We start from the raw sequence: 55,972 nt of genomic DNA on the forward strand, positions 1-55,972 counted from the left end.
CTTGTAGAAGCGCTTGGGCGGTTCGGTGGAGCCGGCGGCCAGGCCGTTGATGAAGTCCACCGCCAGGCCCAGGTTGGCATTGCCGCCCGCGCTGCCCACGCCGACGTTGTTGCCGCCGTCGCTCACTGCGGGGCTCAGCGCCGTGTTGGGGTCGACGGCCGTGATGGTGGTGGTCTGCTGCGTGCCGGCGCGCCAGGCGCTGGTGAGCGGGCCCATGCCGTCGCTCACGCTGTAGCCCTTGCCGCGGCGGTCGTCCATGTAGGCGGCCAGGCCCTGGGCCGTGGTGCGGGCCTGCGTGGCGGTCTTGACGTAGTTGATGTTGGCGGCGTGGACGGCGGCGTTCTTCACCGTGCCGTCGGTGCTGTCGCCGGGGATGCCGCTCCAGGTCGATGGCGTCACGGCCGGACAGCCGTTGGCCGCGGCCAGGGTGACGCCCGCGTCGACCATGAGCGAACTGGGCGTCCAGATGTCCAGGAAGCCCTGCAGCACGCGAGCGCCTGCATTGGTGGCCAGGGTGACGTTGCAGGGGTTGTCGCGCTGATTGGTGGCGCCGGTGTCCACATAGGCGACGGCGCTGGGCACCGGGGCCGTGTCGGCCTGGCCCAGGCCGGCAGGCTCGGCCGGGACGGTGACCGTCTCGGTGGCGGTGCTGCTGCCCGACGGGGCGGCGCTCGTGACGGGCGTGAAGCTGATATTGCTGCCGTTGCCCCCGCCGCAGGCCATGAGGGCGGCGGCACTGGCGACGGCAAGGACGAGGGTGCGGAGACGGAGGTTCGGTGCGGGGACCATGGGAATCTCGGGCGAGGACAAAGCCCGGGATTCTGGAAAGAGTTTGTGACAGTTCTGAGGCCCTCAGAGCATCGCACTCAACTGCCCGTCGCTGCTGCCTTGGTCGCAGCCCGCGGGCGCACCAGCATCACCGGCATCGCCGCGATGCGGGCGACCTGCTCGGCGTCGCTGCCCAGCAGCAGGCGGTTCACGCCGCGGCGGCCATGGGTGCCCAGCACGATGAGGTCGCAGCCGGACTGGCTGGCCTGGTCTGCGATCAGCTGCGACACACGTTCGCCCCGGCTTTCGACCAGCACGGTCTCCGCCGCGATGCCCTGGGCTTCGAGTGTTTGCCGCGCAGCGTCCAGCAACGCCTGGCCGTTGCGCAGGAAGGTGGGCCGCACCTCCTGGATGTGCACCAGCGGGGGCTCGAAGCCCGTGATGTGGTCCATGGCGTCGACCACATGCAGCAGCACGACGGTGGCGCCAGCCAGGCGCGCGAGCTGCGCGGCCTCGTCCAGCGCCAGCGCGGCGGTGGCGCTGCCATCGAGGGGAACCAGGAGACGGTGGTACATGGAGAAGGTCCTCTTCCTTGGTGTTCAGGGGGTCATGAGCGCCGCCGCATGGCGCGCCGCGATCCATTCCTCGTTGGTGGGCTCCACGCCCACGTCGACCCGGCTGGCGGTGGTGGAGATTCGGGACCGGTCGGCCTGGTTGGCCGGCTCGTCCAGTTCCAGCCCCAGCCAGCCCAGCGCCGCGCACACCCGCGCGCGCAGCACGGCGTTGTGCTCGCCGATGCCGGCGGTGAAGACCAGCCGGTCCAGCCCGCCCAGCACGGCCACCAGCGCCCCGATCTCGCGCACGATGCGGCGCACGTAGAGGGCCAGCGCAGCGCGGGCGCGTTCGCCCTCGGGGCTGTCCTCGGCCTCGCGGGCGAGCAGCACGCGCGGATCGCCCGACAGGCCCGAGATGCCCAGCAGCCCCGACTGGTGGTAGAGCGCGTGGCCCACCTGCTGCAGGCTCAGCCGCTCGATCTCCATCAGGTAGAGCACGGCGCCGGGGTCGAGCGCGCCGGTGCGCGTGCCCATCATCAGCCCGTCCAGGGCCGAGAAGCCCATGGTGGTGGCGACGCTGCGCAGGCCCTGCATGGCGCACAGGCTGGCGCCGCTGCCCAGGTGGGCGACGATGGTGCGGGCGGCCTCGGCCGGCGCACGGCCGTGCCGCTCGGCCAGGGCGATGGCGATGTATTCGTACGAGAGGCCATGGAAGCCGTAGCGCCGCAGCCCGCGCTCCCAGGCCTCCCACGACAGCGGCAGCATCCGCTCCACCTGCGGCAGCGTGTGGTGGAAGGCGGTGTCGAAGCAGGCGATCTGCGGCAGCGTCGGCCGCTCGGCCAGCAGGATCTCCATGGCCTCCAGTGCGAAGGGCTGGTGCAGTGGCGCGAGCGGGATGTAGCTGCGCAGCTCGGCCAGCACCTGCGCATCGACGCGCACCGGCGCGAAGTGGCGGCTGCCGCCATGCACCACGCGGTGGGCCACGGCGGCCAGCGGCCGGCCGGCCAGCCAGCGCAGCACCTCGTCGCGGATGCGGGCCAGGGCGTCGTGGTAGGGCTGCTCGGCCGACAGCGCCAGCGGGGTCACGGGCAGGTCGCTGGCGCCGATGTCGGGCGCCGGGCCGCCGATGTCCTGCACCTTGCCGTTCCAGGCCGGGCGCCGCGGCGGCTCGCCGTCACCGGCGGCGAAAAGGGCGAACTTGATGCTGGACGAGCCGCAGTTCAGCACCAGGATGAAGGCGGTGGCGGTCCCGTTCACGGGGCCATCTCCGGCTTGGTCTGCGGCGCATGGGCTCTGCGGGGCGGATGAGTGTTCATGTCGGGCTCGCTCCGAGGTTCACGGCGGCGTGGTGCGCCAGCGGTGGGCCAGCAACACCGCGATGGCGCAGGAGGCGATGCGCGCGGCCCGGGTGTCCGCCCGGCTGGTCAGCACGATGGGCACGCGCGCGCCCATCACGATGCCGGCGCTGGCCGCGTCGCCCATGTATTCGAGCTGCTTGGCCAGCATGTTGCCGCTTTCCAGGTCGGGCACCACGAGCACATCGGCCTGGCCCGCGACGGGCGATTCGATGCCCTTGATGCGCGCCGCCGCGGCCGAGACCGCGTTGTCGAAGGCCAGCGGACCGTCCAGCACGCCGCCGGTGATCTGGCCGCGCTCGGCCATCTTGCAGAGGGCGGCGGCGTCCAGCGTCGCGGCCATGCGCGGGTTGACCGTCTCCACCGCCGCCAGCAGCGCCACCCGCGGCGTGGCCACGCCCACGGCCTGGGCCAGGGCGATGGCGTTGCGCACGATGTCGGCCTTCTCTTCCAGGCCGGGCGCGATGTTGATGGCCGCATCGGTCACGATGAAGGGCCGCGGATAGGCTGGCGTCTGCATCAGGAAGCAGTGCGACAGGCGCCGGCCGGTGCGCAGGCCAGCGGCGGCGTCGAGCACCGCGGCCATCAGTTCGTCGGTGTGCAGGCTGCCCTTCATGAGCGCCTCGACCTCGTGCGCACCGGCCAGGGCAGCGGCGCGCGCGGCGGCGGCATGGCTGTGCGGCACGTCCTCGATGGCGATGCCGGTGAGGTCGAGCCCGGCGGCCAGGGCCGCGGCCTCGATCTTCGCGCGCGGTCCCACCAGTACCGGCTCGATCAGGCCGGCCGCGCGGGCATCCAGCGCGCCGCCCAGGCTCAGCCCGTCGCAGGGGTGCACCACCGCCACGCGGATGGCGCCCAGCGGCTTCACATGGGCCAGCAGACGCGGCAGGCCGTCGCCGGCCGCATGCAGCCGCACTTCGGGCAGGGTGGCGGCGGGGCGCTCGATCTTCTCGGTGGGCGCGAGCACGGTGGCCTCGCCCTCGATCACGTCCTCGCCGGCCTGGTTGGTGCAGCGGCAGTCGAGGGTGAGGCGCTTCTTCGTGGCGTCGCGGGTGGCGACGGTGACGCGGATGGTCAGCGTGTCGCCCACCCGCACCGGCCGCAGGAAGCGCAGTGTCTGGCCCAGGTACACGGTGCCCGGCCCGGGCAGCCGCGTGCCGAGCACGGCGGAGATCAGGGCGCCGCCCCACATGCCGTGGGCGATCACGCCATGGAAGCGGGTGGAGGCCGCGAACTCCGCGTCCAGGTGCTGCGGGTTGACGTCGCCAGAGAGCACGGCGAAGAGCTGGATGTCCTGCGCCGTCAGCGTGCGCTGCAGGCTGGCGCTGTCGCCCACGGCGATCTCGTCGAAGGTGCGGTTGCGCACCAGCGCCAGAGGTGCCTCGGCCGGCTCGGCGCTCATGGGCTCTCCTTGGGCTTGCCCTGCGGGGCCAGGGCCTCGGCCGTGCTCTTCTGCCACTGCGCCCAGGCTTCGCGCAGGCCCTGGGCCAGCTCGGTCTGGCTGGCCAGGCCGCCCTGCACCAGCGTGCGCCACGCCTCCAGGTTGCGCTGCGTGCCGCGCCAGAGCAGGTCGGCGGGCCAGGTGCCGAGCGCCGGCCAGTCGCCCGTGTTGGCCGCATGGCCCACCTGGGAGACCGCGTCTTCCTCGGTGTCGGAGAACAGCCGCAGTCGGCGCTCCCAGGCCTCGCGCCCGGCCTGCTGCAGCAGGGCGAAGGTGCGCAGGGCCAGCGCGGTGTTGGCCGTGGCCAGTGCCACGGGCAGGGGGGTGACAGGGGCGTCATGCATGGGAATCTCCTTGCGATGAAAAACAGGGACGTTCAGGCCATCTGACTGATGGTGCGCCGAAAACGCGAGAGCGCCATGACGAAGAGCACGAGTCCGATGACGAACAGGGCCGCGAAGGAAGGCCACACCACGTCGATGCCGGCGCCGCGGTACAGGATGGCCTGGCTCAGCTCGACATAGTGCGTGTTCGGCGCGGCGAGCATCAGGTCCTGAACCAGCGCGGGCATGCTCTCGCGCGGGGTGACCGTGCCCGAGAGCATCTGCAGCGGCAGCAGCGTGAGCATCAGCAGCAGCCCGAACTGCGGCATCGAGCGCGCCACGGTGGCCATGAAGATGCCCATGGCGGTGGTCGAGAACAGGTGCAGCGCCGTGCCGGCCAGGAACAGCGGCACCGAGCCCTCCACCGGCACGCCGAGCAGGCCCTGCACCACGAACTGCAGCGAGGCCGCCGCGGCCACCAGCACCACCACGCCCATGGACCACACCTTGGCCAGCATGATCTCGGTGGGTGTGACCGGCATCACCAGCAGGTGCTCGATGGTGCCGTGCTCGCGCTCACGGATCAGCGCCGCGCCGGTGAGCACGATGGCCAGCATGGTCACGTTGTTGATGATCTGCATCAGCCCGCCGAACCACGCCTTTTCCAGCGCCGGGTTGAAGCGGGCGCGCAGCGCCAGGTCCACCGGCAGCGTGGTGGTGGCGCGGTAGCGGCGCAAAAAGTCGTTGACCTGCTCGGTCACGATCTGCTGCACGGCGCCGTTGCCCGAGAAGGCCTGGCTCATGCGGGTGGCGTCCACGTTGAGCTGCACCTCGGCCCGCCGGCCCGCCAGCACGTCGCGCTGGAAGCCGGTGGGGATGACCAGCGCGAAGGTGTAGCGGCCCGCGTCCATGCCCGCGTCCATCTGCGCCTGGCCGATGGCCACCGGCGCCGAGAAGTAGGGCGGCTGGAAGGCCGAGACGATGCGCTGCGACAGCGGCGACTGGTCCTCGTCCACGATGGCGATGGGCGCGTTGTGCAGCGTCTCGGGGATGGCCGTGGCGCCCGTGTAGACCGCCACCGAGAAGGTGTAGACGATCAGCACCAGCATGGTCGGGTCGCGCCACAGGCTCCACAGCTCCTTGACGCCCAGGCGCAGGATGTTGGCCAGGCGGCGCGCGATGGCGGTGCGGCGCCTGGTCGGCGCGGCGGTGGCTTGGGGGATGGGAGCGGTGGCGACCATGGCGTCTCAAGCCTCCTGCTTGCGCAGCAGCGCGACCGACGCCATCACGATCAACGGCGCCGCTATCAGCAGCGGCACGAAGGCCTGCTGCAGGTCGCCGAAGCCCAGCGCCTTGCTGAACACGCCGCGGCTGATGGTGAACATGTGCGTGGCCGGGTAGATCTGCCCCACCCAGCGGCCCACGCCCTGCAGCGACGAGACCGGATCCGTCAGCCCCGAGAACTGCGTCGCCGGGATCAGCGTGCCGATCATGGCGAAGAACATGGCCGCGATCTGGCTGCGGGTGACAGCCGAGGCCAGCAGGCCCATGCCGGTGGCGATGACGCTGAACAGCAGCGCCGCCACGGCCAGCGTGGCAAAGCTGCCGGTGAAGGGCACGCCGAACAGCGTGACGGCGAGCAGGCACATGAGCAGGAAGTTCAGCATGGCCAGCAGCACGTAGGGCAGCTGCTTGCCCAGCAGGAACTCGATGCGCGTGACCGGCGTGACGTAGAGGTTGACGATGGAACCCAGTTCCTTCTCGCGCACCACCGCCAGCGCCGTCAGCATGGCTGGCAGCATCAGCAGCAGCATGGGGATGATGGCCGGCACCATGGCCGGCAGGCTGCGCACGTCGGGGTTGTAGCGGTAGCGCGACTGCACCTGCACGGCGGCCACCGGCGCCGTGCCGGTGCGCGCGCGCAGCTGCTCGACGAGCCAGTACTGGTGGATGCCCTGCACATAACCTTGCAGCGTGTCCGCCCGCGTGGGCATGGCGCCGTCGATCCACGCGCCCACCTGCACGTCGCGGCCGCCCAGCACGTCGCGGCCGAAGCCTGAGGGGATCTCGATGGCCAGCGAGATGTCGCCGCTGCGCAGCCGCCGGTCCATGTCGGCGTCGTCGCGCAGCGGCGGCTGCTCGGTGAAGTAGCGCGAGCCCGCCAGGTCCAGCACATAGCTCTGGCTGAGCGTGCTCTGGTCGCGGTCGAGCACGGCATAGCGCAGGTTGTCCACGTCCATGTTGATGCCGTAGCCCATCACGACCATCAGCACCAGCGAGCCCAGCAGCGCCATGGTGGCGCGTACCGGGTCGCGCTGCAGCTCCAGCGCCTCGCGCCACAGGTAGCTCCACAGGCGCTGCAGGCTGAAGGCGGCGGGGCGCGGGGGCGGCGCAGAAGCCGAGGTGGCCGGGGCGGCGGGCGCCTCGTCCGCCGCCTGGTCGGGCGTGCCGCCGCCTGCGTCCACCAGGTAGCCGATGAAGGCCTCCTCCAGGCTGGCGGCGCCGCGGCGCGCCACCAGGGCCGCGGGGGCGTCGCTGTCCAGCACGCGGCCGGCATGCATCATCGACATGCGGTCGCAGCGCTCGGCCTCGTTCATGAAGTGGGTGGAGATGAAGATGGTCACCTTGTCGCGGCGCGACAGGGTCACCAGCAGGCGCCAGAAGTTGTCGCGCGCGATCGGGTCCACGCCCGAGGTGGGCTCATCCAGGATCAGCAGTTCGGGCCGGTGCACCATGGCCACGGCCAGCGACAGGCGCTGGCGCATGCCCAGCGGCAGGCTTTCGGGCAGGCTGTCCTGCACCTGCTGCAGGCCGAAGCGATCCAGCATCTCCTGCACGCGCGCATCCTGTTCGGCCGCGGGCACGTGGAACAGCCGCGCATGCAGCACCAGGTTCTGCCGCACGGTCAGTTCGCCGTACAGCGAGAAGGCCTGCGACATGTAGCCCACGCGCTGCCGGGTGTCGATGTCGCGCGGGTCCACCTCGTTGCCGAACAGCCAGGCCCGGCCTTCGCTGGCGGGCAGCAGGCCGGTGAGCATCTTCATGGTGGTGGATTTGCCGCAGCCGTTGCTGCCCAGGAAGCCGAAGATCTCGCCGCGGCGGATGCGCAGGCTCACGTGGTCCACCGCCGTGAAGTCGCCGAAGCGCATGGTCAGGCCCTCGGCCTCGATGGCGATGTCGTCGTCGCCCGCTTCGAGTGGCGGGATCTGCACCGGCGCCCAGTCGCGCTTCTTCTCCTCGGGCAGCAGTTGGATGAAGGCCTGCTCCAGCGTGGCCGCGCCGGTACGTGCCAGCAGCGCCTGCGGCGTGCCGGTGGCCAGCACGCGGCCGTCGTCCATGGCCACCAGCCAGTCGAAGCGCTGGGCCTCGTCCATGTAGGCGGTGGCCACCATCACGCTCATCTGCGGACGGCCCTGGCGGATGCGCGCGATCAGGGCCCAGAACTGCGCGCGCGCCAGCGGATCGACGCCGGTGGTGGGCTCGTCCAGGATCAGCAGGTCGGGGTCGTGGATGAGCGCGCAGCACAGGCCCAGCTTCTGCTTCATGCCGCCCGAGAGCTTGCCCGCCGGCCGCGCCAGGAAGGGCTGCAGCCCGGTGCTGCGCGTGAGTTCGTCGATGCGCCGGCGGCGCTCTGGGCCCGCATGGCCAAACAGGCGGGCGAAGAACTGCAGGTTCTCTTCCACCGACAGCGTGGGGTACAGGTTGCGGCCCAGCCCCTGCGGCATGTAGGCGATGCGTGGGCACACGGCCTCGCGGTGGCGCCGGTCGGCCATGTCGCCGCCCAGCACCTCCAGCCGACCCTGCTGCAGCGCACGGGCGCCGGCCACCAGCGACAGCAGGCTGGACTTGCCCACGCCATCGGGCCCGATCAGGCCGACCATGCAGCCGGCCGGCACCTCCAGGTCCACGTCCTGCAGTGCATGGGTCGGGCCATAGTCCAGGCGCAGCTTCTGCAGGCGGACGACGGGCGGGCGCGAGTCGGTCATGGGCGGCTCAGCGCGAGGTCTTCACGGCCAACTGGGCGGGCCATTCGGCCTGCGGATCCAGCCGCACCCAGGCCACGCCGGGCAGGCCGGTCTTGACCTGCTCCATGTGCTGCAGCAGCAGCGCCTTGTCGATGCTGGCCTTGACGCGGAACATGAGCTTCTGCCGCTCGCTCGCCGTCTCCACCGTCTTGGGCGTGAACTGGGCCGTGGCGTCGACGAAGCGGATGCGCGCCGGGATCACGAAGCCCGGTGCGGCGTCGAGCAGGATGCGCGCCTCGCTGCCCAGGGCCACGCGGCCGGCGGCGGTCTCGGGCAGGAAGAAGGTCATGTAGACGTCCGACAGGTCCACCAGGTTGAGCACCTTGCCGCCCGCGCCCAGCACCTCGCCCGGCTGCGCCACGCGGAACTGCACGCGGCCGTCGCGCGGCGCGGTGAGCTGGCTGTCGGCGATGTCGGCCTCGATGCGCGCCAGCGTGGCACGCGCGGCGCCCACGGCCGCGCGGGCGCCGGTGACCTGCGCGGCGGCAGCCTGCACCGCGGCCTGGCTGGCCTGGGCCTGCGCGCGCGCGGCGCCGAGGGCGGCCTGGGCGTTGCGGGTGCGGGCGCGGTCGTCGTCGGTCTCCTGCATCGAGGCGGCACCCTCGGCGGACAGCACCTCGGAGCGGCGGGCACGGCGCTGGGCGGCGTCCAGTTCGCTCTCGCGCTGGACCACCAGCGCCAGCGCGGACTGCCGGTCGCTCTCGCGCATGGCCACCTGCGATTCGGCGGCCGCCACGCCCGTCTCGGCCTGCTGCAGCCGGGCCTGGGCCTCGGCGCGCTGGGCGTCGAGCGATTCGACGTCCATGGTGGCCAGCGGCTGACCGGCCTTCACGAAGGCGCCTTCGTCGACCAGGATGTCGCGCACCCGGCCGGCCTGCTTGGTGGCCACGTCCACGTCGGTGGCCTCGATGCGGCCGTTGCCACTGGCGAAGCCCGGCCCGAAGCCCTTGTCGCGGCCGGCCTGCCAGTACCAGGCGCCGCCTGCGGCCAGCGCCACGGCCAGGACGATGAGAAGGCGCTTTGTGCTCGTGGGCTTCATGGCTGGGAAGAGGAGGGGGAGGAAGAGGTCGCGATGGGCGTGGCGGCCACGGTGCGGGCGCCGCCGCCCAGGGCGGCATAGAGCGAGACGCGGGCGGCGAGCAGCGCACGCTGTGTCTGCACCCGCTGCTGCTGGGCCGAGAGCAGGTCGCGCTGCGCGTCCAGCACTTCGAGGAAGGCGGCCGAGCCGGCGTCGTAGCGCAGCCGGGCCAGGCGGGCACGTTCGGCCTGCGCGGCCAGCGCCTCCTTCTGGATGCCCAGCTGGTCGGCCAGCCACTGGCGGGCGGCCAGCGCATCGGCCACCTCGCGGAAGGCGCCCTGGATGGTCTTCTCGTAGTCGGCCACGGCGATGTCGCGCCGCACCTCGGACAACTGCAGGTTGGCGCGCAGCCGGCCGGCGGTGAACAGCGGCAGCGACAGGCTGGGCGCGAAGGTCCAGGCGCGGCTGCCGGGCTCGAACAGCCCGTCGAGCGCGGCGCTGGCGGTGCCCAGGCTGGTGGTCAGCGTCAACTGCGGAAAGAAGGCGGCCCGGGCCGCGCCGATGTTGGCGTTGGCCTGGCGCAGGCGGTGTTCGGCGGCGGCGATGTCGGGCCGCGCGGCCAGCATGCCCGAGGGCAGGCCCGGGGCCACGTCGGCCACCATGGCATCGGCCAGCGGCTGGTTGCGCGGCGGCAGGTCCACGGGCACACCGGTCAGCAGGGCGAGGGCATTGACCTGCTGCGCGCGCTGCTGTTCGAGCTGCGCGCCCAGCGCCCGTGCCTGGGTGGCGAGGACGCGCACCTGCTCCAGCTCCAGCCGCGAGGAGGCGCCGACGTCGAAGCGGCGGCTGAAGATGCGCAGCGATTCGTTGCGGCTGGCGATGGCCTCGCGGGCCAGCGCCAGGCGCTCGTCGGTCTCGCGCAGGGCCAGCCAGCCCTGGGCGACCTGCGTCACCAGCGACAGCGTCAGGCCGCGGCGCGCCTCGTCGCTGGCCAGCCAGGCCTGCAGCGCGGCCTCGTCCAGGCTGCGCAGGCGGCCCCACAGGTCCAGCTCCCAGGCCGAGAGGCCGAGGCCCACCTGGTACTGGCTGGAGATGATGGACCTGCCGGTGACGTTGAGGTCGGCCGGCACGCGGCTGCGGCTGGCGTCGGAGGCCAGTCCCACGCTGGGCAGCAGCGCGGCCTGCTGGATGCCCCAGGCCGCGCGGGCCTCCTGCACGCGCAGGGCGGCGGTGCGCAGATCGCGGTTGTGCGCGAGGGCTTGGGCGGTCAGCGTCTGCAGTTCGGCATCGGGAAAGGCCTGCGACCAGTCCAGGTCCGCCGCGGCCGCGGGCACGGCCGCCACGGGCGCGGCGTCCTGGAATCGGGCAGGCACCGGCGACGCTGGCAGGGCCAGGGGCGGGATCATGGGCGCGCAGCCGGCCGCAATGAGCGCGACGAGCAGCAGCGGGGCGATTGGGCGGGGCATGGTCATCCGAGCACGTGGTAGCCGCCATCCACGTACAGCGTGCTGCCGGTGATGGCGCGTGCCGCATCGCTGACCAGGAAGGCGGCGGTGGCGCCGACCTCGGCGATGTCCACCAGCCGGCGCAGCGGGGCGCGCCGGCGGGCGTCGTCGAGCAGGGCCTCGAAGTTGGGAATGCCCGACGCCGCCCGCGTGGCCAGCGGCCCCGGCGAGATGGCGTTGACGCGGATGCCCTTGGGCCCGAGCTCGGTGGCCAGGTAGCGGGTGCTGCTCTCCAGCGCGGCCTTGACCGGGCCCATCACGCCGTAGTCGGGAATCACCTCCTCGGCGCCCACATAGCTCATCGTCAGCAGGCTGCCGCCGCGGTGCATCAGCGGCTCGGCCAGGCGCGCCATGCGCACGAAGGAATGGCAGGAGATGTCCATGGCCCGCGCGAAGCCCTCGCGCGAGCAGTCGGCCATGCGGCCGTGCAGGTCGCTCTTGGGCGCGAAGGCGATGGAGTGCAGCACGAAGTCCAGCCGTCCCCACTGGCGGCCGATGGCGGCGAACACGGCTTCGAGCTGGCCGGGCTGCTCCACATCCAGCGGCAGCCCGATGGAGGCATGCACCTGCTGCGCGAGCGGCTCGACGAAGGGCTGGGCCTTGTCGTTGAACCAGGTCACGGCCAGTTCGGCGCCGGCGTCATGGAAGGCCTGCGCACATCCCCAGGCGATGCTGTGCGCGTTGGCAATGCCCACCACCAGGCCCTTGCGGCCGTGAAGGGAGAAGAGATCGGCGTTCATGTCATCGCTCCAGGACGTAGGTGCCGGGCGCATCGGCCAGGGCTGTCCCCATGCGCGGCGGCTTGATGGGTGCGCCAGAGTGGGCGGCCAGCCATTGCTGCCAAGCCGGCCACCACGAGCCCGCATGCGTCGGCGCCGCGGCCAGCCAGTCGTCGGGCGCCAGGTAGGGGCCATCGGCCGGCCGGGTGAGCAACCGGTGGCTGCGCCGGCTGTCGGGCGCGGGCGGGTTCACGATGCCGGCGTTGTGACCGCCGGTGGTGAGGGCGAAGGTGATCTCCGCCGGGCAGAGGAAGTGCAGCTTGTGCACCGAGCGCCAGGGCGCCACATGGTCGGTGACGGTGCCCACCATGAAGGTGGGCAGGCGCAGGCTGCCCAGGCTGACCGGCCGGCCGTCGACCGGAAAGCGGCCTTCGCTCAGGTCGTCGTCCAGGAAGAGCCGGCGCAGGTACTCGGAATGCATGCGTGCGGGCATGCGGGTGGCGTCGGCATTCCAGGCCATCAGCGCATTCATCGGCGCGCGGTGGCCCAGCAGGTAGTCGCCCACCATGCGCGACCACAGCAGGTCGTAGCTGCGCAGCATGCTGAAGGCGCCGGCCATCTGCTGGGCGGTGAGGTAGCCCTTCTGCTGCATCTGCGCTTCGAGCAGGCTGAGCTGGCTCTCGTCGATGAACAGGCCCAGCTCGCCCGGCTCGGAGAAGTCGGTCTGCGCGGCGAAGTAGGTGGTGCTGGCCAGCCGGTCGTCGCCGTCGCGGGCCATGGCCGCGGCGCCGATGGCCAGCAGCGTGCCGCCCAGGCAGTAGCCGGCGGCATGCACCTTGCGGCGCGGGCACAGGGCCTGCACGGCGTCGAGCGCGGCATGCAGGCCGAGCTGCAGGTAGTCGTCCATGCCCCGGTCGCGCTCGGCCTCGCCGGGGTTCTTCCAGGAGATGCAGAACACCGTGTGGCCCTGCGCCACCAGGTAGCGCACCAGCGATTCCTCGGGCGTGAGGTCGAGGATGTAGTACTTCATGATCCACGCCGGCACCAGCAGCACCGGCTCCGGGTGCACGGTGGGCGTGGCGGGTGCGTACTGGATCAGCTCGATCAGCCCATTGCGCAGCACCACCTTGCCGGGGGTGATCGCCACTTCGTGGCCGACGCGGAACTGGTCGGTTCCGGCAGGCGGTGCGCCGGTGGCCTGGCGGCCGGCGTCCTCCATCCAGTTGTGCAGCCCGCGCATCAGGTTGGCGCCGCCTTCGCGCAGCGTGGCCTCGATCACCTCGGGATTGGTCCACGGAATGTTGCCGGGCGAGAGCAGGTCCAGCCACTGGCGGGCGCTGAAGGCGACCAGGTCCTCGTGGTGCCGCTCCACGCCGAGCACGCCGTGCGTGGCCGCGTCCCACCACTGCTGGCCGGCCAGGAAGGCCTGCTGCCAGGCCTTGAAGGGCGCGTGCTGCCAGGCCGGCGCGCGAAAGCGCCGGTCGGGCGCGGCGAAGGCGTCGGGGGTGGCGGGCGCCCATTCCCGGGTCAGGGCCTGGGCCTGCCGCACCGCCAACTGGCCCAGCGCCAGCTGCTTGCCCGGCGAGGCCGCCAGGTGCGCGGCCCAGTCGAAGGCGGCCAGCAGCCCGGCCATGGGCGACAGCGCACCGGTCAGGCGGGCCACGGTGGCGCGCGCCTGCATGTCGAGGGCGGCGGCCTGGGCATCGGCGGCCGGCACGGGGATCGGAGAAGGGACGGGCATGGCGGCAGGGCGTGAAGGCACCCGACGGGACGGGCGGGAAGCGGTGCGGCGCCGGGGGGCGTCGCCTGGAAAAAACTGTAGGAGCCGGCCGGCCCGCGCCCATTGATCCATGTCAACGGACCGATGTCTAACGACTCATGGGTCGTTAGCGGCGCGAGCCATCCATAATCGCCGCCCGCGCTGCCGCCACGCCTCTGTCACTTGCCACACCCATGACCGCATCGACCGCCAACCTTCCGCCTCCGACCTTCGCCGAGGGCCTGCCCGGCGGCCGGCCTTCTCGCCAGCGCCTGTCGCCGCCGCTGCGCATGGCGCAGATCCTGGATGCGGCGCTGGCGGTGTTCCACGAGAAGGGCTTCGCGGCCTCGCGCATCGACGATATCGCGCTGCGGGCGGGCCTGTCCAAGGGCGGCGTCTACGCGCACTTCGACAGCAAGGAAGAGATCTTCGAAGCACTGATCGACCGCTCGCTCACCATGCCGGCCGGCCTGGACGAGGCGGCACTCGCGCCGGGGCAGATGGTCACCGTCGACCTGCTGGTGGAGCGCGTGATCGACCCGGTGTACCGCCTCTTGGCGCGGCCCGAGACGGCCATGACGCTGCGCCTGGTGGTGGCCGATGGCCGCCAGGTGCAGGCGCTGGTGGAGCGCTGGCAGCGCGCGGTGCTCGATCCCTTCGCGTCGGCCGTGGAGCGCCTGGTGCGCCGCGCGGTGCGTCAGGGCAGCCTGGGCAAGGGCGCGCTCACGGCCTCGCCCTGGTTGTTGATGGCGCCCATCGCCCAGGTCGTGCTGTGGCAGTTGATGCACGGCCAGGGCGAGGGTGCGCCGGTCACGCTGGAGCAGCAGCGGCGCAGCCACATCGCGCTGCTGCGCGAGGCACTGGCGCCATGAGGCGGCTGCTGGTCGGTACGGGCCGGGGCCTGCTCGTGCTGGTGCTGCTGTTGACGGGCCTGTGGTCGGCGCTGGCGCTGTACTACCGGCTGCCGCTGCCCGAGGGCGGGCGCATCGCTGCAGCGGTCGTCTGGGGTGCGGCCGTGCTCGCAGTCATCGGCCGCCCATGGCGGCCCTTCCACGGCCGTGCGCTGGCCGCCTACGTCCTCGCCTTCGCGCTGCTGCTGGTGTGGTGGGGCCGCATCGCACCTTCGGACACGCGCGACTGGGCCGACGATGTGGCCCGGCACATCGAGCCTTCGGTGGCCGGCTCCATCGTCACCTTGCGCAATGTGCGCAACTTCGACTGGCGCAGCGACGACGACTACACCGTGCGTTGGGAGACGCGCCAGTACGACCTCGACCGCCTGCGCAGCGTGGACATGGCCCTGTCGTACTGGATGGGCCCGGCCATCGCGCACACGCTGGTCTCCTTCGGCCTCGACGACGGACAGGGCGGCACGCGCTACCTTGTGTTCTCGGTCGAGATCCGCAAGGAGCGTGGCGAATCCTTCTCGGCCGTGGCCGGTTTCTTCAAGCAGTTCGAGCTGGCCCTGGTGGCCGCCGACGAGCGCGACGTGCTGCGCGTGCGCACCAATGTGCGTGGCGAGGACGTCTACCTCTACCGCGTCGCCATGCCGCCGGCGGCCATGCGTTCGCTCTTCCTGGCGTACCTGGACCAATCGACCACGCTGGCGGCGCACCCGCGCTTCTATTCCACGCTCACGGCCAACTGCACCACCATCGTGTTCGACATGGCGCGGCGCATCGTGGGCGGCCTGCCGCTGGACTGGCGGCTGCTGGCCTCGGGCTATCTGCCGGAGTACCTGAAGTCCATCGACGGCCTGGCGGCCAAGGCGGACCTGGAGACGCTGCGCGCCGCCGGCCGCATCACCGAGCGGGCGAAGGCGGCCGATGCCGACCCGCGGTTCTCGCAGGCCATCCGGCACGGCATCCCGGGCATGGAGGCTGCGCGATGAACGCGGCCGCGCCCTTGCGCCAGTCGGGCCGCAGCCCGTGGGCGGCGCTGCTCCTGCTCGCCGCGGCCCTGCTGATGTCCGGTTGCGCGGCGGTGTCGGTGTCGTCCGTCTCGCCGGCGCGCTACCTGGCGGAGCGGCGCGGCGACGTGCTGACCACCGGGCGCCTGAGCGGCGCCGCGCAGGAGGTCGCGCGCGTGGCCGGCATCGACGACTGCGGCGAGGCCCCCGACACCTGCCGGCAGGCGCTGTCGCAGGCCGAGGGCATCACCGACGAGCAGCGGCTGTCGGCGCTGGCCGAGCTGTGGCTGCAGGCCGCGCTGGCGTCCGACCGGCAACCGGCCATCGCGCCGGACGCACAGGCGGCCGGCCAGGGCGGCGACGCCGATGACACCGCGGTCGATGCCTGGCTGGAGACGGCACGCCACGCCTGGGCCTACCTCTTCCTCACGCGCCGCAGTCCGGGCGACCGCGCCTTCGAGGACCGGCAGACCCAGGTGCGCGACTACTACAACTTCGCGGTGCAGCGGACCGTGACGCGGCTGTTCCACCGCCATGCGCGCGACGCCCGCGCACCCGGTGCCGGTGCCACGACCGGCGAGGTGGCCGAACTCGCCGTGGGCCGCTGGCAGCTGTCGGCGCGGCTCGACAGTCCCGGCTTCGCCAGCGACATGCCACTGCCTCAGGAACTGCTGGCGGCCTCGTCGTTGCGCTTCACCGGCCTGCGCAACACCTACCGGCGCGATGGCTTCGGCGCCCCGCTGGTGGCCGTGCTGCCGCCGCCGGAAGGCGGCCCGGCCCACGCGCCCTTCGTCCCCATGCGCTACCCGGCCCTCACGGCCCTGCTGACCTTCGAGGGCCGCACGCCGGCCGAGGTGCTGCGTACGCACCGCGTGCAGGTGCGCCTGTACGACCCTTACCGCAGCGAGCGGGTCGACCTGGCGGGCGTGCCCGCGCCGCTGGCCGCCAACTTCACGGCCGGCTACGGGCTGTGGCTGGCCCGCTCGGGCTTCGCGACACAGGCGCTGCGCACGCTGCTGGGCCTGTCGGACGGCATCGTGCAGCCGCAGGTGCAGCTCATGCAGCCCTACGACCCCGAGCGCGGCATCGTCGTCATGCTGCATGGCCTGGCCAGCAGCCCGGAGGCCTGGGTCAACGTGGCCAACGAGGTGCTGGGCGACGAGACGCTGCGCCAGCACTACCAGATCTGGCAGGTGTACTACCCCACCAATGCGCCACTGGTGCTCAACCGCCGCAACATCGCACAGGCGCTGCAGCAGACGCTGGCGCACTTCGACCCGCAGGGCACGGCGCCGGCCTCGCGCCACATGGTGCTGGTGGGCCACAGCATGGGCGGCGTGCTGTCGCGGCTGCTGGTTTCGGACTCGGGCCGCGCCCTATGGTCGATGCTGCCCCAGGGACCGGCCATGGACGCCGCCCTGGTGGACGATCCGACGCTGCAGCGTGAACTGGCCGACTATCTCGACTTCCGGCCGTTGCCGCAGGTGGACCGGGCCATCTTCATCGCCGCGCCGCACCGCGGCACGCCCTTTGCCGAGACCGGCCTGGCCCGGCGCGTGGCCAACCTCGTCACCCTGCCGCTGGCCATGCTCGAACAGGTGAACGACCTGAGCCGGCGGCTGACGCGGCTGGCGCCGATGCAGGAAGGCGGCCTGCCGCCGCGCATCCCCAACAGCATCGACAACCTGAGTGACCGCGACCCCTTCGTGCGGGCCGTGGCCGATCTGCCGATCAGTGCCCAGGTGCGCTACCACTCCATCATCGGCCGCGAGGACCCGCGGCTGCCGCTGGCGCAGTCCAGCGACGGCGTGGTCCCCTATGCCAGCGCCCACCTGGCCGGCGCCGAGTCCGAGCGGGTCATCACCTCCTGGCACAGCGTGCAGGAGACGCCGCAGGCCATGCTGGAGGTCCGTCGCATCCTGCGCGAGCAGCTGCGTCAACAATAGGCACAGCGATGCATCGCGCGCCCGCGCGCGTGGCGGCATCGAGGCAGGGGAGCGGATGGTCGAGCCGACGAGGCGGGAGTCGCACCATGGCAGAGAACGACGAAGCGCGCGAGGCGTCCTACCGGGCCATGCTCACCCAGGTCACGGTGGACAAGCTGGCCGACATGATCATCTGGCTGGACGAGCACGGCCGCTACGTGTTCGTGAATCCGGCCACCACGCGCCTGCTGGGCTATTCCGCCGAAGAGCTGGAGGGCCTGCATGTCTGGGACATCGATCCCCACTTCGACGAGGCGCGGTGGCGCGAGCATTGGGCCGAGGTGGTGGCGCGCAAGAGCTTCCGGCTGGAGACCGTCAATCGGTCGCGGGACGGCGTGGACATCCCCATCGAGGTCACGGTCAACCTCGTCGAATACGGGGGCCAGCGCTTCAACTGCTCCATCGTGCGCGACATCACCGAGCGAAAGCGCTTCGAGGCCGAGCTGCGCGCGCTCAACGACCGCATCTATCGGCTGAGCGTGACCGACGCGCTCACCGGGCTGGCCAACCGGCGCCATTTCGACATCCAGCTGGACGCCGAAAGCCGCCGCCATCTGCAATGGGACCGACCGCTGTCGCTGGTCCTGGCCGATGTGGATGCCTTCAAGGCCTTCAACGATGCGCACGGCCACGTGGATGGCGATCGGGCGCTGCAGCGTGTGGCCGCGGCCCTCCAGGACGCGGTCGCGGTGCCGGGCGCGACGGTCGCCCGTTATGGCGGCGAGGAGTTCGCCTGCATCCTGCCCGGCACGTCGCACACGCAGGCCCTGGCCGTGGCGGAGCAGGCGCGCCTGGCCGTCGCGGCGCTGGACATCGCCCATGCGCACTCCGACGTCGCGCCCCATGTCACGGCCAGCCTCGGCGTGCTCACCGTGGAGGGCACGCAGCCTCACACGCCGGATGCGCTGCTGCGCCTGGCCGACGGTGCGCTGTACCGCGCCAAGCGCGAGGGCCGCGATCGCGTGGTGGGCGTGAGTGTCAGCAGCCCCACATCGGGTGTACCGGCCGCGGGGGCCGGGTAGCCGCCTCACCCTGCCAGCGCGAACCCCCGGTCGAAGGTGCCCGCCACCTGCAGCGGCGCCTTGATCAGGCCCACCTTGGCATAGAAGTCGGCCGTGGCCTGCTGGTCGGCGATGACGCGTTCGTCGATGGGCACCCAGGCCTGTTGGCGGCGCTCGAACTGCAGGCGCGCGGCCTCGGGCGAGATGCCGATGATGCGCGCCAGTGTGGCCGAGTAGCCGGCCACGTTGCGGTTGGCCCATTGCTGCGCGCGTGACACGCGCTGCAGGAAGTCCTGCAGCACCGGCCGCTTGGCGGCGATGGCCGCATCGGTGGCGGCCAGGTAGCTCAGGCCCGGCAGCAGGCCGCGGCCGCTGACCAGCACGCGGGCGTGGCCGGCCGTCTCGGCCATGGCGGTGTAGGGCTCCCAGGTGGCCCAGGCATCGACCGAGCCCTGCGTCAGGGCCAGCTTGGCATCGGCAGGCGGCAGGAAGCGCAGGTTCACGTCGCCCGGCTGCAGGCCCGCGGCGGTGATGGCCTTGAGGGTGACGAAATGGCCGATGGAGCCGCGGTTGGTGGCCACGCTGCGACCCTTGAGATCGGCCGCGCTGCGCAGCGGCGAATCGGGCCGCACCAGCACCGCCGTGCCGTAGGCATCGCTGCGGTTGGCGCCGATGGCCTTGACGCGCGTGCCGGCGGCCAGGGCGAAGATCAGCGGCGCATCGCCGATGGGGCCGGAATCGACCGCACCGGCATTGAGCGCCTCGGCCAGCGGCGCGGCGGCCGGGAACTCGGACCACTGGATGTCGTAGCCCAGGCCGTCGAGCGCGCCGGCCGCTTCGAGCAGGGCGCGCAGGCCGCCCTTCTGGTCACCGGCCTTGAGCACGGGGCGGGACGACTGGGCATGGGCGCCCAGGGCGGGCAGCGCCAGGCCCGCCGCGAGGACGGAGCCGCCGGCCAGGAAGCGGCGGCGGCTGGGGGTGGGGCGAAGGGCATGGGACATGGATGGATCTCCTGGATGGATGAAGGAAGGGGCGCGGAGGGCGGCCCGTCGCGGTGGGCCGTCCCTCGCGGTGGGCCGCGGCGGCTCAGTGTTCAGTGCACAAGGCCACCCTTGACGTAGCGCACGGGCTCTGCGTCCATGCGCGCGATGAGGCTGCCCAGCCCGTCCAGCGCGGTCAGGCGCGTCGCGGATGCGGGTGCAGATGGGGATGGGGAAGCGTCCGATGGCGCACGGCACACCAGGTCGTCTTCCTGCCAATCGGCGGCGTCGGGCGCCGCCCGGGCGCGTAGCCAGCCTTCGCGGTCCACGATGAACTGCGTGCCGGCGAGTGCCCCGGGGTCGTCTGCATTGCCAGCGACGAGGGCCAGGGCGCGCCAGGCGTCGGCTTGGGGCGCCTCGCAATCCGCGGCATCCACGTGCGGCAAGTCCGTGTTGCCGGATGCCGGGGCGAGCGCCACGGTGACCACGCGCGGGTCGGGTGTCGGGACTTGGCCGGCGCCCGGTGCGATCACCCGCAGACGTTGGCCTAGCAGTGCGGCGCCAGACTGGCGCCCCGGCGCGCCCGCGCATCGGACGGCAAAGGCCGGCAGCCGCACCGGCTGCAGCCATTGTCCGGTCTGCCGCAGCATCTGGCCGGCGGCCAGCGCCTTCATGGCGTCGATCAGGGCCCAGGCGTCGTCCGCCGAAAGCCTGTCTGCGAAGCCCGGCATCGAAGGCTGGCCGCTGCGCGCATCCCGCATGCCGTGCAGCACGTGCCAGAACAGGTCGCCATCGGCCCGCCGCCACAGCAGCGGGCCGGCCAGGTTGGGCGGCCACACCGCCTGCTGCGCTGCCAGCGGCCCGTGCCCGCGACCGTCGGCGCCGTGGCAGTCCACGCACAGCTGGCGGTAGAGCTGATGGCCGCGCACGATGGCGCCGGCCTCGAAGCCGGTGGGCGAGACGTGGAAGCTGGCGGGCGTGGCGGCCACGCGTATGGCCTCCCACTGCGGCCAGGGCGCCAGCAAAGGCAGCAAGCCGGCCACCACCACCAGCCACACGCGCCGCCGGCGCCACAGCAGGCCCAGTGCGGCAACGACCAGGGCCAGCACCAGCAGACCCAGGGTGAGCGCCAGCCGGCGCGCTTGGCCCAGGTCGAAGAGCAGGGTGTCGCCCGCCAGCCGCGAGGCCCAGGGCCATGCGGGCTGGCCGTACAGCGCGGGCACCAGGCCCACGGCGTGCAGCGCCTGCAGCAGCGCCGCCTGGCCGGACTGCAGGACGCCCAGCAGCCACTGCAGCCAGAGGGCGTCGGGCGGCGTGGTCATCGCAACGATCCCCTTCCAGGACGCAGACACGGACGCGGGCGGTCCGCGCTCACATCACCTGGACGGCGGGGACTACCAGCTCGCATCCAGGCCCAGGTGGCGCAGGGCCTCGTGCCGCAGCTCGGCCAGCCGCGGATGGCCACGGTGACGCGGATAGGGCAGGTCGACCTGCAATTGCGCCACGATGCGCGCCGGCCGGTCGCTCAGCACCACGACGCGCTGGGCGAGGAAGAGCGCCTCTTCCACGTCGTGCGTGACCAGCAGGGCCGAGAAGCCGCTGCGCTGCCACAGCTGCAGCAGCTCGCCCTGCATCTGCAGGCGCGTGAGCGAGTCGAGCTTGCCCAGCGGCTCGTCCAGGATCAGCAGGCGCGGATCGTTGACCAGCGCGCGGGCCAGTGCCACGCGCTGGGCCATGCCGCCCGACAGCTGGTGCGGGAAGGCATCGGCGAACTCGGCCAGGCCCACGCGGGCCAGCGCGTCGTCCACGCGGTGGGCCTGCTGGCGCAGCACGCCGCGCGCCTGCGGGCCCAGCGCCACGTTGGCGCGCACGCGCCGCCAGGGATAGAGCGTGGGGTCCTGGAAGACGACGATCCGCGACGGATCGGGCCGGGTGATGGCCGCACCGTCCTGCGCCAGCCGGCCCGTGGTGGCGGGCTCCAGGCCGGCGACCAGGCGCAGCAGTGTGGACTTGCCGCAGCCGCTGGGCCCGAGCAGGGCCACGAATTCGCCGGGCGCCACATGCAGGTCGATGCCGTCCAGCGCCTGCAGCTTGTTGCCGCCGGGCACGTCGAACCAGTGGCTGACGTTCTCGATGTCGATGCGCGCGCCGCCCGGGGCCGTGGCCGCGGTGGCCGGCGGCGATGCCTCTTCGGTGGCGTCGTCGTATTCGCGCAGCAGCGGGATCACCATTTGACGGTCCCTTTCTGCCACGACAGCACGCGGTCGCGCACCGTGAACAGCAGCGTGATCAGGCCCGAGCAGAGCACGGCCATCACGATCAGCGCGGCATACATGTTGGCGTAGGCGGCCCAGCCCTGGGCCCACTGCAGGTACCAGCCCAGGCCGGCCTTCACGCCCATCATCTCGGCCGTGACCAGCACCGAGAACGAGGCGCCCAGGCCCATGAACAGCCCGACGAAGACCTGCGGCAGCGCGGCCGGCACGGCCACGCGCAGCACCAGGAACCATTCCCCTGCGCCCAGCGTGCGCGCCACGTCGTAGTACTGGCGGTTGACCGCCGCCACGCCCGACCACGACAGCACCGCCACCGGGAAGAAGGTGGCCAGCCCGATCAGGAACACCGCGGCGGCATAGCTCGACGGCGCGAAGAAGAAGGCCAGCGGCAGCAGCGCCGAAGCCGGCACCGGCCCCAGGAAGCGCAGCACCGGGTGCACCCAGTAGCCGGCCACGCGCGACCAGCCGATCCATACGCCGGTGATGAAGCCCACCAGCGCACCCAGCACGAAGCCGTGCGCCAGCAGACGCACCGAATGCGCGGTGGACAGGCCCAGGCGCGGCCAGTCCTCCACCGCCACGTCGATCAGGCTCTGCGGCGGTGCGAAGAAGGGCGGCGGCAGCAGGCCCAGCTTGGCCGTGAAGACTTCCCACAGCGCCAGCAGCCCCGGCAGCGCCACGAGCCAGGCGCCCGCGTGCACCAGCCGTGCGCCAGCGCGACCGCCACGGGCGCGGCGCACCAGCGCGGGCACCAGCAGCAACGCACCGACCACCAGGGCCGCCAGGCCGAATTCGGTGGTGAAGGTCCAGTCGCTGAATCCGGCCGGCTTGTCGGGCCAGGCCAGTGTCAGCACGCCCAGGCCGAGCCAAGCCAGGGCGGCCAGCAGGCCGCGTGGCCAGAGTCTCGCGGCGCGTGCGATTGGGATCGCGCTCGGCGGCATCGCGATGGCCGCTGCAGGGGGCGGGGGCGCCGCTGCCGGCGGTGCGTCGAGCGCGGGCCCGTCGGCGGGCGTCCAGCGCGAAAGTGCGGAATCAAAAGTCGTCATTTCAGTGTTCCATGGCGCCGCGCGCCACCCATATGGCACGAGGCCGGCACCCCGACAAGGATCAAGTGCCGCGGAGCAGGCCATGCCAGGGCACCCGAGGAACTGGCTTCGCCAGGCCTCGGGGTGCGCCCCCCTCCAAGCCGAAGGCGAACGAGAGGGGCTGAGGGCCGAGGCTCCAAGCCTGCCTGCGCAGGCTTGGACGTGCCCGAAGAGCAGCTGCCTCTGGCGGCCGCCCGGAGCCGCGAAGCGGCATGGGGGGTGTTTTCTATTACGCCAGCACGTCGTAGGACACGTGGTCCGCCAGCCGCTTCGGATCGGTGCTGCTCTTGAGCACGCCCACCGAGCGGAAGTCGCGCGCATAGAACTCCACCTCGTCGCGCAGGCTGCGGCCGGTGGGATGGTGGCGGTGCGTCAGCGTGCCGAGCAGGGCCTGCAGGTCCTCCACCGGCACCTTGGGCGAGTACTTGGCAAAGAGCTTCGCCGACTCGTTGGGGTTGTCGGCCACGTAGTCGGAGGCCTGCACGATGGAGCGCACCAGCGCCGCCGCGGTCGGCTTGTCATTGCGCACCAGCTCGCCGCGCGCGCCGACGATGCAGCAGACCTTGTCCTTGTATTCGCCCGACAGGTTGGTGGCCAGCTCGGTGTACTTGCCGGCGTTGCGCTTCTCGATCAGGTAGAGCGTCGGATCGCCGTCGGCGATGGCCTGGATCTCGCCCTTGTTGACGGCCACGTCCAGCAGGTCGGCCGGGTACTGGCGCCACTGCACGTCGCGGTCGGCGTCGATGCCGTTCTTTTTGAGCAGGATGGAGAAGAAGTTCTTGCCCGGACTGGCGATGTCCGACACACCGATGGTCTTGCCCTTGAGGCTGGAGAGCTGCGTGACGCCCGCCTCCTTGCTGCCCAGCAGCCGCACGCAGCCGCCGTGCGAGCTGCCGACGATCTTGACGTCGAAGCCCGACTCCAGCGGCTTGAGCCAGCGGTGGATCATGCCCACAGCAGCATCGGCCTTGGCCGTGGCCAGCGATTCGAGCAGCTGGTCGGTGGAGCCGGTGTAGTTGATGAGATCGACCTGCAGGCCGTTCTTCTCGAAGATGCCGCGTTCCTGGGCCACAACGACAGGCGATAAGCAGAAGGCACTGGCATTCCAGGCAAAGGTGAGCTTGCGCGGTTGCGACCAGGCGCGGGAGGCCAGCAGACCGCCCGCAGCGACGATGGCGGCGGCACCGCCTGCGCGCAGCAGCTGGCGGCGCGAGGCGGCAAGGGGCAGGGATGTCGAGGTCATGGCGTGGAGAAGGGTGAAGAGGAGGAAAGGGACCTTCAGTCCAGCAGGTCGGGCTCGGCGGCCACCAGCGGCTGGTACAGGCTCTCGAAGGCATGGATGCCGCCTTCGGGCCCGCCGATCTGCGCGTGCGTGTGGCGGGCCGTGGCCTCGTCGATGGGGCGCGGCGTGCCCGCGGCCTCGGCCAGCAGTTGCGTGTGGCAGGCGTTATCCAGCGCGATGTACCACCAGGCGGCCGCCTCGACCGACCGGCCGGCCGTGAGGATGCCGTGGTTGCGCAGGATGGCGCCCTTACCGAAGCCGCCGTCTGGCTTGGCCAGCGCCTCGGCGATGCGGGCGCCTTCCGACAGGTCGACCACCATGCCGGTGAAGTCGTCGAACAGCGCCACGTCGCCGTGGAACACGCAGGCGTCCTGCGTGAGCGGCAGCAGCGGCCGACCCAGGGTGGAGAAGGCCTTGCCGTAGGTCGAATGGGTGTGGGCGGCGGCCACCAGGTCAGGATGCCGCTCGTGGATGGCGGCATGGATGGCGAAGGCCGCCTTGTTGAGCGGCCGGTCGCCGATCACCGTCTCGCCCCGGCTGTTGACCAGCAGCAGGTCCGACACGCGGATGCGCGAGAAGTGCACGCCCAGCGGGTTGACCCAGAAGTGGTCCGGCAGCTCCGGGTCGCGCGCCGTGATGTGGCCGGCCAGGCCCAGGTCGAAGCCATGCTTCGCGAAGAGGCGGAAGGCGCCGGCCAGCCGCTCCTGCCGATGGCGGCGCTCGGCCTCCACCGTGGTGCGCGGCGGCGCCGGGTCGAACCAGTAGCGCGCCTGCGGCTGCGCATGGAAGCGGGCCCGCAGCGCGCTGGCGGCGGGTTGCAGATGGGCGGCGTGGACGGGGGCGTTCATGGCTTCAGGCCACCCGGCGTTGGGCTTCGGTGCGGCGGGCCGCGGCACGCTCGGCGACGAGGGCGCGCGTGCGCGGGATCAGCTCACGGCCGTAATCCAGCGCATCTTCGAGCGGATCGAAGCCGCGGATCAGGAAAGTGGTCACGCCCAGTTCCCAGTAGTCGAGCAGCGCTTCGGCCACCTGCTCGGGCGTGCCGACCAGGCCGGTGCTGTTGGAGCGGCCACCTGTCTCCTGCGCGATGGCTGTCCACAGGCGCTTGTCCACGCGCGGCCCCTGGTCGGCCGCGGCCAGCAGGCGGCGCGCGCCTTCGCTCTGCTGCGGGCCGCCGCGCGAATAGCCGGCCACCACGCGCAGGCGGCGCGTCTCTTCGAGGATGCGGTCGGCGCGGGCCCAGGCCGCGGCTTCGGTCTCGGCGAGCACGGGCCGGAAGGAGACCGAGAAGTTGACCTGCCGGCCATGGCGTGCAGCCTCGGCGCGCACGCGCGTGGTCAGGTCGCGCGCCTGGTCCAGCGTCTCGCCCCACAGCGCGTACACGTCGGCATGCTTGCCGGCGACCTTGAGCGCAGCCTCGGACGCGCCGCCGAAGTACACCGGCACGTGCGGCAGGCCGTCCTGCGTCTGCACCGGCTTGACCTCGGAGAAGGCGTTCTCGGCCTGGTAGTGGTCGCCGTGGTGGTGGAAGGGGCGCTCGCTGGTCCACACCTTGCGCAGCACCTCCAGGTACTCGTCGGTGCGGGCATAGCGCTGGTCGTGGTTGAGCCAGTCGCCGTCGCGGCGCTGCTCTTCGTCGGAGCCACCGGAGATGTAGTGCACCGCGAGGCGCCCGCCCGTGTACTGGTCCAGCGTCGCGAACTGCCGGGCCGCCAGCGTGGGCGCGACGAAACCGGGTCGGTGCGCCAGCATGAAGTGGATGCGCTCGGTCACGGTGGCCGCATAGGCCACGGTGAGCGTGGCATCGGGGCTGGTGGAATGGTGCGGCACCAGGATGCGGTCGAAGCCGGCCTGCTCGTGCGCCTGGGCGAAGGCCCGCACGTAATCGCGGTCGATGGCGGGACCGCGCGGCGCATGCGTCTCCGAGACCTTCTGGGTCTGGATCATGCCGATGAACTGGACCTGGTCGTCGGTGGGGGTGTGGCTCATGGATGGCTTTCTGGACGAGGGAAGAGAGGGGATGCGGCCTCAGGCCGCGGAAGGCGCGCCGGCACGCAGCGCGGCGTCGAAGCGCCGGTCCCACAGCGGACGGACGTCGGCCGGGCCGTCCAGCACGCCCAGGCGCAGGAAGGTGTCCGCCACGTCCTGGTGGCTGCGCACGGCGGCATCGCTCACGCCCACCAGGGCGTAGTCGTCGCTGCGGCGGTTGAAGAGCTCCACGATGTCGCCGACGGGGATGCGGGTCTCGGCCGACTGCGTGCGCGCATAGGCCAGGAAGTTGCCGTTGACCCAGGCATAGGCCCGCTGCAGCCGCTGCAGGAAGTCGCCGATGGCGGCGCGGCGGCGCGCGTCCTCCAGCGAGCGCGGATTGGCATAGACGGGAAAGTTGCCCGACAGGTAGCCGACGCCCGTCTTGAGCACCCGCGCGCCATGCTGCAGCCGGGCGATCTGGCCGTTGTAGCCATAGATGGCCCAGGCATCGAGATCGCCCCGCGCGAAGGCCGAGAGGCCATCGGCCGGGCTCAGGTTGACGGCCTGGATGTCGTTGAAGGACAGGCCGGCCTCGGCCAGCTGCTTGGCCAGGAAGTAGTGCGCCGTGGTGGCGCGCACATAGCCCACGCGTTTTCCCTTGAGCTCCGCGATGGACTGGATGGGTGCGTCCTTGCGGGCGACGGTGACCTGGTTGTTCAGGTCTTCATGGATGGCGGCCACCAGCTTGAGATTGGCCTTCTGCCGCGCCGCGAACACGGGCGGGATTTCGCTTCCGGAGCCCAGGTCCAGCGCATCGCCGTTGATGGCCTCGATGTGCAGCACGCCGTTGTTGAGCTCGCGCCAGTCGATGCGGTAGGGCGCCTGCTGCAGGCCTGCGGCATCGAGCAGCGCGCGCCAGTTGCCCTTGTAGGTGCCGACGCGCAGCGTGACGCCGGCGAGGTCGTCGTGGGGGGCGGCCAGTGCGGCCATGGGAGCCAGGGCCGCGGCCTGCAGCAGGCGGCGGCGTGTGGCACGGAAATTGGAAGGCGAAGAGCGCGGCATGGGGCGAACCGTATCGGCCCATGGCCTTCGCGTGAACGTCGGATTCCGAGTTTGGATATGCGCAAACGATGGTTCCCGCGCGCGCGGATGGGCTCCACAGTGCGCTCTCATGAGTGCACTGCCCCAGACCCTGTTCGCACCGGCCCTCGACGGCGTCGGTGATTCCCCTGCGCCGCTGCGGACCGCGCCGCGTGTCAACGACGCCACGCTGGCGGCCTTGACCCGCCGCTTCGCCGCCACCGCCTCCGACCATGACCAGGCCGGCCGCTTTCCGCACGACAACTTCGACGAGCTGCAGCGGCTGGGCCTGATCGGCCTGGTCGCGCCCGAAGCCTGGGGCGGTGGCGGCGCCACGCTGGCCGAGGCGCGCCGCGTGATCGCGGCCGTGGCGGCGGGCGAGCCGGCCACGGCGCTGGTCCTGACCATGACCTACCTGCAGCACCAGGCGCTGCGCCATCCGGCCAACCGCTGGCCGGCGCACCTGCGCGAGGCCGTGGCCCGCAGCGGCGTGCGCGAAGGGGCGCTGGCCAACGCGCTGCGCGTCGAGCCGGCGCTGGGCTCGCCGGCCCGGGGAGGCTTGCCCGGCACGGTGGCGCGGCGCGAAGGCAAGGAGTGGGTGATCGATGGCCACAAGCTCTACACCACCGGCATCGAGCGGCTGTCCTGGCTGCTGGTGTGGGGCCGCACCGACGAGCCACAGCCGCGCACGGGCTTTTTCCTGGTGCCGGGCAAGGCGCCGGGCATCCGCACCATCGCCAGCTGGGACCACCTGGGCCTGCGCGCCTCGGGCAGCCACGAGGCGGTGCTGGAGGGCGTGCGCATTCCGCTGGACCATGCGGTGGACATCCGCCCTGCAGCGCAATGGGCGCCCTCGGCGGCGACGGCGGCCGATGCCGACGCCTACGCCAGGCAGCAGGCCTGGATGGTGACGTTGCTGGGCAGCCTGTACGACGCCGTGGCGGGCGCCGGGCGCGACTGGCTGCTGGGCTTCCTGCAGTCGCGGGCGCCGGGCAGCCTGGGCGCGCCGCTGTCGACCCTGCCGCGCGTGCAGGAGAAGGTGGGCGAGATCCAGGCCCTGCTGCGCACCAACCGCGTGCTGCTGGACGACCTGGCTGCATGTACCGATGCCGGCCAGGTGCCGACGCCGGCCGAGAGCGGCCTGGTCAAGCACACCGTGGGCACGCAGGCCATCGCCGCGGTGGAACTGGCCTTGCAGCTCAGCGGCAACCATGGCCTGGCGCGCCAGAACCCATTGGAGCGCCATCATCGCGACGTGCTGTGCGCGCGCATTCACACGCCCCAGAGCGATGCCGCGCTGGTGGCGGCCGGCCAGCAGGCGCTGACCGCGGCAGGCCGGACGGCGCCCAATCGACCCACTGCCGGCCAAGCAGCCACAATCGCCGCATGACCGGCATCACCCGCCTGCGCGACTTCGTGGTCGGCTTCCACCGCCTGCTCGATGACCGCCCCGACGAGCCCCGCATCCTGCGCGAGGGTGGGGCGCTGCTGGCCCAACTGGTCGCGCAGGACGACTGGCTGCCCGAGCCCTTCGCCCGCCCCGACCCCACCTACTACCAGCAGCACCTGCTGTATGCCGACGCGAGCGAGCGCTTCTCGGTCGTGAGCTTCGTCTGGGGCCCGGGCCAGGCCACGCCGGTGCACGACCACACCGTATGGGGCCTGATCGGCATGCTGCGCGGCGCGGAGATCAGCCAGGGCTACGGCCCCGATGCCGACGGGTGCTGGCAGCCGCAGGGCGCGCCCGTGCACCTGCGGCCGGGCCAGGTCGAGGCGGTGTCGCCGCGTGTCGGCGACGTGCACCGGGTGCGCAATGCGCTGGCCGACCAGGTCTCCATCAGCATCCATGTCTACGGCGCCAACATCGGTGCGGTGGCACGCCACACCTACCCGGCCGAAGGCGGGCGCAAGCGCTTCGTCTCCGGCTATTCCAACGCCGTCCTGCCCAACCTGTGGGACCGCAGCGCCGAGGTGCGGGCGGCGACGTCCTGAGCTTGCCGCGCGCCGCATGGCTTCTTTCCGTTCTTCATGACCCAGACTGCTTCTCTGTCCCCCTTGCCCGCGCTGAGCGTTGCCCAGGTGCGCCAGCACCTGCTGGACCGCCGCGAGATCGCCCTGCTCGACCTGCGCGAGGAAGACCCCTATGCCCAGGCCCATCCGCTGTGGGCCGCCAACCTGCCGCTGTCGCGCGTCGAGCTGGAGGCCTGGCGCCGCATCCCGCGGCGCGACACGCTCATCGTGCTCTACGGCGAGCATGAAGGCGAGGACCTGGTGCCGCGCGGCGCCGCTGTGCTTGCCCGGCTCGGCTACACGAACCTGCATGCACTCGAAGGCGGGCTGGAAGGCTGGCGGCGCGCCGGTGGCGAGCTGTTCCGCGACGTCAACGTCCCCAGCAAGTCCTTCGGAGAGCTGGTGGAGCATGAGCGGCACACGCCCTCGCTCGCGGCCGAGGAGGTCAAGGCCCTGCTCGACGCCCAGGCCGACGTGGTCGTGCTCGACGCGCGCCGCTTCGACGAGTACCAGACCATGAGCATCCCCGGCGCCACCAGCGTGCCCGGCGCCGAACTGGTGCTGCGCGCACGGGCGCTGGCGCCCGATGCGGCCACGCGGGTCATCGTCAACTGCGCCGGGCGCACGCGCAGCATCATCGGCACGCAGTCGCTGGTGAATGCCGGCCTGCCCAACCCGGTGGCGGCCCTGCGCAACGGCACCATCGGCTGGCTGCTGGCCGGCCAGCAACTGGAACATGGCGCGCAGCGACGTGCGCCGCCGGACGTGGATCCGGCCGTCCGCGAACAGGCCCGTGCCGACGCCCAGGCCGTGGCGGCCCGCGCGGGCGTGCGGACGCTGGCATTGGCCGACCTGCCCGCGTTGCTGGGCGAAGCCGGCCGCACCACCTACCGGCTCGACGTGCGCACACCCGAGGAATACGAGGCCGGCCACCTGCCCGGCTTTGCCAGCGCTCCCGGCGGCCAGTTGGTGCAGGAGACCGACCACCACGCCCCCGTGCGTGGCGCCCGCTTCGTGCTGGCCGACGACGACGGCGTGCGCGCCGCCATGACCGGCTCCTGGCTGGCGCAGATGGGCTGGGAGGTGTGGCGCATCGAAGGCGCCGCCCCCACCGACTTCAGCGAGACGGGCACGCCCGCGCCAGAGCGGCCCGCGCCGCACCGCGACGTCGAGCCCATTGCGCCCGCGGCCCTGGCGGCGCTGCTCGAGGCGGGCGATGCCGTGCTCATCGACGTCGGTGCCAGCGCCAACTATGTCAGGCGCCACATCCCCGGTGCCTGGTTCGCCGTCCGCGCCCAATTGGCGACGGCCCTGGCGCGGTCACTGCCCGCCGCCAGCCAGTATGTGCTGACCTGCGGCACCAGCCTGCTGGCGGCCCATGCCGCGGCCGACCTGCGCGCCCTGCTCGACGCGCAGGGGCGCACCGACCTGCCGGTCCGCCTGCTGACCGGCGGCAATGCCGCCTGGTTCGCCGCCGGTCTGCCCGAAGAAGCCGGCGAGGCCCGTCTGGCCACGCCGCGCACCGACCGCTACCGCCGTCCCTACGAGGGCACGGACGCTCCGCGCGAAGCGATGCAGGGCTACCTGGACTGGGAGTTCGGCCTCGTCGCCCAGCTCAGCCGCGACGGCACACACCATTTCCGCGTGATCTGATCCCGCAGCAGCAGCCACCGTAGCCGCAGCCGCAGCCGCAGCCGCGCTGACGCTGGCGTTGGAGGGTGGTGAGTCATCGCTCCCGGGGTGTCGGCTGCGTCGCGTTCCTACGCCTGATATATCCGGAATCTGACGCGGTGCCCGGTTTCTTCTGACTACCCTCACCAATGCGGGACGGCATGAAAGTTCGCTCGCGTTTTTTCGGAGGGACGGCCCGGCGCCCCGGGCCTTGAACAGAGAGAGCGGCGGGCACTCCCATGCAGATACAAAAGCGTTCATCGCGCCGAGGCGAGCAGGCGGAGGCTCGTCCCGCCGCGGGTGCGATCGCGTCAGGGTCTTAAACCGCTGCGTGCACCATGACTGCGACGATGGCGTCCACCTACGACCCGCTGATCGTCGCGGCGTCGGTGGCGCTCTCCATCTTTGTGGCGTTCGTCGCGCTCGATCTGGGCGAGCGCGTCCATACCCGCGACCGACTGACGGCGCTCATCTGGTGTGCCGGTGGGGCGCTGGTCATGGGCACGGGCATCTGGGCCGTGCATTTCGTCGGCATGATGGCCCACAGCCTGCCCGTATCCATGGGCTACAGCTATGGCTTCACGGGGCTGTCCTGGCTGCTGGCGGTACTGACCGCGGCGGTGACGCTTCTCCTCGCGCGCGCGCGGCGCCTTGCGTGGCCGCAGCTCGCGGGCGGCTCTGCTCTCATGGCCATCGGCTTCCTGAGCATGCACCAGATCGGCATGCTGTCGCTCGACATGTCGCCCGGGGTCTCGTGGAATCTGCCGTTGATCGGCTTGGCGACCCTGCTTGTCTGGCTGGCCTCCGCCACCACGCTGCGGCTGTTCTTCAGGCGGCGGGAAGGCTCCCACGCCCGCGCGCAGCAGCTGTGGATGGCCGTCGGGCTGGGTGCCGCGATGATCGGCACGCACTACATGGGCATGGCTTCGGCAAGCTACGCCGAGGGCAGTGTCTGCCTCAGTGCCGAGCAGCTCGGCGGCGATGGGCTCGTCCTGATGGTGATCGCTGCCACCGTGCTGATGCAGGTGCTGACGCTGGTCACGGCCATGCTCGACGCGCGGCTTCGGGGCCAGACCCGAACCCTGCATCACTCGCTCGAGCGGGCCAATCATCAGCTGCAGGAGGCCAACGACGAGCTGGACCGTCGTGCCGTGCTGGATCCGCTCACCGGTCTGCCCACGCGTGCATTCTTCGATGAGCGGTTGGCCTCGGCGCGGACGGGGGGCGTGCGCAAGCTGGCGGTGCTCTTCGTCGACCTCGATGGCTTCAAGCCGGTCAACGACTCCTTCGGCCATGCATGCGGCGACAAGGTGCTGCGCGAGGTGGCCGACCGCTTGCGCCGCGTGCTGCGCAGCGGCGACACCGTCGCGCGCGTCGGCGGGGACGAGTTCGTGGCGCTGATGGAGGACGTGGCCCATCCGGCCGACTGCAGCATGGTGGCCGGCCGCATCCTCGACGAGCTGGCACGCCCCTTCACGGTGGGCGAGCCGCCGGTCCAGATTTCCGCGTCGATCGGCATGGCCATGTACCCCGACCACGCGCGCAAGGGTGCCCTGGTGGCCCATGCCGATGCGGCCATGCGGGCCGCCAAGCGGGCAGGAGGGCGACAGTACGCCTTCTTCGAGCCACACATGAGCACCAATGCCCATGAGCAGCTCAGCCTGCAGACGGAGCTGCGCCAGGCCCTGGAACGCGGCGAGCTGGTGTTGCACTATCAGCCCAAGATCGACTGCCGCCGGCGCGAGTTGGCGGGGGTGGAGGCGCTGGTCCGCTGGAACCACCCGGTGCGCGGCACCCTGGGGCCCTCGACCTTCATCCCGGTGGCCGAGCGCTTCGGCCTCATCGGCCAGTTGGGCCAGTGGGTGATCGAGGAGGCTTGCCGCCAGATGAAGGACTGGGCCCGCGTCGGCATGCCGATGCGTGTGGCCATCAATCTGTCGGCCCAGCAGCTGCACGAGGCCGACCTGGTCGAGCGCATCGATGCGGCCCTGCGCCGTCACGGGGTGGCGGCCTCGCAGTTGCTGTGCGAGATCACCGAGACCGTGACCATGGAGGACGTCAACACCACGCAGGAGGTGTTCGGCCGCCTCGCGCGCATCGGCGTCTTCATCGCCATCGACGACTTCGGCACCGGGTACTCGAGCCTGAGTTACCTGCGGCGCCTGCCCGCGCGGCAGCTCAAGATCGACCGCAGCTTCATCAGCGACCTGGAGACCAGCGCCGACGCCCGCGCCGTGGTCGATGCCGTCGTGCGGCTGGCCCATGCGTTGGGCCTGCGGGTGGTGGCAGAGGGTGTCGAGACGGCGGGCCAGCGCGACATCCTCGTCGGCATGAACTGCGACGAGCTGCAGGGCTACTTCTTTGCGAGGCCGATGCCGGCAGATCAGTTGGTGGCCTGGAGCCGGCGGCGGCCATCGTTGGCGCGCGTGTGACGCGGCGGCCTGCCGGGTTGCTTCAGCCGCGTGCAGGCTGCGCGGGTGTCAGGCCGCAGCCCGCACGCGCTGCCCCGGCGCGATGGTCGGCGGCGCGGCGTTGAGCGTCTCGATGGCGAAGCCCGCTGCAGCCTTGTAGCGCGCCATGAAGGCCTCGCGCTCCTCGCGCGGCAGCACCTCGTCGATGTGGTCGAACACGCCGCCGCAGCGCTCGTCCACCAGACCCAGCAGGCCGAACGGGCCGGCGCCGCGGTTGCGCAGCACCAGCGCCGAGATGTCCTTGCACAGCCTGTCGTCGTAGGCGCGCAGCGCCTGCGGCCCGACGCCATGGGCGATGAACTGGGCGCCCAGCACCCGCGCATCCACGATGGCCTGGCTGGCCCCGTTGGAGCCCACGGGGTACATCACGTGCGCCGCATCGCCCAGCAGCGCAACGCGGCCGTCGACCCAGGTGGGCACCGGGTCGCGGTCGATCATGGGATATTCGAAGACGTCCTTGGCCCCGCGCAGCATGGCCGGCACGTCGATCCAGCTGTAGTTCCAGCCTTCGAAGTGGTGAATGAAGTCATCGAGCTGCACGCGCCGGTTCCAGTCGCCCTGCGGCCAGCCGCCCTGGTTGTCGACCGTGATCTCGGCGATCCAGTTGATGGTGGCCAGACCCGTGGCCGGATCGGGCGGCGAGATGGGATAGAGCACCACCCGGTGCTTGAGCGAGCCCACGCCCACGAATGACGCGCCGGTGCGCACCGGCACGCCCGGCGTGGTGCCGCGCCACATGATGGCGCCGCCCCACTGGATGGGCGGCTGCGTGGGATGCATCTGCGCCCGCACGGCCGAGTGCAGCCCGTCGGCCGCGATCAGCAGCGAGCCTGCCACTTCCTCCCGCCTGCCGTCGCGTGTCTCGATGAGGGCCGTGACGCCATCGGCGTCCTGCCGATAACCGGTCACGCGCTGGCCCAGGCGCACGGCATCGTCGCCCAGCCGGGCGCGCACGGCATCGAACAGCAGCATCTGCAGCTGTCCGCGATGCACCGAGTACTGCGGCCAGCGGTAGCCGGCGGCCAGACCGCGCGGCTCGGCATAGACCTCGTTGCCGTTGCGACCCACCAGCGCCCATTCGCGCGCCTGCAGGCCGATGGTGTCGAGCACATCGTTGCCGAAGCCCAGGTCGTGCAGCTCGCGCACGGCGTTGGGCTGCAGGTTGATGCCGACGCCCAGGGGCTGCAGCTCGGGCACGGTCTCGAAGACGATGCACGGCACGCCGATCTGATGGAGGGTGAGGGCGGTGGCCATGCCACCGACGCCGCCACCGGCAATGAGCACGGGACGGGGTAGGGAAGGGATGGGGTTGTCTCCTGGCATGGCGGGGGATTGTCCATGGGCAGCCGCCGGCCTTCTCGTTCTTGCCAGCCCGGCGCTGACGTCGCGATGTCACCTCATCTCTTCACGCCAGGGGTGGTTGCATGCGGAGGCGGCGGCCCTTTCGCGCCCGCTTCGAGCCACTCGATCTTTCGGTCGAGGAAGGAGAGCATCGCCTGCAGTTCCAAAGCCCTGCTGCGCAACTTGTCGCGCTGCGAGGTCAGGGCCTTGAGCATCCGGGCCTGTCCGCTGCCCGAACGCCGCTCTCCGATGAGCACCCTGATCTCCTGGAGCGAGAGGCCCAGCGCCTGGCCCGCCTGGATGGCCGAGACCAGGCGTAGATCGGATTCGGTGAACTCCAGGTAGGGCCGCGACCCGCCAGCGAGCCCTGTGCGCGGCGACAGCAGGCCTTCGCGCAGGTAGTGCCTGATGGTGGTCTGCTTCACGCCTGCGCGGCGCGCGAACTCGGCGATCCACATCCGTGGTGTGCTCCATCTTGACTATGCATCCAGCTGCATAGTTATAACCCTGGCCATGAACCACGCGACGCCCCTTCTTCTGCTTCCCGGGCTGATGAACGATGCCCGGATCTGGGAACCTCTGACGACCGCCATTGAAGGAGGGCGCACGGTGCAGGTTGCGCCCACGCACCTGCACGACAGCATCGCCGAGTCTGCTCGTGCTGCGATCGCTGCCATGCCCGCCGGCACATTCGCGGTCGCAGGGTTCTCGCTGGGTGGTTATGTCGCGCAGGAGGTCTGCCGCCAGGCGGGCGATCGCATTGCAGGGCTGGGCCTGTTGGACACGAGCGCCCGGGCCGACACCGAGGAGGCGAAGCAGGCGCGCAACAGGATGATCCAGGCCGTGGACGGTGCCGAAGGCGCCGGCACCACCGCCACCTTCGGCCAGGTCGCGCAGGGCTTTGCCGCGCGGATCGTTCACGCGTCCCGGCTGCAGGACGGCGAACTGCTGCGCCTGCTGTTCGACATGGCCGCGGCGGTCGGGAGCCAGGGTTTCGTCCGGCAGCAACGGGCCGCCATGAACCGGGCAGACACCCGCGACCTGCTGCCGCGCATGAACGTCCCCGCCGTCGTGGTGTGTGGGCGGGAAGACCAGGTCACTCCCTTGGGCCTGAGCCAGGAAATGGCGTCGCTTCTGCCCGACGCCGAACTCGTGGCGGTGGCCGAGTCGGGCCACATGTCGATCCTGGAGCAGCCTGCGCCGGTCGTCGCGGCTTTGCTGCGTTGGCTGCAGCGGGTCGATGCGGCTGCAAACGCGCGGCAATGCGGCGAACAATCGAGACCCTCTGTTGAATAGGCCCGCGGCGTGAGACATCCCCCGAAGCAATCCCTCGCCAACTGGCTCGTGCCTGCGGCACTCGCCGGCCTCGTGCTGGTTTTGCAGGCGGGCGGTGAACCGGTCTACGCGGCCTTGCGCTACGAGCGCGCGGCGGTGCTCGACGGACAGTACTGGCGTCTTTTGTCGGCGCATGCGGTGCATCTCGGGTGGGCGCACTGCGTGATGAATGTGGGCGGCCTGGCGCTGTGCGCCGCGCTGGCGGGGGGTGAGCGCAGCGCGCGCGCCTGGTCGACCGCGTTGGTGGCGCTGGCCGTCGGCGTCGGGCTTTTGCTGGTGGCCGCGACGCCCAGCGCGGCCAACTATGCGGGCCTGTCAGGCGTGCTCTATGGCCTGTTCATCTGGGTGCTGGCACCGCGGGCCTGGCGGGGCGAGCGTTGGGCGTGGGTCGCTCTGGCCGCGGTCGTCGCCCGCATCGGCTGGCAGTTGGTGCAGCCGCCGTCCGATGCGCAGCGTGCGCTGATCGGCGGCGAGGTGATGGTCGAGGCACATCTTTACGGCGCGCTCTGCGCCCTGGCGCTGTGCCTCGGGCAGGCGGCATTGCACCGCCTGCGAGATGCCTGACTCGACGGCTTCAGCTGCCGCGTCGACGGCGGACCATGGCCAGCCCGAAGAGGCCAGCGAGTGCGAGCACGAGGTCACCCGCGCCCAGTGAACCGCCCTTGCGGGTGAACGGGGTCGCGATGGGCATCACCGGCGTATTGGGGTCCGTCGTCCCGGGCGTCGTCGGGGTCGTCGGTTCATCCGCCACGGCATAGGCTTCGATGTCGTAGGCGTACAGCTTGACGCTGGTCCCCTCCTTGGCGCTTTGCGCCTGCGCGGCGACGAAGCCACCGACGGCGCCTTGCCGTTGGCTGATGGCATTGCCGGCGTCCCGGTTGGCCGTCTCGCCATCGCTGACGTCCTTCAGCACATAGTGCTGTTTGACGCCGTCCTTCTCGGTGTACAGGAACATCTTCATATCGCCGCTCTCCGGATCGATGGGCGTGTTGAACCACACCGCCTGGTCCAGCGACCGCTCGGCGATCTGCGAACCTTCCTGGCCGTTCGTCTGGCGCGAGATCAGCGAGTTCTGACCCGCCACGACGGTACCGGTGGCGCCGTTGCCCCTGAAGACGATCTGCGGGTAGACGTTGGTGCCATGGATGAAGCTCTGCATGGTGTGGCCCTCCTGGTTCGCATAGGGGCCGGCGGCAGGGCTCTTCGCCTCCTCGAAGACGAACTTGAGGTTGTCCTGAGCCAGGGCGGGCTCGGTCTCCGGCGCATTCGAGTTTCGCGCCGGCACGAGCACGGCACCGTTGAGGGTGACGGCGGTGCGCGACAGCGATTCCGGCGATGCGGTGGTGGCGGGCTTGGTTCTGTTCGTCAATGCCGCCGGCTTCGGCTTTCCGTCGAAGAGGGAGTCACCCGACACCACCATGTAGGTCTTGCCAGGCTCCAGTCGCGTCATGAGCCGCCAGGCCTTCTCCGTCGACGCGGTTCTCTCCAGCTTCAGGCCTCTCGGGCCGGCAATGGCGTCTTGCGGCGACAGGACCAGTGTGGTGCGCCCATGCTTGGGGACCGGCTTCAGTTCCACGACGCCGGACGCCCTCGCCATGCCATCGCTGCCATACGTGGTCCGGTATTGCTTGAAGGGCGTCACGCCATCACTGAAGCGGACTTCCGCATAGGACAGCGGCGCCTCCAGCGCGTTCGATGCGGCCATCCATCCGACGGTCATCTTGCCGAAGGACAGGACGAAGGTCGCCGTGTTCTCGACTGCCGTCGTCTTCGGCGCAGGCCCGCGCGCGGTCACCGTCACATGGCAGGGCTTGCCGGGGCTCACGGCGCAATCGGGCGGATTGAACTTCATGCTCTCGACGGCAAAGCCCGCGGGCAGCGCGACGTTGGCGGCGGTGAAGACGACGTTCTTCGTGTCGGCCGGCACGCTGATGTCCAGCGCCACCTGCGCGTTCTTGCCGCCCCAGGTCCGGGCCTTGAAGCTTTCACCGCCATAGGTGAAGGTGGCAGTGACGCCATTCGGCGGCAGGCCGGCGTCGATGAGGTACTGCTCGGGATTGGTCGTGGCCCAGTACGCCTCCTTGGGCTGCCCGACGGCGGACCACGGATAGCCGTTGGTGTGATAGCCCGGGTCCGTCATGCCCCACCAAGTCACGCGGTGCACGCCGCCCTTGTACTCGGGGTGGCGGCCGCCCGGGCCGGCGGCGTATTCCTTGAGCAGGCTGAAGAGCTTCGCGTACTGGATGCCCTGTTCCTGGAACAGCGCATCCATCTCGGGGCCGTTCTGGATGCGCTGGCCCTTGTCCAGGCCCAGCGTGGGCGCGAGGTCCAGCTCGGTCAGGTCGACATTCACGCCTGCTTCGAGATAGGTCTTGATGGTCCGCTCGAAGGCGTCCATGTTGAGCCGCATGTCCCAGTGCCCTTGCGTGCCGATCACGTCGACCAGCGGTCGCGGATTGCCCTTGGCATCCAGAAGGATGCGCCCCTTGCCCGCAGCCGACTCGGCCGCGTAGCGCTGGTTGAACTCCTTGACCATCGATGCGATGGCCGTGGCCTTGGAGGCGCGCTCGTTGTCGTTGAAGTCGTTGTAGTTCAGCAGCGAGGTCGTGTTCTGCCGCGCGTAGAAGAACGCGTCGTACATGTACTCCCAGCTCTTGCCGCCCTTGGCATAGGCCTGGGCCCAGCGGGACGGCCGCTCCTCGGGGCTGTAGCCGGTGCGCAGGGCGTTGCGCCAGTCGGCCGGGTTGTCGGGGCTGTCCTTGAACGCTTCGTTGACCACGTCCCAGGCATAGGTTTTGTACGGATCCTGGTCGAAATGGCCGGCCACGGTCCGGATGTAGTACTCCAGGTTGGTCTTCGCCGTGGTGTAGTCCCAGGGGGTTTCCCATCCGCCCGTCGAAGTCAGGACGTTGGCGGCCGGCCACAGGGCCGACTGGTTGTGCCAGAGCAGTGTGTGCGCGTTGACCTTCACGCCGCGCGCGTTGGCCGCGCTGATGTCGGCGTTGATGCCCGAAGTCAGATTGGTGAGGAAGGTCGGGGTCGGATTGGTGCTCCCGCCATTCCAGAACTCGGGCTTCATCGCGTTGCCCGGCGTCACGACGTTGAAGTGCTTCAAGGTCATGGCGGCGGTGGAGTTCTCACCCGGCACCACGTTGGCCGCGAAGTAGCTGGCGGCGAGGTTGGTGCTGCCGATCAGGAAGTAGTTCTGGTAGACGTCCTTGAGCGCCGGCCAATTGGCGGGGTCGGTGGGACGATCGACCGCCAGAGCGCTGTTGGTGACCACGGCACTGGCCGCCAGGGCAATCAGGATGCGCTTGACGTCGAGTCGTCCCGACATGACCCCGGACCTTCCGATGGATCGGCCCTGACCGGTATTCGCGCTGTCGGCTGCTGCCGGGCCTCGCCGCCCTGATGCAGGGCGGCGTTCGATGTTCAGATGCATGCTTGTCTCCTTGTTTGTCGTCAGAAATCTTTTGGCGTCACTCATGCGCGCCTCCCGTCAATAGAACCAGCGCAGTGGTGCCAGGACCAGTTGCGGAAAGAGCACCAGCAGGAACATCACCGCGAACTGGGCCGTCATGAAGGGCATCACGCCGCGGGTCACCTCGTCCATCTTCATCCGGCCGACGCCGGCGACGACGTTGAGGATCGTGCCCACCGGGGGCGTCACGAGACCGATGGCGTTGTTGATGATGAACAGCACGCCGAAGTAGATGGGGTCGATGCCGGCCGCCTTGATCAGCGGCATCAGGACCGGCGTCATGATGAGGATGGTCGGCGTCATGTCCATCGCCGTGCCCACCAGCATGACCAGCAGCATGATCGCGATCAGCAGCAGCGTCGGGCTGCCGAGCAGCGGCTGCAGCAGTTCCACCACCTGTTGCGGCAGGTTGGCCACCGTGATCAGCCAGGCCGACACCATGGCGGCGGCCACGAGGAACATCACCACCGCCGTGGTGCGCGCTGCCGTGACGAAGATGTGCACGAGGGCGCGCAGCGGCAGCTCGCGATACACCACATTGCCGACGAAGAGCGCATAGACCGCGGCGACCACCGCCGCCTCGGTGGGCGTGAACACGCCCATGCGCAGGCCGACGAGGATGAACACCGGCAGCATCAGCGCCCACACCGATTCGCGCGCGGCGGCCCAGATCTCGGCGCGCGACTTTCGCGGCGGCACGGCCAGCACTTCCTTGCGGCCCACCCACCACCAGGTCAGCGCAAGACTCACGCCCATCAGGATGCCCGGCACGATGCCGGCGATGAACAGCTTGCTGATCGACACGTTCGCAGCGACGCCGAAGATGACGAAGCCGATGCTCGGCGGAATGATGGGGCCGATGACCCCCGCCGAGGCGATCAGGCCGCCCGACACCTCCTTCTTGTGCCCCGCCTTGATCATCATGGGCAGCAGCAGGGCGGTGAGCGCCGCGGCATCGGCCACCGCCGAGCCGGACAGGGCCGACAGCAGGCAGCCGGCGAGCACGACCACGTAGCCGAGCCCGCCCTTGACGTGGCCGACGAGGGCGAGCGCGAAGTTGACGATGCGCTGCGACAGGCCGCCCACATTCATGATCTCGCCGGCGAGCATGAAGAAGGGCACGGCCAGCAGCGGAAAGCTGTCCGCCCCGTCGATGAAGTTCTGCGCCAGGATCTGCGCGTCGAACAGGTTCAGGTGCCACATCAGCGCAGCGCCGCTGGCGAGCAGGGCGTAGGCGATGGGAATGCCCAGCGCCATCGCGCCGACGAGGCTGGCGAGGAAGATGAAGACGGTCATGGATGCTTTCCTTGGGGCTTGCCGCCCGCTGCGTGGGGTTGTGCGGGGCCGGTGGCTGCGTCGTCGCGCGCCAGCTCGGCCTGCAACGCCTCGAGTTCGGCCTGCTCTTCCGATTCCCTGACCATCACGAGCTCGCTCTCGCTGATGCGGCCGGTCAGCACGCGCACGAGCTGCAGGACGAGCAGCAGTCCCGCGAGGACCGAGAAGACCACGCCTGACGCGTAGAACACCGCCACCGGGGTACCGGTCACGGGCGCCTCCATGTCCAGGTTCAGGCGCATCTGCTGCCAGCTGCCGTCGAGGAACAGCCAGGTCAGGTAAAGCATCAGCAGCTGCCCGATCACCAGGCAGACCTTCTTGCCCGTCGCGCTCAGGCGCGAGACCAGCATGTCGGTACCCAGGTGCGCGCCGTCCCTGAGCGCGGCCACGGCACCCAGGAAACACAGCCAGACGAACAGCCAGCGCGAGAGTTCTTCGCTGACCGCGATGCCGGAGTTGAGGGCATAGCGCAGGACCACGTTGCCGAACACCAGCACCACCATGACGGCGAGGGCGGCGGCGATCAGCAGGTCGATCGCGCGGCAGAACCGCGCGATGGTTGTATCAATCATCGATAGCTCCCTTGTAGAAGTTGAGTGGCCGTTACAGCCGCGCCCCTTGCAGCAGGCCGCGTTCGGCCAGGTTGGCGATCAGCGCACGCAGGCCGAACTGCCAGGGCGGCGCGGCCTCGCAATGCGTCACGCGGTTCTGCAGGCGGCCCAGCCAGTGGCTGTGAATGGTCACCACGTCGCCGAGCTTGTGGGTGAAGCCGCCACCGGGTTCATCGCGGTCGTCGATGGGGGCGAACAGCGTGCCCAGGAACAGCATGAAGCCGTCCGGGTACTGGTGGCAGGCCGTCGTCTGGCGCACCAGTTCCTCGGGATCGCGGCTGATGCTGGCCATGGTGTTGATGCCGCGCAGCGTGTAGCCGTCCTCGCCGGCCACCTCCAGATGCACCGTCTCGGCGCGGACCTGGTCCAGGCCGAAGCTGTCGTCGAAGAGCCGGATGAAGGGGCCGATGGCGCAGGAGGCGTTGTTGTCCTTGGCCTTGCCCAGCAGCAGCGCGCTGCGGCCTTCGATGTCGCGCAGGTTGACGTCGTTGCCCAGCGCGGCGCCGACGATGGCGCCGCGGCTGTTGACGGCCAGCACCACCTCGGGCTCGGGGTTGTTCCAGCTCGACTCGGCGCGGATGCCGATGGCCTGGCCATGGCCCACGGCCGCCAGCACGGGCGCCTTGGTGAAGACCTCCGCATCGGGCCCGATGCCGACCTCCAGGTACTGCGACCAGAGGTTCTTCTGCTGCAGCAGGCGCTTCAGCGCCTGCGCCTGGGCCGAGCCGGGGCAGATGTCGGACAAGTCGGTGCCGATCAACGCCGTGACCTGGCTGCGCAGCGCCAGCGCACGGCCGGCGTCGCCACCGGCCTGCTCCTCGATCACGCGCTCGATCATGCTGGCGGCGAAGGTCACGCCGGCGGCCTTGACCACCTGCAGGTCGCAGGGCGCCAGCAGCCAGGGCAGGGTGGCATCGCGGCCATCCATCCTGCTGTTCTCCAGAAGCGCCTCGACGCTGCACAGGTACTCGCCGACGGCCGAACGCGCCGCTTGCGCCGGCTGCTCGGTCTCGAGCAGCGTGCTCATGGTGGGGAACTGCCGGCTCAGGTCGAACACGCCGTCCGGGCGCAGCGCCACCACGGCGGGGCCGGCCGGCGTACCGGCACGCCAGGCACGGGCCACGAGCGTGCCGGCCAGGCCGTCCATCGGCAGCGCGGGGTGCAGGGCAGGGGGATGCGCCGGCATGGCCGTCGTTGTCACAGTCATTCAGATTTCCTCGGGACGTCAGTCAGTGGTTGTGGCGCGGCGTGCGCTCGGCGATGCGGCGGTACTTCAGGGCCATGTCCAGGGTGGCGCCTTCCACCAGTTGCCCGGTGTGGCGGCGGTACATCTCCTCCCAGGGGGAATGGCTCGGGGGCAACTGCGGGGCGGGCAGCGCGCGCTGGCGCTGGGCTATCTCCTCGTCGGAGAGCAGGGCGTCGCAGCGGCCGGCGTTGAGGTCGACCCGGATCACGTCGCCGGTCTGGAGCCAACGCAGGCCGCCCCCGACGGCGCTTTCGGGCGACACGTTGAGGATCGAGGGGCTGTCGGCCGTGCCCGACTGGCGGCCGTCCCCGAGCGTGGGCAGCGCCTGGATGCCCCGTTGGATGAGTGCGTCCGGCGGCTGCATGTTGACCACCTCCGCCGAGCCCGGCCAACCAATGGGGCCGGCGCCGCGCATCACGAGGATGCAGCCTTCGTCGATCTCGAGGGCAGGGTCGTTGATGCGGGCGTGGTAGTCGTCGGCGCCGTCGAAGACCACGGCGCGCGCCTCGAACACACCTTCGTGTCCGGGCCGGCTCAGGTAACGCTCGCGGAAGCGCGGCGAGATGACCGAGGTCTTCATGATGCCGAAGTCGAAGAGGTTGCCACTGAGCACCAGGAAGCCTGCATCGGTCATCAGCGGCGCGTCGAACGGGCGGATGACTTCGCGGTCGCTGCTCTCGCAGCCCTGGACGTTCTCGGCCACGGTCTTGCCCGTCACGCTGGCGCAGTCGCCATGCAGTCGGCCGGCCTGCTGCAGTTCCCACATCAGCGCCGGTACGCCGCCCGCGCGGAAGAAGCGCTCGCCCAGGTACTTGCCGGCAGGCTGCATGTTCAGCAGCAGCGGCAGGTGGTAGGCGTGTTCCGTCCAGTCCTGCGGCCGCAGGTCCACGCCGGCATGGCGGGCCATGGCCATGATGTGCACCTGCGCGTTGCTGGAGCCGCCCGCGCAGCTGACCACCGACAAGGCATTGAGGAAGCTCTCGCGGCTGAGGATGCGCGACGGCCGCAGGTCCTCGAAGGCCATGCCGACGATGCGGCGGCCCGTCTCGTAGGCCATCTGGCCGCGCTCGCGGTAGGGCGCGGGAATGGCGGCGCAGCCCGGCAGCGACAGGCCCAGCGCCTCGGCGACGGCATTCATCGTCGAGGCCGTGCCCATGGTGTTGCAGTGCCCGGCCGAGGGCGCACTGCTGCAGGCGCGCTGCAGGAACTCCTCTTCGTCGATCTCGCCGGCCGCCAGTTGCCGGCGGCTGCGCCAGATCACCGTGCCGGAGCCCACCAGCTCGCCGCCATGCCAGCCGTCGAGCATGGGGCCGCCCGATAGAACGATGGCCGGGATGTCCACGGTGGACGCGGCCATGATGCCGGCCGGCGTGGTCTTGTCGCAGCCGGTGGTCAGCACGACGGCGTCGATGGGATAGCCGTACAGGATCTCGACCAGGCCCAGGTAGGCCAGGTTGCGGTCCAGCGCGGCGGTGGGACGGCGGCAGTTCTCGAAGATGGGGTGCACCGGGAACTCCATCGGAATGCCGCCGGCATCGCGGATGCCGTCGCGCACACGGCGCGCCAGGTCCAGGTGGATGCGGTTGCAGGGCGACAGGTCGCTGCCAGTCTGCGTAATGCCGATGATGGGGCGGCCCGAACGCAGTTCCTCGGGCGTCAATCCGTAGTTCATGAAGCGCTCCAGGTAGAGCGCCGTCATGTCGGAACGTTGGGGATCGGCAAACCATTCGCGCGAGCGAAAGCCGCGACCAGCTCTTTTTTCCATCGCTGTCGATCTGAGAAGAAGGGGGAGGGGATGGAAGCGGCGATGCGGCCACCTCCATCGGGGGGCGCGATTACTTGCTGTCGGCGGTCGTGCTGCCGCGCACCTTGGCCAGTTCGGCGTTCATTTCGGCCGTTGTGTCCTCGCCGTATTCCTTGCTGAACTTGGCGAGCACCGGCTGCAGCTTGCTGCGCATCTTGGCCTGCTCGGCCGGTGGCAGTTCGGTGATCTGCATGCCGGCCTTCTTCAGGTCGGCGAGGGCCGTGTCGGAGAACGCGCGGATGGTCTTGCGTTCATACAGCGTGGCTTCGCGCGCGGCGTCCTGCACGATCTTTTGCTCTTCCGGCGAGAGGCCGTCCCAGGTCTTCTTGGACATCAGCAGCACCCAGGCGCTGTACATGTGCCGCGACAGCACCAGGTGCTTCTGCACCTCGTAGAACTTGCTGGCCAGGATGGTGGCCGGGGGGTTCTCCTGCCCGTCCACGGCGGCCTGCTCCATGGCCGTGTACAGCTCGGTGAAGGGCATCGGCGTGGCGTTGGCGCCCAGGGCGTTGAAGGTGTCCAGGAAGAGCGGGCTCTGGATGACGCGCAGCTTCAGGCCGCTCAGGTCTTCGGCGCGCTGCACCGGCCGGCGCGAGTTGGTGACATGGCGGAAGCCGTTCTCCCAGAACCCCAGGCCGATCAGGCCCTTCTCCGGCAGCTTGGCCAGCAGCTTCTGGCCGAAGGGGCCGTCCAGCACGGCGTCGGCTTCCTTCTCGTTGTTGAAGCTCAGGGGCAGGTTCAGCACACCGAAGGGCTTGACCAGCGACACCAGCGTGGAGCTGTCGGGGATCGTCATCTCCAGCGTGCCACCGCGCAGCGCCGAGGTCATGCTCAGGTCGTTGCCCAGCGAGCCGCCGGTGTAGACCCGCGCCGTCAGCTTGCCGCCGCTGGCGGCCGCCAGGCGCTCGCCGAAGTACTTCAGCGCCTGAGCCTGCGGATGGTCGTCGGTGAGGCCTGTGCCGATCTTGAATGCGTGTTCCTTGACCTGTGCAAAAGCGGAGCCGGCCAGCGCCGCCAGCAGCAGCGTCGCCAGGCCCATTGATCTGATCTTCATGATGTCTCCAGAATGGAATATGCAGGGGTGCGGCAACCTTGCCGCGATGCGCTGGCCCTCTGTGGAGCCGTACTCGACGCATGCGAAGGCTAGGTGACGGCCACCTGCCGGTCCACTGACTTTTTCGCTAGCATCCATTCCAAATGCTGATGGGTCCAGACTCGACTTCCGGTAAATCCACGCTGCTGGCGCAAGTCTCCCGGCTGCGTTTCCGGCACCTTCAGTTCCTGGACATCCTCGGCAAGACGCGCAATCTGCGACTGACGGCCGAGCAGATGTACATCACGCAGCCGGCCGCCACCAAGGTGCTGATGGACATCGAGGAGATGCTGGAGGCGCGCCTGTTCGACCGCCTGCCGCGCGGTATGCAGCCGAACGAACTGGGCCTGTTCACGCTGCGCTACGCGCACGCCGCGCTGGACGGCCACCGCCGGTTCGTGGACGAGTTCAGCACCCTGAAGCAGGGCGGGCATGGCCATCTGACGATCGGCGCCATCTCGGGCTCGGCGGCGCACCTGCTGATCGCCGCAGTGGCCGAGCTGCAGCGGCTGCGGCCGCTGCTGGTGGTGAAGGTGCTGGAACAGAGCAGCGACCAGCTGATCGTGTGGCTGGCCGAGCGCAAGATCGACGTGATGATCGGCCGCTTCACCGACGAGGCCCAGCGCGACCAGTTCCGCTACGAGAACCTGAGCGGCGAAATGCTGCAGATCACCGCAGGGGTGCACCACCCGCTGCGCGGCCCGAACGCGCCCTCGCTGCGGGAGCTGTCGAACTGGCCGTGGATTCTTTATCCCCCCTCGACGGCGCTGCGCCGGGTGTCGGACGACATCTTCAGCAGCACGGGCCTCTCGCTCACCTCGGGCATCGTCGAGACGCCGTCCTTCCTCTTCGCGCTGGAGCTGATGCAGAGCACCACGATGCTGTCGCTGCAGCCCGCCGCCCTGGCCGACAAGTACGTGCGGCGGGGGCTGCTGACGCGCATCGCGGCCGATCTGCCGAACCGCATGCCCGATTTCGGCCTGATCACGCTGCAGGGCGAGCCGCCCGGCACGGCGGTGCTGGCCTTCATGGACGTGATCCGCAACCTAGCCAATCCGCCGGCCGAAGCGGCGTCGGCGGCCTAGCAGGACGGCGTCTCGGCTCGGGCCGAGCCGCGAGTTCTGGCAGTTCGTTGGCGGCTTCGGAGACCATGGCGGTGGCCCGAACGCGACGAGCGTCACCCGTCGAATGCGCTGGCGTCCGAAGAATTGCAGGCGTGCTCCCGCGTGGGGAGACGCAGCCGCAGCTTCACGCTCGCTCTGTCCGCGCGTAGTGGCTGGGCGGCTGTCCGACATGCCTGGCGAATGCCACGCTGAATGCGCTGGTGGAGCCGTAGCCGATGTGTTCGGCAATCGCCGAAACGGACAGTTCACCACGACGCAGGAGTTCCTTCGCGAGTTCCATCCGCCATGAGAGCAGGTACTCCATCGGTGCGACCCCCACCGTCCGCGTGAATCGTTCGAAGAAGCCCGACCGCGACAGGGCTGCGATTCTGGCGAGCTGGGCGACCGACCAGCGTCGCTCCACATGCGCATGCATCTGCTTGAGCGCGGCGGCCAATCGCACATCGCCCAGTCCACGCAACAGGCCTGGCGGGGCGCTTCCCGACGTGGTCGAACGCATGGCCTCGACCAGCAGCATCTCCGCCAGCCGGGAGCGCATGAAGACCTTGCCCGGCTTATCGTCCGCGGTCTCCTCGCCGACCATCTGCACGAGTTGGGACAGTCGCACCGAGGCGCGCACGTGCACCACTGTCGGAAGCAGTGACACGAGAAGGCCCGGATCCGCGCAGTCGAAGATGAACGATCCCCCTACCGAGCGCATGTCGGGTGGGCCTGTTCGCTCCCCATAGCGCAACTCCGGCCCTTCCGGCACCTGGGTGGGGTCCAGGTGGACCGGTGGCACGGGGACGGCGCTCGACAAGGTGAAGGGGGGCGTCGTGGGAAGAAGCACGAAGTCGCCGGCGCTGAGCATCGTGGGCTCGTGTCCATCCACGGCCAGCCGGCAGCTGCCTTCCAGCATGACGCAGAAGCTGGGCTGGCCGAAATCGGCGTAGCGCACCGCCCAGTCGCCCTTGCCGCTGATCAGGTTGGCGAACACGGCCTCGGGCCGAAGCAGCCGGACGATGTCGGAGAGCGGGTCACTCACGATGGATGATCGCTAAAAAGATGTGGACTTCCTGGTATCGGGAATCCGGCCAGCTTTCCCTATCGTTGCATCCGAGTCAACCACCGCACCTCGGAGCACGAAATGAAGACTGTATTGATCACCGGCTGTTCGTCCGGCTATGGCCTGGAGGCCGCCCGTCACTTCTTGTCCAAAGGCTGGAAGGTCATCGCCACCATGCGGACCCCGCAGCCAGACCTGCTTCCTGCCTCGGACAAGCTGCGCATCCTGCCGCTGGATGTCACGCGGACCGAGAGCATCGACCAAGCGCTGCGGGCGGCTGGTCCCATCGATGCGCTGGTCAACAACGCCGGCATCGGCCTGTTCGGCGCCTTCGAAGCCACGCCCATGTCCACGGTGCGCGAGGTCTTCGAGACCAACACCTTCGGCGTCATGGCAATGTGCCAGGCCGTGATCCCGCAGTTCCGTGAACGCGGTGCCGGCATGATCGTCAACGTCACGTCCAGCGCGACTTTGGCCCCGTTTCCGCTGGTGGCGGCCTACACAGCAAGCAAGACCGCCATCGAAGGCTTCACGGCGTCGCTGGCGCATGAACTCAAGGCGGTGGGTGTGCGAGTGAAGCTGGTCGAGCCCGGCTACGGGCCTTCCACCCGCTTCACCGCCAACGGCCAGCAGCGCATGCAAGGCCTCATCACGAAGCCGTACGAGCCCTTTGCGCATGAAGTGTTTGCAGGGTTCGGCGGACTCTCCGCAGTCACAACCGCCACGGATGTCGCCGAAGGCATCTGGGACGCCACCAACGACACCTCCGAGCGGCTGCACTTCCCAGCGGGGGCCGACGCCGTGGCGCTGGCGCGGGCCAGCTGACAGAGCGAGGGACAAGGCGTGGGCCGCTGCAACGCGCTTCGCGCCCTCCCTTACTCGTTTTCCGCATGTCGACCTGAGAACACAGTCGTTCGCAGCAGCGGGGCCACTGCCCAGAATCGGCGCCATCGACAGCCACCCACAACGACCGATCCCTGGCGCCGCGCCCGCGGCGGGTGCCACGGTCCCGACGCCCATGCCCCCCGTCCTCCTCATCGCCGGCAGCCCTTCGGCGCCTTCCCGCTCCACCGCCTTGCTGCACGCCGTGGCCGACCGGCTGGCGCAACGTGACGTGGAGGCGCAACTGCTGCAGCTGCGCGATCTGCCGGCCGCGCCCTTGCTCGCCGCCGATGCGTCGGCGCCTGCCATCGCACAGGCGGTCGACGCGCTGGCCGCGGCACCGGCCATCGTGGTGGCCACGCCGGTCTACAAGGCGGCCTACAGCGGGCTGCTCAAGGTCTTCCTCGATCTGCTGCCGCAGACGGCCTTGAAGGGCAAGACGGTGCTGCCGCTGGCCACCGGAGGCAGCCCGCATCACATGCTGGCGCTCGACTACGCGCTGCGGCCCGTGCTGCAGTCGCTCGGCGCGCGGCACATCCTGCCGGGCGTGTACGCCAGCGACGCGCAGGTGACGCTGGTGCCGGAGGGTGCCTGGCAATTGCAGGAAGAGCTGGATGTCCGCCTGGCCGAAGCCGTGAATACGCTGGCCGCCGAGGGCTTGCACCTGCCCCCCGTGCACGGCTTTGCGCCGGTGGCGTTTTCCAGCGTGCGATGTAGCGTGTGACGCTGCCTGTCGGCGTCGACCTCGTCCTTCCTTTGCCCTTCGTTTCCCTCGAATTCCTTGCGATGGCGCTGCCCTGGCTGTGCCGTCGCATACCTGGACCCGGAGATCGCCATGAGCCTTCCCGCCCTGCGGCGCACCGACGCCGATCCGAGCTTCCCTCCCTCCGAAAGCGGCCGCGTTCTCTCGCAGACGGCCCTGCGCATCATCGGCGTCACAGCCGTGGCCTGGGACGTGCGCCTGGGCAATGTGCGACCAAGTCGCCTGCCCGTTGCGCGGTCGGCCGGGCCGCTGCGCGCGCTCCAGCGCCTGCGCGCTGGCGGCGCCAGCCTGCCAAGGCCGCCGGCCGTGCCCGCCTCGGCGCTTGCCCATTCCTGGTGATGCGCTGACTGCCTGTCCGCGAGACCCCCGTATTCCAGGAAAGAGAAAGAAAGCCCCCCATGAGCCTCAAGCTGTTCTGGTTCCTCCCCACCCACGGCGACAGCCGCTACCTTGGCAGCACCGAGGGTGCGCGACCGGTCGACCTGGCCTACCTGCAGCAGATCGCCGGTGCCGCCGACGCCCTGGGCTACGAGGGCGTGTTGATTCCCACCGGCCGCTCCTGCGAAGACCCGTGGGTGGTCGCGTCCAGCCTGATCGGTGCCACGCGCCGGCTCAAGTTCCTGGTGGCGGTGCGTCCGGGGTTGCACCAGCCCTCGCTCGCCGCGCGCATGGCCGCCACCTTCGACCGCCTGAGCGGCGGCCGGCTGCTGATCAACCTGGTCACGGGCGGCGACCGTGCCGAGTTGGAGGCGGATGGCGTCTTCCTTCCACATGCGGAGCGCTACGCCCAGTCGGCCGAGTTCATCCGCGTGTGGCGCGAGATCGTGGCGCGCAGCCATGGCGGTGAGGCGTTCGACTTCGATGGCCGCCATGTGCAGGTCAAGGGCGCGCGGCTGGTGTTTCCGCCTCTGCAGCGGCCGCATCCGCCGGTATGGTTCGGCGGCTCGTCCGAGGCGGCGCATGAACTCGCCGCCGCGCAGGTCGAGCGCTATCTCACCTGGGGCGAACCACCCGCGGAGGTGGGGCGCAAGCTGGCCGATGTTCGGGCGCGGGCTGAACGTCTGGGCCGCCAGGTCGAATTCGGCATCCGCCTGCACGTGATCGTGCGCGAGACCGAGGACGAAGCCTGGCGCGCCGCCGATGCGCTGATCAGCCGCGTGGACGACGCCACCATCGCGAAGGCGCAGGAAGCGCTGGCCCGCATGGACTCCGAAGGCCAGCGCCGCATGGCCGCGCTGCATGGCCGCGGCACTAGCCGCAGCCGCGAAGCGCTGGAGATCAGCCCCAACCTGTGGGCCGGCGTGGGCCTGGTGCGCAGCGGTGCCGGCACGGCGCTGGTGGGCAATCCGCAGCAGGTGGCCGCGCGCATCCGCGAGTACGCCGACCTGGGCATCGATGCCTTCATCTTCTCGGGCTATCCGCACCTGGAGGAGGCCTACCGCTTCGCCGAACTCGTGTTCCCCCTGCTGCCCCGCGATCTGCAGGCGCGCCTGAGCGGGGAGGGCGCCCGCACTGGCGGCCCGTTGGGCGAAGTGGTCGCCAATGTCGATGCGCCCTCGCGGCTGCGTGCCCAGGGCTGAGAGAGGAGAGACCCGATGACCCAACAAGCACAAGCATTGCCGGCCCCTGCCGCACTGACCCGTTCCGCCGACGCAGGCGGCCTACGAAGTTTCCTGGCCGGCCTCGGCCAGCGCCTGCTGCCCTGGGTCGTGCCCGTGCTGCTGGTCGTGCTGTGGCAGGCCGCTTCCTCACTGGGCTGGCTCTCTTCGCGGGTGCTGCCGGCGCCGGTGGACGTGCTGCGCGCCGCCTGGCAGCTCACCGCCTCGGGCGAGCTGTGGACCCATGTGAAGGTCAGCGCCGGTCGCGCGCTGGCGGGACTGGCCGTCGGGGGCGGGCTGGGGCTGGCGCTGGGCCTGCTCACGGGCTCGGTGCGCTTCTTCGAGACGCTGCTCGACTCCACGATCCAGATGGTGCGCAACATTCCGGCACTGGCGCTCATCCCGCTGGTGATCCTGTGGTTCGGCATCGACGAATCGGCCAAGCTCTTCCTGATCAGCGTGGCAGTGTTCTTTCCCATCTACCTGAACACCTTCCACGGCATCCGCAACGTCGACCCGCAGCTGATCGAGATGGGGCGCACCTACGGCCTCTCGCGCTGGCAGCTGTACCGGCAGGTGATCCTGCCGGGGGCGCTGTCGTCCATCCTGGTGGGGCTGCGCTTCTCGCTGGGGCTGATGTGGGTGATCCTGATCGTGGCCGAGACCATCTCGGCCCAGGCCGGCATCGGCTACCTCACCATGAACGCGCGGGAGTTCCTGCAGACGGACGTGGTGCTGGTGGGCATCCTGCTCTATGCGCTGCTGGGCAAGCTCGCCGATCTGTTAGCCCGGGGATTGGAACGGTGGTGGCTGAGATGGCACCCGGGGTATCAGTGACTTCCCCCCAGGCTGCGCGCTTCGCGCTTCGCCCACCCCCTGCGGGGGCGCGCCTGGTGGCCTGGCGGGGCCAGTTCCGCGGGCGCTCCTGCTTGGCCTGCTCCGCGGCCTTCGGGCTCCCTTGATCGGACGCCGGGCCGGCGATAGATCTTTTGCTGTTGCATCCTCTTCATGAACGCTGATCACTTCATTCAACGCCGTACCGCCCTGGGCATGCTCGGTGCCCTGACTGCCGGCTCTGCACTCGCGCAGGGCAGCGCCGCGCCGCAGCCCGTGCGCATCGGCTACCAGAAGTCCTCCACCCTCATCGCCGTGCTGCGGCTGCAGGGCACGCTGGAGCGGGCCTTCGCGCCGCTGGGGCTCAAGCCGACGTGGCATGAGTTCACCAGCGGACTGCCGCTGCTGGAGGCGCTGAACCTCGACAACGTGGATGTCAGCGCCGATGTGGCCGACACGGTGCCGGTGTTCGCACAGGCGGTGGGCGCGCAGCTGACCTTCCTGGCGCAGGAGGCGCCGTCGCCCGCCGCACAGGCCATCGTGGTGCGCAGCGATTCGCCCTTGCGCACGGTGGCCGACCTGCGCGGCAAGCGGGTCGGCTTTGCCAAGGCGGCTGGCGTGCACTACCTGCTGCTGGCGGCGCTGGCCAAGGCCGGCCTGGGTTTCAAGGACATCGAGCCCGCCTACCTCACGCCGGCCGATGGCCGCGCGGCCTTCGAGCGAGGCGCCATCGATGCCTGGGTGGTGTGGGACCCGTTCCTCTCTGCCGCGCAGATCCAGTCGGGCGCGCGCGTGCTGGCCGACGGCACCGGCCTGGCCTCCTACCAGCGTTACTACCTCGCCAGCACGCGATTCGCACGGGCGCGGCCCGAGGCGCTGTCCGTGCTCTATGCCGAGCTCGAAAAGACCGGCCGCTGGGTCAAGGCCCAACCCAAGGAGGCCGCGGCGCTGCTCGCGCCCTTCTGGGGCCTGGATGCTGCGGTGGTCGAGCAGGCCAACGGCCGCCGCAGCTATGCGGTGCGGGCCGTCACCCGCGAGCGGCTGGGCGAGCAGCAGCGCATCGCCGATGCCTTCCTGGCCGAGAAGCTGCTGCCGCGGCGCGTCGATGCGCTGGACGTCGATCTGTTCAAGCCGGGAGCCGCCTCATGAACGCCGTACTGAATCGGGAAGAAGAAGCCGTGATCGCGCCCGCGGGCGTCGCGCTGGACGCGCAGGGCCTGGGCAAGCGCTACGGCGAGCGCGAGGTGCTGCACCAGCTGCAGCTGCATGTGGCGCCGGGCGAGTTCGTGGCCATCGTGGGCCGCAGCGGTTGCGGCAAGAGCACGCTGCTGCGCCTGGTGGCCGGGCTGGAGCCCGCCAGTTCCGGCCAGCTGACCACCGACCGCAAGCCGATCCGCGGCCTGCATGACGACACCCGCATCATGTTCCAGGAGGCGCGCCTGCTGCCCTGGAAGCGCGTGCTCGACAACGTGACGCTGGGCCTGCCTGCCGGTTCGCGCGAGCGTGGCCGCGAGGTGCTGGCCCAGGTCGGGCTCGCCGAGCGGGCCGACGAATGGCCGGCGCGCCTGTCGGGCGGCCAGCGCCAGCGCGTGGCCCTGGCCCGCGCGCTGGTGCACCACCCGAGGCTGCTGCTGCTCGACGAGCCGCTGGGCGCGTTGGACGCGCTGACCCGCATCGAGATGCACCGGCTGATCGAGCGCCTGTGGCAGCGCCACCGCTTCACCGCGCTGCTGGTCACGCACGACGTGCAGGAGGCCGTGGCCCTGGCCGACCGCGTGATCCTGATCGAGGAAGGCCGAATCGCGCTGGACGTCCGCATCGATCTGCCGCGGCCCCGTGCCCAGGGAGATGCCGCCTTCGCCGCGCTGGAGAAGCGCATCCTCGACCGCGTGCTGCAGAAGCCCGCGGACGAGGCACCACTGCCGGCCGCCAACGACCCGCTGGCGCAGACGCCAGCCCACGCACTGCGCTGGGCTGTTTGATCACCTTGCACGGAGACCTGCCATGACCCAAGCCAGAGACTGGAAATTCGAGACCCTGTCGGTCCACGCCGGCTACCAGCCCGACCCCACGACGCATGCCGTGGCGCCGCCCATCTACCAGACGGTGGCCTATGCCTTCGACTCGGCCCAGCACGGCGCCGACCTGTTCGACCTGAAGGTGCCGGGCAACATCTACACCCGCATCAACAACCCGACGCAGGACGTGCTGGAGCAGCGCGTGGCCGCGCTCGAAGGTGGCATCGCGGCCCTGGCCCTGGCCTCGGGCCAGGCGGCCGTCACCTATGCCATCCAGACCATCGCCGAGGCGGGCGACAACATCGTCAGCAGCACGGCGCTCTATGGCGGCACCTACAACCTGTTCGCCCACACGCTGCCGCAGTTCGGCATCACGACGCGCTTCGCGGACCACCGCGACCCGGGCAGCTTCGAGGCGCTGATCGACGCCCGCACCAAGGCCGTCTTCGTGGAATCGCTGGGCAACCCGGCCGGCAACGTCACGGACATCGCGGCGGTGGCGGCCATCGCCCATCGCCACGGCGTGCCGCTGATCGTGGATAACACGGTGCCGTCGCCCTACCTGAGCCGGCCCATCGAACACGGCGCCGACATCGTGGTGCATTCGCTCACCAAGTACCTGGGCGGCCATGGCACCAGCATCGGCGGGGCCATCGTCGATTCGGGCAAGTTTCCGTGGGCCGAGCACAAGCAGCGCTTCCGCCGGCTGAACGAGCCCGACCCGAGCTACCACGGCGTGGTCTACACCGAGGCGCTGGGCGCGGCGGCCTACATCGGCCGCGCGCGCGTGGTGCCGCTGCGCAACACGGGCGCGGCCATCTCGCCCTTCAACGCCTTCCAGATCCTGCAGGGCATCGAGACGCTGGCCCTGCGGCTGGACCGCATCAGCAGCAATGCGCTGGCCGTGGCGCAGTACTTGAAGGCGCATCCGGCCGTGCAGTGGGTCAACTACGCGGCGCTGGAAGACCATCCCGACCATGCGCTGGCGCAGAAGTACCTGGGCGGCCGTGCGAGCGGCGTGCTCACCTTCGGCATCCAGGGCGGCCGCGCGGGGGGCGAGCGCTTCCTCGATGCGCTGCAGCTCTTCACCCGGCTTGTCAACATCGGCGACGTGCGCTCGCTGGCCACGCATCCGGCCTCGACCACGCACCGCCAGCTCTCGCCGGCGGAGCTGGCCCGCGCCGGCGTCACCGAGGACACGGTGCGCCTGTCCATCGGCATCGAGCACATCGACGACCTGCGCGTCGACCTCGACCAGGCCCTGGCGGCAGCGGGTCGCTGAGCCCTTTTCTTTTCCTTCTTTCCCGTCACCCATCCATCAAGGAGCTTTCCATGTCCATCCAGGCCATCAACGTGCGCAACCAGTTCAAGGGCAAGGTCCGCGAGATCATCCGCGGCGACGTCGTCTCCGAAGTCGACGTCGAGACGCCCTGGGGCATCGTCACCTCCGTCATCACCACCCGCTCGGTGGACGAGCTGCAGTTGCGTGTCGGCTCGGACGTGGTGGCGCTGGTGAAGTCGACCGAGGTGTCGATCGCCAAGCTGTGAGCAGGCGCGCAGCGCGGCACTCAGCCGCGCTGCGCAGCCTCGAAGGCGGCGCCCAGGTGCCGGCTCAGTGCCGCCGCATGGACCATGGCGCTGCTGTGCGGCGAGCACAGCAGGTCCAGCCCCAGCGCCGGTGAATCGGCAATGGGCGGCGCGCCCAGGCCCAGACGACGCGCATGCAGCGCACCCAGCGTGTCGAGCACCGCCACGCCCCAGCCCTGCTCGACGAAGGCGCAGGCGCTGGAGTAGTGCATCACCTCCACGGCCGGCGCATAGCGATGGCCGCCGTCCTCCAGCATGCGCGCCACCATGGCGCCGATGGTGAACTGTCGCGACAGGCTCACGTACGGCCGGCTGGCAAGCAGTGACGTGGACACGGTCCTGCGGCGGGCGAGTGCGCTGCCTTCGGGCACGATGCAATGCAGGTGCAGCGGTGCCACCCGCACGCCGTCGGCCGCCACCTCTTCCCCTGCCCGCACCACCAGGCCGAAGTCCACGCTGCCCTCGGCCACCATGCGCTCGATCTCCAGCGACATGGCGGTGCGCACCGTCACCGTGGTGTCGCGCAGCGCCGCGCGCATGCGGCCCAGGGCGCGTGGCAGCACGGTGCCGGCGGCGGAGGCCACGGTGCCGATGAGCAGCCGGCGCGGCGCCTCGGTGCGCAGCGCCTGCGCGGCGCGGCTCAGGCCGTCGAGCGCGGCCAGGGCCGTGGCCAGATCCGGCAGCAGA

49 protein-coding genes (2 of these 49 only partly in view) are annotated in these 55,972 nt (G+C 70.5%); 20 read left to right on the plus strand and 29 right to left on the minus strand.

What is annotated here, in order from left to right; all coding sequences use genetic code 11:
• From DFR41_RS17830 to DFR41_RS17880, 11 genes are all read right to left on the minus strand, one after another.
• Positions 1-789, minus strand: the beginning of a protein-coding gene (locus tag DFR41_RS17830) for an acid phosphatase (protein WP_114803715.1). The gene continues 1,248 nt to the left of window position 1, outside the view; 789 of the gene's 2,037 nt are visible here — the first part of the coding sequence; its start codon is at positions 787-789; its stop codon lies off the left edge, out of view.
• Between the two features lie 77 nt (positions 790-866).
• Complete coding sequence (locus tag DFR41_RS17835; protein ID WP_017762022.1) at positions 867-1,343, minus strand: universal stress protein; 477 nt, start codon at positions 1,341-1,343, stop codon at positions 867-869.
• Between the two features lie 24 nt (positions 1,344-1,367).
• Positions 1,368-2,579, minus strand: coding sequence for an acetate/propionate family kinase (locus DFR41_RS17840; protein ID WP_114803716.1), 1,212 nt, complete (start codon positions 2,577-2,579; stop codon positions 1,368-1,370).
• 78 nt (positions 2,580-2,657) lie between these two features.
• On the minus strand, positions 2,658-4,079 hold the full coding sequence (locus DFR41_RS17845) for a bifunctional enoyl-CoA hydratase/phosphate acetyltransferase (RefSeq protein ID WP_114803717.1): 1,422 nt from the start codon (positions 4,077-4,079) through the stop codon (positions 2,658-2,660).
• Entirely contained in the window at positions 4,076-4,462 is a 387-nt protein-coding gene (locus DFR41_RS17850) for a hypothetical protein (protein WP_017757808.1), read from the minus strand. Before DFR41_RS17850 ends, DFR41_RS17845 begins: the two co-directional genes overlap by 4 nt.
• Positions 4,463-4,494: 32 nt before the next feature.
• Positions 4,495-5,622, minus strand: coding sequence for an ABC transporter permease (locus DFR41_RS17855; RefSeq protein ID WP_425326711.1), 1,128 nt, complete (start codon positions 5,620-5,622; stop codon positions 4,495-4,497).
• Between the two features lie 66 nt (positions 5,623-5,688).
• Entirely contained in the window at positions 5,689-8,427 is a 2,739-nt protein-coding gene (gene rbbA / locus DFR41_RS17860) for a ribosome-associated ATPase/putative transporter RbbA (RefSeq protein WP_114803719.1), read from the minus strand.
• 7 nt (positions 8,428-8,434) lie between these two features.
• Positions 8,435-9,505 (minus strand): HlyD family secretion protein, encoded by a 1,071-nt coding sequence (locus DFR41_RS17865; RefSeq protein ID WP_114803720.1) that lies wholly within the window; start codon positions 9,503-9,505, stop codon positions 8,435-8,437.
• Positions 9,502-10,956: an efflux transporter outer membrane subunit gene (locus DFR41_RS17870; RefSeq protein WP_211322620.1), complete on the minus strand. Its 1,455-nt coding sequence runs from the start codon at positions 10,954-10,956 to the stop codon at positions 9,502-9,504. Before DFR41_RS17870 ends, DFR41_RS17865 begins: the two co-directional genes overlap by 4 nt.
• A complete protein-coding gene (gene fabI, locus DFR41_RS17875; RefSeq protein WP_114803721.1) occupies positions 10,953-11,729 on the minus strand; it encodes an enoyl-ACP reductase FabI in 777 nt (258 codons plus the stop codon). The genes DFR41_RS17870 and fabI overlap by 4 nt, the downstream gene beginning before the upstream one ends.
• A gap of 1 nt (position 11,730) precedes the next feature.
• Entirely contained in the window at positions 11,731-13,449 is a 1,719-nt protein-coding gene (locus DFR41_RS17880) for a PHA/PHB synthase family protein (RefSeq protein ID WP_114803722.1), read from the minus strand.
• 212 nt (positions 13,450-13,661) lie between these two features.
• On the opposite strand from DFR41_RS17880, the gene DFR41_RS17885 reads away from it, so the two are divergent.
• The 4 genes from DFR41_RS17885 (at position 13,662) to DFR41_RS17900 (ending at position 18,383) form a co-directional block, all read left to right on the plus strand.
• Positions 13,662-14,339 carry a TetR/AcrR family transcriptional regulator gene (locus DFR41_RS17885; RefSeq protein ID WP_114803723.1) on the plus strand — a complete coding sequence of 226 codons (678 nt, stop codon included), beginning with the start codon at positions 13,662-13,664 and terminating at the stop codon, positions 14,337-14,339.
• Positions 14,336-15,358, plus strand: a complete 1,023-nt coding sequence (locus DFR41_RS17890) for an Lnb N-terminal periplasmic domain-containing protein (RefSeq protein WP_114803724.1) — start codon at positions 14,336-14,338, stop codon at positions 15,356-15,358. The genes DFR41_RS17885 and DFR41_RS17890 overlap by 4 nt, the downstream gene beginning before the upstream one ends.
• Positions 15,355-17,322 carry an esterase/lipase family protein gene (locus DFR41_RS17895; protein ID WP_114803725.1) on the plus strand — a complete coding sequence of 656 codons (1,968 nt, stop codon included), beginning with the start codon at positions 15,355-15,357 and terminating at the stop codon, positions 17,320-17,322. Before DFR41_RS17890 ends, DFR41_RS17895 begins: the two co-directional genes overlap by 4 nt.
• Before the next feature lie 86 nt (positions 17,323-17,408).
• Complete coding sequence (locus tag DFR41_RS17900) at positions 17,409-18,383, plus strand: GGDEF domain-containing protein (RefSeq protein WP_017761668.1); 975 nt, start codon at positions 17,409-17,411, stop codon at positions 18,381-18,383.
• Between the two features lie 5 nt (positions 18,384-18,388).
• Here DFR41_RS17900 and DFR41_RS17905 read toward each other — a convergent pair whose 3' ends face one another.
• The 8 genes from DFR41_RS17905 to DFR41_RS17940 all read right to left on the minus strand — a co-directional run bounded on the left by DFR41_RS17905 (position 18,389) and on the right by DFR41_RS17940 (position 27,018).
• Complete coding sequence (locus DFR41_RS17905; RefSeq protein ID WP_114803726.1) at positions 18,389-19,363, minus strand: ABC transporter substrate-binding protein; 975 nt, start codon at positions 19,361-19,363, stop codon at positions 18,389-18,391.
• A 92-nt stretch (positions 19,364-19,455) separates the two neighbouring features.
• Complete coding sequence (locus DFR41_RS17910) at positions 19,456-20,664, minus strand: c-type cytochrome (protein ID WP_114803727.1); 1,209 nt, start codon at positions 20,662-20,664, stop codon at positions 19,456-19,458.
• Positions 20,665-20,736: 72 nt separating this feature from the next.
• Complete coding sequence (locus DFR41_RS17915) at positions 20,737-21,573, minus strand: ABC transporter ATP-binding protein (protein ID WP_017760519.1); 837 nt, start codon at positions 21,571-21,573, stop codon at positions 20,737-20,739.
• Positions 21,567-22,664, minus strand: a complete 1,098-nt coding sequence (locus DFR41_RS17920) for an ABC transporter permease (protein ID WP_425326708.1) — start codon at positions 22,662-22,664, stop codon at positions 21,567-21,569. The genes DFR41_RS17915 and DFR41_RS17920 overlap by 7 nt, the downstream gene beginning before the upstream one ends.
• A gap of 268 nt (positions 22,665-22,932) precedes the next feature.
• A complete protein-coding gene (locus DFR41_RS17925; protein WP_114803729.1) occupies positions 22,933-23,946 on the minus strand; it encodes an ABC transporter substrate-binding protein in 1,014 nt (337 codons plus the stop codon).
• A gap of 35 nt (positions 23,947-23,981) precedes the next feature.
• Entirely contained in the window at positions 23,982-24,833 is an 852-nt protein-coding gene (locus tag DFR41_RS17930) for a class II aldolase/adducin family protein (RefSeq protein ID WP_114803730.1), read from the minus strand.
• Between the two features lie 4 nt (positions 24,834-24,837).
• Positions 24,838-25,974 carry an LLM class flavin-dependent oxidoreductase gene (locus tag DFR41_RS17935; protein ID WP_114803731.1) on the minus strand — a complete coding sequence of 379 codons (1,137 nt, stop codon included), beginning with the start codon at positions 25,972-25,974 and terminating at the stop codon, positions 24,838-24,840.
• 39 nt (positions 25,975-26,013) lie between these two features.
• Complete coding sequence (locus DFR41_RS17940; protein WP_114803732.1) at positions 26,014-27,018, minus strand: ABC transporter substrate-binding protein; 1,005 nt, start codon at positions 27,016-27,018, stop codon at positions 26,014-26,016.
• Between the two features lie 109 nt (positions 27,019-27,127).
• Here DFR41_RS17940 and DFR41_RS17945 point away from each other — a divergent pair, with 109 nt between their 5' ends.
• The 4 genes from DFR41_RS17945 (at position 27,128) to DFR41_RS17960 (ending at position 33,149) form a co-directional block, all read left to right on the plus strand.
• Entirely contained in the window at positions 27,128-28,426 is a 1,299-nt protein-coding gene (locus DFR41_RS17945; protein ID WP_114803733.1) for an acyl-CoA dehydrogenase family protein, read from the plus strand.
• Positions 28,423-29,028: a cysteine dioxygenase family protein gene (locus DFR41_RS17950; protein WP_114803734.1), complete on the plus strand. Its 606-nt coding sequence runs from the start codon at positions 28,423-28,425 to the stop codon at positions 29,026-29,028. Before DFR41_RS17945 ends, DFR41_RS17950 begins: the two co-directional genes overlap by 4 nt.
• Before the next feature lie 36 nt (positions 29,029-29,064).
• Positions 29,065-30,699, plus strand: coding sequence for a rhodanese-like domain-containing protein (locus tag DFR41_RS17955; RefSeq protein ID WP_114803735.1), 1,635 nt, complete (start codon positions 29,065-29,067; stop codon positions 30,697-30,699).
• Positions 30,700-31,055: 356 nt separating this feature from the next.
• Positions 31,056-33,149 carry a putative bifunctional diguanylate cyclase/phosphodiesterase gene (locus DFR41_RS17960; protein ID WP_114803736.1) on the plus strand — a complete coding sequence of 698 codons (2,094 nt, stop codon included), beginning with the start codon at positions 31,056-31,058 and terminating at the stop codon, positions 33,147-33,149.
• A 48-nt stretch (positions 33,150-33,197) separates the two neighbouring features.
• Here DFR41_RS17960 and DFR41_RS17965 read toward each other — a convergent pair whose 3' ends face one another.
• Both DFR41_RS17965 and DFR41_RS17970 read right to left on the minus strand, forming a co-directional pair.
• A complete protein-coding gene (locus tag DFR41_RS17965) occupies positions 33,198-34,511 on the minus strand; it encodes a flavin-dependent oxidoreductase (RefSeq protein WP_114803737.1) in 1,314 nt (437 codons plus the stop codon).
• A 74-nt stretch (positions 34,512-34,585) separates the two neighbouring features.
• Entirely contained in the window at positions 34,586-34,987 is a 402-nt protein-coding gene (locus DFR41_RS17970; RefSeq protein ID WP_114803808.1) for a helix-turn-helix domain-containing protein, read from the minus strand.
• Positions 34,988-35,042: 55 nt separating this feature from the next.
• Here DFR41_RS17970 and DFR41_RS17975 point away from each other — a divergent pair, with 55 nt between their 5' ends.
• Together DFR41_RS17975 and rrtA are read left to right on the plus strand one after the other, a co-directional pair.
• On the plus strand, positions 35,043-35,825 hold the full coding sequence (locus DFR41_RS17975) for an alpha/beta fold hydrolase (protein WP_170159408.1): 783 nt from the start codon (positions 35,043-35,045) through the stop codon (positions 35,823-35,825).
• A gap of 48 nt (positions 35,826-35,873) precedes the next feature.
• Positions 35,874-36,428 (plus strand): rhombosortase, encoded by a 555-nt coding sequence (gene rrtA / locus DFR41_RS17980; protein ID WP_170159409.1) that lies wholly within the window; start codon positions 35,874-35,876, stop codon positions 36,426-36,428.
• A 10-nt stretch (positions 36,429-36,438) separates the two neighbouring features.
• Here rrtA and DFR41_RS17985 read toward each other — a convergent pair whose 3' ends face one another.
• The 6 genes from DFR41_RS17985 to DFR41_RS18010 form a co-directional block, all read right to left on the minus strand.
• A complete protein-coding gene (locus tag DFR41_RS17985) occupies positions 36,439-39,306 on the minus strand; it encodes an endo-1,4-beta-xylanase (protein WP_170159410.1) in 2,868 nt (955 codons plus the stop codon).
• Positions 39,307-39,363: 57 nt separating this feature from the next.
• A complete protein-coding gene (locus tag DFR41_RS17990) occupies positions 39,364-40,641 on the minus strand; it encodes a TRAP transporter large permease subunit (protein ID WP_017759920.1) in 1,278 nt (425 codons plus the stop codon).
• The gene (locus tag DFR41_RS17995; RefSeq protein ID WP_017759921.1) at positions 40,638-41,252 is read right to left on the minus strand and encodes a TRAP transporter small permease; all 615 of its coding nucleotides are present in this window, start codon (positions 41,250-41,252) and stop codon (positions 40,638-40,640) included. Before DFR41_RS17995 ends, DFR41_RS17990 begins: the two co-directional genes overlap by 4 nt.
• Before the next feature lie 31 nt (positions 41,253-41,283).
• Complete coding sequence (locus tag DFR41_RS18000; RefSeq protein WP_052383591.1) at positions 41,284-42,498, minus strand: fumarylacetoacetate hydrolase family protein; 1,215 nt, start codon at positions 42,496-42,498, stop codon at positions 41,284-41,286.
• A gap of 22 nt (positions 42,499-42,520) precedes the next feature.
• On the minus strand, positions 42,521-44,302 hold the full coding sequence (locus DFR41_RS18005; RefSeq protein ID WP_114803741.1) for an IlvD/Edd family dehydratase: 1,782 nt from the start codon (positions 44,300-44,302) through the stop codon (positions 42,521-42,523).
• 70 nt (positions 44,303-44,372) lie between these two features.
• On the minus strand, positions 44,373-45,395 hold the full coding sequence (locus DFR41_RS18010) for a TRAP transporter substrate-binding protein (RefSeq protein WP_043113588.1): 1,023 nt from the start codon (positions 45,393-45,395) through the stop codon (positions 44,373-44,375).
• A gap of 149 nt (positions 45,396-45,544) precedes the next feature.
• On the opposite strand from DFR41_RS18010, the gene DFR41_RS18015 reads away from it, so the two are divergent.
• Positions 45,545-46,519 (plus strand): LysR family transcriptional regulator, encoded by a 975-nt coding sequence (locus DFR41_RS18015; RefSeq protein ID WP_114803809.1) that lies wholly within the window; start codon positions 45,545-45,547, stop codon positions 46,517-46,519.
• Positions 46,520-46,682: 163 nt separating this feature from the next.
• Here DFR41_RS18015 and DFR41_RS18020 read toward each other — a convergent pair whose 3' ends face one another.
• On the minus strand, positions 46,683-47,582 hold the full coding sequence (locus DFR41_RS18020; protein WP_017759926.1) for an AraC family transcriptional regulator: 900 nt from the start codon (positions 47,580-47,582) through the stop codon (positions 46,683-46,685).
• 102 nt (positions 47,583-47,684) lie between these two features.
• On the opposite strand from DFR41_RS18020, the gene DFR41_RS18025 reads away from it, so the two are divergent.
• The 9 genes from DFR41_RS18025 to DFR41_RS18065 all read left to right on the plus strand — a co-directional run bounded on the left by DFR41_RS18025 (position 47,685) and on the right by DFR41_RS18065 (position 55,246).
• Positions 47,685-48,428, plus strand: a complete 744-nt coding sequence (locus tag DFR41_RS18025; RefSeq protein WP_043113584.1) for an SDR family oxidoreductase — start codon at positions 47,685-47,687, stop codon at positions 48,426-48,428.
• A 193-nt stretch (positions 48,429-48,621) separates the two neighbouring features.
• Complete coding sequence (gene ssuE / locus DFR41_RS18030; protein WP_017759928.1) at positions 48,622-49,209, plus strand: NADPH-dependent FMN reductase; 588 nt, start codon at positions 48,622-48,624, stop codon at positions 49,207-49,209.
• Positions 49,210-49,320: 111 nt separating this feature from the next.
• Entirely contained in the window at positions 49,321-49,587 is a 267-nt protein-coding gene (locus DFR41_RS18035; protein ID WP_017759929.1) for a hypothetical protein, read from the plus strand.
• Between the two features lie 59 nt (positions 49,588-49,646).
• On the plus strand, positions 49,647-50,828 hold the full coding sequence (gene ssuD, locus DFR41_RS18040; protein WP_017759930.1) for an FMNH2-dependent alkanesulfonate monooxygenase: 1,182 nt from the start codon (positions 49,647-49,649) through the stop codon (positions 50,826-50,828).
• Between the two features lie 15 nt (positions 50,829-50,843).
• Positions 50,844-51,683 (plus strand): aliphatic sulfonate ABC transporter permease SsuC, encoded by an 840-nt coding sequence (ssuC, locus tag DFR41_RS18045; protein ID WP_043113582.1) that lies wholly within the window; start codon positions 50,844-50,846, stop codon positions 51,681-51,683.
• A 171-nt stretch (positions 51,684-51,854) separates the two neighbouring features.
• Positions 51,855-52,829, plus strand: a complete 975-nt coding sequence (locus DFR41_RS18050) for an aliphatic sulfonate ABC transporter substrate-binding protein (RefSeq protein ID WP_017759932.1) — start codon at positions 51,855-51,857, stop codon at positions 52,827-52,829.
• Positions 52,826-53,662: an ATP-binding cassette domain-containing protein gene (locus tag DFR41_RS18055; RefSeq protein WP_114803742.1), complete on the plus strand. Its 837-nt coding sequence runs from the start codon at positions 52,826-52,828 to the stop codon at positions 53,660-53,662. The genes DFR41_RS18050 and DFR41_RS18055 overlap by 4 nt, the downstream gene beginning before the upstream one ends.
• Before the next feature lie 22 nt (positions 53,663-53,684).
• Entirely contained in the window at positions 53,685-54,980 is a 1,296-nt protein-coding gene (locus DFR41_RS18060) for an O-acetylhomoserine aminocarboxypropyltransferase/cysteine synthase family protein (RefSeq protein WP_114803743.1), read from the plus strand.
• Between the two features lie 50 nt (positions 54,981-55,030).
• Positions 55,031-55,246, plus strand: coding sequence for a TOBE domain-containing protein (locus DFR41_RS18065; protein ID WP_017757916.1), 216 nt, complete (start codon positions 55,031-55,033; stop codon positions 55,244-55,246).
• Between the two features lie 20 nt (positions 55,247-55,266).
• Here the strand turns inward: DFR41_RS18065 and DFR41_RS18070 are convergent, their stop codons facing one another.
• A protein-coding gene (locus tag DFR41_RS18070) for a LysR family transcriptional regulator (protein WP_170159411.1) crosses the window boundary here: on the minus strand, positions 55,267-55,972 show its 3' portion. Its footprint extends 173 nt past the window's final position; only the last 706 of its 879 coding nucleotides appear in the window; the start codon falls outside the window, past its right edge — the gene reads right to left on this strand; its stop codon occupies positions 55,267-55,269.

It is taken from the genome of Pseudacidovorax intermedius (genome assembly GCF_003350475.1).
Classification (GTDB): domain Bacteria; phylum Pseudomonadota; class Gammaproteobacteria; order Burkholderiales; family Burkholderiaceae_C; genus Xenophilus; species Xenophilus intermedius.

Coding starts and splice junctions, on each gene's coding strand:
- DFR41_RS17965 (WP_114803737.1), bottom strand. CDS start 34,511: ATGCCAGGAGACAACCCCATCCCTTCCCTACCCCGTCCCGTGCTCATT.
- DFR41_RS18050 (WP_017759932.1), top strand. CDS start 51,855: ATGAACGCTGATCACTTCATTCAACGCCGTACCGCCCTGGGCATGCTC.
- DFR41_RS17890 (WP_114803724.1), top strand. CDS start 14,336: ATGAGGCGGCTGCTGGTCGGTACGGGCCGGGGCCTGCTCGTGCTGGTG.
- rbbA (WP_114803719.1), bottom strand. CDS start 8,427: ATGACCGACTCGCGCCCGCCCGTCGTCCGCCTGCAGAAGCTGCGCCTG.
- DFR41_RS17850 (WP_017757808.1), bottom strand. CDS start 4,462: ATGCATGACGCCCCTGTCACCCCCCTGCCCGTGGCACTGGCCACGGCC.
- DFR41_RS17970 (WP_114803808.1), bottom strand. CDS start 34,987: ATGTGGATCGCCGAGTTCGCGCGCCGCGCAGGCGTGAAGCAGACCACC.
- DFR41_RS17955 (WP_114803735.1), top strand. CDS start 29,065: ATGACCCAGACTGCTTCTCTGTCCCCCTTGCCCGCGCTGAGCGTTGCC.
- DFR41_RS17930 (WP_114803730.1), bottom strand. CDS start 24,833: ATGAACGCCCCCGTCCACGCCGCCCATCTGCAACCCGCCGCCAGCGCG.
- DFR41_RS18025 (WP_043113584.1), top strand. CDS start 47,685: ATGAAGACTGTATTGATCACCGGCTGTTCGTCCGGCTATGGCCTGGAG.
- DFR41_RS18000 (WP_052383591.1), bottom strand. CDS start 42,498: ATGACTGTGACAACGACGGCCATGCCGGCGCATCCCCCTGCCCTGCAC.
- DFR41_RS17920 (WP_425326708.1), bottom strand. CDS start 22,664: ATGACGACTTTTGATTCCGCACTTTCGCGCTGGACGCCCGCCGACGGG.
- DFR41_RS17905 (WP_114803726.1), bottom strand. CDS start 19,363: ATGTCCCATGCCCTTCGCCCCACCCCCAGCCGCCGCCGCTTCCTGGCC.
- DFR41_RS18010 (WP_043113588.1), bottom strand. CDS start 45,395: ATGAAGATCAGATCAATGGGCCTGGCGACGCTGCTGCTGGCGGCGCTG.
- DFR41_RS18060 (WP_114803743.1), top strand. CDS start 53,685: ATGACCCAAGCCAGAGACTGGAAATTCGAGACCCTGTCGGTCCACGCC.
- DFR41_RS17985 (WP_170159410.1), bottom strand. CDS start 39,306: ATGCATCTGAACATCGAACGCCGCCCTGCATCAGGGCGGCGAGGCCCG.
- DFR41_RS17895 (WP_114803725.1), top strand. CDS start 15,355: ATGAACGCGGCCGCGCCCTTGCGCCAGTCGGGCCGCAGCCCGTGGGCG.
- DFR41_RS17975 (WP_170159408.1), top strand. CDS start 35,043: ATGAACCACGCGACGCCCCTTCTTCTGCTTCCCGGGCTGATGAACGAT.
- DFR41_RS17995 (WP_017759921.1), bottom strand. CDS start 41,252: ATGATTGATACAACCATCGCGCGGTTCTGCCGCGCGATCGACCTGCTG.
- DFR41_RS17940 (WP_114803732.1), bottom strand. CDS start 27,018: ATGCCGCGCTCTTCGCCTTCCAATTTCCGTGCCACACGCCGCCGCCTG.
- DFR41_RS17845 (WP_114803717.1), bottom strand. CDS start 4,079: ATGAGCGCCGAGCCGGCCGAGGCACCTCTGGCGCTGGTGCGCAACCGC.
- DFR41_RS17885 (WP_114803723.1), top strand. CDS start 13,662: ATGACCGCATCGACCGCCAACCTTCCGCCTCCGACCTTCGCCGAGGGC.
- DFR41_RS17990 (WP_017759920.1), bottom strand. CDS start 40,641: ATGACCGTCTTCATCTTCCTCGCCAGCCTCGTCGGCGCGATGGCGCTG.
- ssuC (WP_043113582.1), top strand. CDS start 50,844: ATGACCCAACAAGCACAAGCATTGCCGGCCCCTGCCGCACTGACCCGT.
- DFR41_RS17960 (WP_114803736.1), top strand. CDS start 31,056: ATGACTGCGACGATGGCGTCCACCTACGACCCGCTGATCGTCGCGGCG.
- DFR41_RS17915 (WP_017760519.1), bottom strand. CDS start 21,573: ATGGTGATCCCGCTGCTGCGCGAATACGACGACGCCACCGAAGAGGCA.
- DFR41_RS18005 (WP_114803741.1), bottom strand. CDS start 44,302: ATGGAAAAAAGAGCTGGTCGCGGCTTTCGCTCGCGCGAATGGTTTGCC.
- DFR41_RS17900 (WP_017761668.1), top strand. CDS start 17,409: ATGGCAGAGAACGACGAAGCGCGCGAGGCGTCCTACCGGGCCATGCTC.
- DFR41_RS17945 (WP_114803733.1), top strand. CDS start 27,128: ATGAGTGCACTGCCCCAGACCCTGTTCGCACCGGCCCTCGACGGCGTC.
- fabI (WP_114803721.1), bottom strand. CDS start 11,729: ATGAACGCCGATCTCTTCTCCCTTCACGGCCGCAAGGGCCTGGTGGTG.
- DFR41_RS17880 (WP_114803722.1), bottom strand. CDS start 13,449: ATGCCCGTCCCTTCTCCGATCCCCGTGCCGGCCGCCGATGCCCAGGCC.
- ssuE (WP_017759928.1), top strand. CDS start 48,622: ATGCCCCCCGTCCTCCTCATCGCCGGCAGCCCTTCGGCGCCTTCCCGC.
- DFR41_RS18015 (WP_114803809.1), top strand. CDS start 45,545: ATGGGTCCAGACTCGACTTCCGGTAAATCCACGCTGCTGGCGCAAGTC.
- DFR41_RS17835 (WP_017762022.1), bottom strand. CDS start 1,343: ATGTACCACCGTCTCCTGGTTCCCCTCGATGGCAGCGCCACCGCCGCG.
- DFR41_RS17935 (WP_114803731.1), bottom strand. CDS start 25,974: ATGAGCCACACCCCCACCGACGACCAGGTCCAGTTCATCGGCATGATC.
- DFR41_RS17950 (WP_114803734.1), top strand. CDS start 28,423: ATGACCGGCATCACCCGCCTGCGCGACTTCGTGGTCGGCTTCCACCGC.
- DFR41_RS18055 (WP_114803742.1), top strand. CDS start 52,826: ATGAACGCCGTACTGAATCGGGAAGAAGAAGCCGTGATCGCGCCCGCG.
- ssuD (WP_017759930.1), top strand. CDS start 49,647: ATGAGCCTCAAGCTGTTCTGGTTCCTCCCCACCCACGGCGACAGCCGC.
- DFR41_RS17910 (WP_114803727.1), bottom strand. CDS start 20,664: ATGACCACGCCGCCCGACGCCCTCTGGCTGCAGTGGCTGCTGGGCGTC.
- DFR41_RS18035 (WP_017759929.1), top strand. CDS start 49,321: ATGAGCCTTCCCGCCCTGCGGCGCACCGACGCCGATCCGAGCTTCCCT.
- DFR41_RS18065 (WP_017757916.1), top strand. CDS start 55,031: ATGTCCATCCAGGCCATCAACGTGCGCAACCAGTTCAAGGGCAAGGTC.
- DFR41_RS17925 (WP_114803729.1), bottom strand. CDS start 23,946: ATGACCTCGACATCCCTGCCCCTTGCCGCCTCGCGCCGCCAGCTGCTG.
- DFR41_RS17870 (WP_211322620.1), bottom strand. CDS start 10,956: ATGACCATGCCCCGCCCAATCGCCCCGCTGCTGCTCGTCGCGCTCATT.
- DFR41_RS17865 (WP_114803720.1), bottom strand. CDS start 9,505: ATGAAGCCCACGAGCACAAAGCGCCTTCTCATCGTCCTGGCCGTGGCG.